The sequence below is a fragment of the uncultured Williamsia sp. genome (genome assembly GCF_947494875.1).
Taxonomy (GTDB): Bacteria; Actinomycetota; Actinomycetes; order Mycobacteriales; family Mycobacteriaceae; genus Williamsia_A.
The window spans coordinates 57,672-113,623 of sequence record NZ_CANLWM010000002.1 but is presented as its reverse complement, the minus strand read 5'-3'; the positions used below and the strand labels follow the sequence as shown (position 1 = coordinate 113,623).

Annotated in this window: 62 protein-coding genes and 2 tRNA genes (2 of these 64 cut by a window edge); 44 read left to right on the top strand and 20 right to left on the bottom strand. The window is 70.1% G+C overall.

The features are described 5' to 3' along the window. On the bottom strand, positions 1–52 hold the 5' end (the start) of the coding sequence (locus Q1A98_RS05885) for a PH domain-containing protein (protein WP_299570825.1). It extends 428 nt beyond the left edge of the window; the window shows 52 of its 480 coding nt (coding positions 1–52); it begins with the start codon at positions 50–52; the stop codon falls past the left edge of the window. A 265-nt stretch (positions 53–317) separates the two neighbouring features. Between Q1A98_RS05885 and Q1A98_RS05880 the strand changes: the two genes are divergently transcribed. From Q1A98_RS05880 to ilvC, 3 genes are read left to right on the top strand one after another with little or no spacing between them, the layout of a single operon-like run. After that, a complete protein-coding gene (locus Q1A98_RS05880) occupies positions 318–2,264 on the top strand; it encodes an acetolactate synthase large subunit (protein ID WP_299570823.1) in 1,947 nt (648 codons plus the stop codon). Then, positions 2,261–2,764 (top strand): acetolactate synthase small subunit, encoded by a 504-nt coding sequence (gene ilvN / locus Q1A98_RS05875; protein WP_299570821.1) that lies wholly within the window; start codon positions 2,261–2,263, stop codon positions 2,762–2,764. The genes Q1A98_RS05880 and ilvN overlap by 4 nt, the downstream gene beginning before the upstream one ends. A 48-nt stretch (positions 2,765–2,812) precedes the next feature. Further along, positions 2,813–3,814 carry a ketol-acid reductoisomerase gene (gene ilvC / locus Q1A98_RS05870; RefSeq protein WP_299571823.1) on the top strand — a complete coding sequence of 334 codons (1,002 nt, stop codon included), beginning with the start codon at positions 2,813–2,815 and terminating at the stop codon, positions 3,812–3,814. Positions 3,815–4,298: 484 nt separating this feature from the next. Here the strand turns inward: ilvC and Q1A98_RS05865 are convergent, their stop codons facing one another. Beyond that, complete coding sequence (locus tag Q1A98_RS05865; protein ID WP_299570818.1) at positions 4,299–4,958, bottom strand: serine protease; 660 nt, start codon at positions 4,956–4,958, stop codon at positions 4,299–4,301. 219 nt (positions 4,959–5,177) lie between these two features. Between Q1A98_RS05865 and serA the strand changes: the two genes are divergently transcribed. The 3 genes from serA to Q1A98_RS05850 are packed head-to-tail and all read left to right on the top strand — an operon-like array spanning position 5,178 to position 8,639. Next, complete coding sequence (gene serA / locus Q1A98_RS05860) at positions 5,178–6,773, top strand: phosphoglycerate dehydrogenase (protein ID WP_299570816.1); 1,596 nt, start codon at positions 5,178–5,180, stop codon at positions 6,771–6,773. Next, positions 6,770–7,777 (top strand): 3-isopropylmalate dehydrogenase, encoded by a 1,008-nt coding sequence (locus Q1A98_RS05855; RefSeq protein ID WP_299570813.1) that lies wholly within the window; start codon positions 6,770–6,772, stop codon positions 7,775–7,777. Before serA ends, Q1A98_RS05855 begins: the two co-directional genes overlap by 4 nt. A gap of 31 nt (positions 7,778–7,808) precedes the next feature. Continuing rightward, entirely contained in the window at positions 7,809–8,639 is an 831-nt protein-coding gene (locus Q1A98_RS05850; RefSeq protein WP_299570810.1) for a class I SAM-dependent methyltransferase, read from the top strand. Here Q1A98_RS05850 and Q1A98_RS05845 read toward each other — a convergent pair. After that, positions 8,565–9,851 carry an MFS transporter gene (locus Q1A98_RS05845; protein ID WP_299570808.1) on the bottom strand — a complete coding sequence of 429 codons (1,287 nt, stop codon included), beginning with the start codon at positions 9,849–9,851 and terminating at the stop codon, positions 8,565–8,567. The genes Q1A98_RS05850 and Q1A98_RS05845 overlap by 75 nt on opposite strands. A gap of 110 nt (positions 9,852–9,961) precedes the next feature. Here Q1A98_RS05845 and Q1A98_RS05840 point away from each other — a divergent pair, with 110 nt between their 5' ends. From Q1A98_RS05840 to Q1A98_RS05820, 5 genes are all read left to right on the top strand, one after another. Next, positions 9,962–10,735 (top strand): fumarylacetoacetate hydrolase family protein, encoded by a 774-nt coding sequence (locus Q1A98_RS05840; protein ID WP_299570806.1) that lies wholly within the window; start codon positions 9,962–9,964, stop codon positions 10,733–10,735. A 1-nt stretch (position 10,736) separates the two neighbouring features. After that, on the top strand, positions 10,737–11,567 hold the full coding sequence (locus Q1A98_RS05835) for an alpha/beta hydrolase (RefSeq protein ID WP_299570804.1): 831 nt from the start codon (positions 10,737–10,739) through the stop codon (positions 11,565–11,567). Positions 11,568–11,572: 5 nt separating this feature from the next. Beyond that, entirely contained in the window at positions 11,573–13,060 is a 1,488-nt protein-coding gene (gltX, locus tag Q1A98_RS05830; protein ID WP_299570801.1) for a glutamate--tRNA ligase, read from the top strand. Positions 13,061–13,149: 89 nt separating this feature from the next. Next, positions 13,150–13,221, top strand: a tRNA-Gln gene (locus Q1A98_RS05825). Positions 13,222–13,337: 116 nt separating this feature from the next. Continuing rightward, a tRNA-Glu gene (locus tag Q1A98_RS05820) sits at positions 13,338–13,410 on the top strand. 55 nt (positions 13,411–13,465) lie between these two features. Here the strand turns inward: Q1A98_RS05820 and Q1A98_RS05815 are convergent. The 3 genes from Q1A98_RS05815 to Q1A98_RS05805 all read right to left on the bottom strand — a co-directional run bounded on the left by Q1A98_RS05815 (position 13,466) and on the right by Q1A98_RS05805 (position 15,052). Next, on the bottom strand, positions 13,466–13,651 hold the full coding sequence (locus tag Q1A98_RS05815) for a histone-like nucleoid-structuring protein Lsr2 (RefSeq protein WP_299570798.1): 186 nt from the start codon (positions 13,649–13,651) through the stop codon (positions 13,466–13,468). 103 nt (positions 13,652–13,754) lie between these two features. After that, positions 13,755–14,252, bottom strand: coding sequence for a PPOX class F420-dependent oxidoreductase (locus Q1A98_RS05810; protein ID WP_299570795.1), 498 nt, complete (start codon positions 14,250–14,252; stop codon positions 13,755–13,757). Positions 14,253–14,296: 44 nt separating this feature from the next. After that, positions 14,297–15,052, bottom strand: a complete 756-nt coding sequence (locus Q1A98_RS05805) for an IclR family transcriptional regulator (RefSeq protein WP_299570793.1) — start codon at positions 15,050–15,052, stop codon at positions 14,297–14,299. Positions 15,053–15,137: 85 nt separating this feature from the next. Here Q1A98_RS05805 and leuC point away from each other — a divergent pair, with 85 nt between their 5' ends. From leuC to Q1A98_RS05790, 3 genes are all read left to right on the top strand, one after another. Beyond that, positions 15,138–16,583 carry a 3-isopropylmalate dehydratase large subunit gene (gene leuC / locus Q1A98_RS05800; protein WP_299570791.1) on the top strand — a complete coding sequence of 482 codons (1,446 nt, stop codon included), beginning with the start codon at positions 15,138–15,140 and terminating at the stop codon, positions 16,581–16,583. Between the two features lie 39 nt (positions 16,584–16,622). Further along, positions 16,623–17,210, top strand: a complete 588-nt coding sequence (leuD, locus tag Q1A98_RS05795; protein WP_299570788.1) for a 3-isopropylmalate dehydratase small subunit — start codon at positions 16,623–16,625, stop codon at positions 17,208–17,210. A gap of 168 nt (positions 17,211–17,378) precedes the next feature. Then, the gene (locus tag Q1A98_RS05790; protein ID WP_299570785.1) at positions 17,379–18,044 is read left to right on the top strand and encodes an HU family DNA-binding protein; all 666 of its coding nucleotides are present in this window, start codon (positions 17,379–17,381) and stop codon (positions 18,042–18,044) included. A gap of 86 nt (positions 18,045–18,130) precedes the next feature. On the opposite strand, the gene Q1A98_RS05785 is transcribed toward Q1A98_RS05790, so the two are convergent. The 3 genes from Q1A98_RS05785 to cofC form a co-directional block, all read right to left on the bottom strand. Beyond that, a complete protein-coding gene (locus tag Q1A98_RS05785) occupies positions 18,131–19,027 on the bottom strand; it encodes a bifunctional NUDIX hydrolase/histidine phosphatase family protein (protein WP_299570784.1) in 897 nt (298 codons plus the stop codon). A 13-nt stretch (positions 19,028–19,040) separates the two neighbouring features. Then, positions 19,041–21,221 (bottom strand): RNA degradosome polyphosphate kinase, encoded by a 2,181-nt coding sequence (locus tag Q1A98_RS05780; RefSeq protein WP_299570782.1) that lies wholly within the window; start codon positions 21,219–21,221, stop codon positions 19,041–19,043. Between the two features lie 78 nt (positions 21,222–21,299). After that, on the bottom strand, positions 21,300–21,986 hold the full coding sequence (gene cofC / locus Q1A98_RS05775; RefSeq protein WP_299570780.1) for a 2-phospho-L-lactate guanylyltransferase: 687 nt from the start codon (positions 21,984–21,986) through the stop codon (positions 21,300–21,302). Between the two features lie 173 nt (positions 21,987–22,159). Here cofC and Q1A98_RS05770 point away from each other — a divergent pair, with 173 nt between their 5' ends. Beyond that, a complete protein-coding gene (locus Q1A98_RS05770) occupies positions 22,160–23,140 on the top strand; it encodes an NAD(P)H-dependent glycerol-3-phosphate dehydrogenase (protein WP_299571821.1) in 981 nt (326 codons plus the stop codon). Between the two features lie 22 nt (positions 23,141–23,162). Here Q1A98_RS05770 and Q1A98_RS05765 read toward each other — a convergent pair whose 3' ends face one another. Then, on the bottom strand, positions 23,163–23,678 hold the full coding sequence (locus Q1A98_RS05765) for a DUF3515 domain-containing protein (RefSeq protein WP_299570778.1): 516 nt from the start codon (positions 23,676–23,678) through the stop codon (positions 23,163–23,165). Between the two features lie 118 nt (positions 23,679–23,796). Here Q1A98_RS05765 and Q1A98_RS05760 point away from each other — a divergent pair, with 118 nt between their 5' ends. Genes Q1A98_RS05760 through Q1A98_RS05750 form a run of 3 tightly spaced genes read left to right on the top strand, consistent with a single transcriptional unit; the run spans position 23,797 to position 26,031 of the window. Further along, on the top strand, positions 23,797–24,819 hold the full coding sequence (locus Q1A98_RS05760; protein ID WP_299570777.1) for a thiamine-phosphate kinase: 1,023 nt from the start codon (positions 23,797–23,799) through the stop codon (positions 24,817–24,819). 10 nt (positions 24,820–24,829) lie between these two features. Continuing rightward, on the top strand, positions 24,830–25,354 hold the full coding sequence (locus Q1A98_RS05755; RefSeq protein ID WP_299570776.1) for a gamma carbonic anhydrase family protein: 525 nt from the start codon (positions 24,830–24,832) through the stop codon (positions 25,352–25,354). Next, positions 25,351–26,031: a uracil-DNA glycosylase gene (locus Q1A98_RS05750; RefSeq protein WP_299570775.1), complete on the top strand. Its 681-nt coding sequence runs from the start codon at positions 25,351–25,353 to the stop codon at positions 26,029–26,031. The genes Q1A98_RS05755 and Q1A98_RS05750 overlap by 4 nt, the downstream gene beginning before the upstream one ends. A 16-nt stretch (positions 26,032–26,047) precedes the next feature. Here the strand turns inward: Q1A98_RS05750 and Q1A98_RS05745 are convergent, their stop codons facing one another. After that, the gene (locus Q1A98_RS05745) at positions 26,048–26,845 is read right to left on the bottom strand and encodes an enoyl-CoA hydratase-related protein (RefSeq protein WP_299570773.1); all 798 of its coding nucleotides are present in this window, start codon (positions 26,843–26,845) and stop codon (positions 26,048–26,050) included. Between the two features lie 7 nt (positions 26,846–26,852). Beyond that, complete coding sequence (gene rpmB / locus Q1A98_RS05740) at positions 26,853–27,044, bottom strand: 50S ribosomal protein L28 (protein WP_299570770.1); 192 nt, start codon at positions 27,042–27,044, stop codon at positions 26,853–26,855. Positions 27,045–27,211: 167 nt separating this feature from the next. On the opposite strand from rpmB, the gene Q1A98_RS05735 reads away from it, so the two are divergent. The 13 genes from Q1A98_RS05735 (at position 27,212) to Q1A98_RS05675 (ending at position 40,085) form a co-directional block, all read left to right on the top strand. Continuing rightward, positions 27,212–28,867 carry a DAK2 domain-containing protein gene (locus Q1A98_RS05735; RefSeq protein ID WP_299571819.1) on the top strand — a complete coding sequence of 552 codons (1,656 nt, stop codon included), beginning with the start codon at positions 27,212–27,214 and terminating at the stop codon, positions 28,865–28,867. Continuing rightward, positions 28,864–31,146 (top strand): ATP-dependent DNA helicase RecG, encoded by a 2,283-nt coding sequence (locus tag Q1A98_RS05730; RefSeq protein ID WP_299570768.1) that lies wholly within the window; start codon positions 28,864–28,866, stop codon positions 31,144–31,146. Before Q1A98_RS05735 ends, Q1A98_RS05730 begins: the two co-directional genes overlap by 4 nt. A 97-nt stretch (positions 31,147–31,243) precedes the next feature. Next, the gene (locus Q1A98_RS05725; RefSeq protein WP_299570766.1) at positions 31,244–31,855 is read left to right on the top strand and encodes an HNH endonuclease family protein; all 612 of its coding nucleotides are present in this window, start codon (positions 31,244–31,246) and stop codon (positions 31,853–31,855) included. 52 nt (positions 31,856–31,907) lie between these two features. Then, complete coding sequence (locus Q1A98_RS05720) at positions 31,908–33,200, top strand: glutamate-5-semialdehyde dehydrogenase (RefSeq protein WP_299570763.1); 1,293 nt, start codon at positions 31,908–31,910, stop codon at positions 33,198–33,200. A gap of 65 nt (positions 33,201–33,265) precedes the next feature. Further along, on the top strand, positions 33,266–34,102 hold the full coding sequence (locus Q1A98_RS05715; protein WP_299571817.1) for a MoxR family ATPase: 837 nt from the start codon (positions 33,266–33,268) through the stop codon (positions 34,100–34,102). Then, complete coding sequence (locus tag Q1A98_RS05710; protein WP_299570760.1) at positions 34,099–35,553, top strand: VWA domain-containing protein; 1,455 nt, start codon at positions 34,099–34,101, stop codon at positions 35,551–35,553. The genes Q1A98_RS05715 and Q1A98_RS05710 overlap by 4 nt, the downstream gene beginning before the upstream one ends. A 41-nt stretch (positions 35,554–35,594) precedes the next feature. After that, on the top strand, positions 35,595–36,395 hold the full coding sequence (gene nadD, locus Q1A98_RS05705; protein ID WP_299570757.1) for a nicotinate-nucleotide adenylyltransferase: 801 nt from the start codon (positions 35,595–35,597) through the stop codon (positions 36,393–36,395). Next, a complete protein-coding gene (gene rsfS / locus Q1A98_RS05700; protein ID WP_299570755.1) occupies positions 36,392–36,754 on the top strand; it encodes a ribosome silencing factor in 363 nt (120 codons plus the stop codon). The genes nadD and rsfS overlap by 4 nt, the downstream gene beginning before the upstream one ends. A 35-nt stretch (positions 36,755–36,789) precedes the next feature. Beyond that, positions 36,790–37,452 (top strand): histidine phosphatase family protein, encoded by a 663-nt coding sequence (locus Q1A98_RS05695; RefSeq protein ID WP_299570752.1) that lies wholly within the window; start codon positions 36,790–36,792, stop codon positions 37,450–37,452. Further along, positions 37,449–38,183, top strand: coding sequence for a diglucosylglycerate octanoyltransferase (gene octT, locus Q1A98_RS05690; RefSeq protein ID WP_299570749.1), 735 nt, complete (start codon positions 37,449–37,451; stop codon positions 38,181–38,183). The genes Q1A98_RS05695 and octT overlap by 4 nt, the downstream gene beginning before the upstream one ends. Continuing rightward, a complete protein-coding gene (locus Q1A98_RS05685) occupies positions 38,180–39,040 on the top strand; it encodes a DegV family protein (RefSeq protein WP_299570747.1) in 861 nt (286 codons plus the stop codon). Before octT ends, Q1A98_RS05685 begins: the two co-directional genes overlap by 4 nt. A 103-nt stretch (positions 39,041–39,143) precedes the next feature. Beyond that, complete coding sequence (locus Q1A98_RS05680; RefSeq protein ID WP_299570745.1) at positions 39,144–39,593, top strand: ComEC/Rec2 family competence protein; 450 nt, start codon at positions 39,144–39,146, stop codon at positions 39,591–39,593. A 9-nt stretch (positions 39,594–39,602) separates the two neighbouring features. Next, positions 39,603–40,085, top strand: coding sequence for a DUF2510 domain-containing protein (locus Q1A98_RS05675; RefSeq protein WP_299570742.1), 483 nt, complete (start codon positions 39,603–39,605; stop codon positions 40,083–40,085). Between the two features lie 108 nt (positions 40,086–40,193). On the opposite strand, the gene Q1A98_RS05670 is transcribed toward Q1A98_RS05675, so the two are convergent. Beyond that, complete coding sequence (locus tag Q1A98_RS05670) at positions 40,194–40,412, bottom strand: hypothetical protein (protein WP_299570739.1); 219 nt, start codon at positions 40,410–40,412, stop codon at positions 40,194–40,196. Between the two features lie 481 nt (positions 40,413–40,893). On the opposite strand from Q1A98_RS05670, the gene Q1A98_RS05665 reads away from it, so the two are divergent. After that, on the top strand, positions 40,894–41,130 hold the full coding sequence (locus Q1A98_RS05665) for a hypothetical protein (protein WP_299570736.1): 237 nt from the start codon (positions 40,894–40,896) through the stop codon (positions 41,128–41,130). Positions 41,131–41,150: 20 nt separating this feature from the next. Here the strand turns inward: Q1A98_RS05665 and Q1A98_RS05660 are convergent, their stop codons facing one another. From Q1A98_RS05660 to Q1A98_RS05650, 3 genes are all read right to left on the bottom strand, one after another. After that, the gene (locus Q1A98_RS05660; protein WP_299570733.1) at positions 41,151–41,567 is read right to left on the bottom strand and encodes a hypothetical protein; all 417 of its coding nucleotides are present in this window, start codon (positions 41,565–41,567) and stop codon (positions 41,151–41,153) included. Beyond that, positions 41,560–41,979, bottom strand: coding sequence for a hypothetical protein (locus Q1A98_RS05655; RefSeq protein WP_299570730.1), 420 nt, complete (start codon positions 41,977–41,979; stop codon positions 41,560–41,562). Before Q1A98_RS05655 ends, Q1A98_RS05660 begins: the two co-directional genes overlap by 8 nt. Before the next feature lie 161 nt (positions 41,980–42,140). Next, a complete protein-coding gene (locus Q1A98_RS05650; protein ID WP_299570727.1) occupies positions 42,141–42,470 on the bottom strand; it encodes a hypothetical protein in 330 nt (109 codons plus the stop codon). 217 nt (positions 42,471–42,687) lie between these two features. On the opposite strand from Q1A98_RS05650, the gene Q1A98_RS05645 reads away from it, so the two are divergent. Beyond that, positions 42,688–43,260 carry a hypothetical protein gene (locus Q1A98_RS05645; protein ID WP_299570726.1) on the top strand — a complete coding sequence of 191 codons (573 nt, stop codon included), beginning with the start codon at positions 42,688–42,690 and terminating at the stop codon, positions 43,258–43,260. Positions 43,261–43,357: 97 nt separating this feature from the next. Here Q1A98_RS05645 and Q1A98_RS05640 read toward each other — a convergent pair whose 3' ends face one another. Then, a complete protein-coding gene (locus tag Q1A98_RS05640) occupies positions 43,358–44,476 on the bottom strand; it encodes a DUF1524 domain-containing protein (RefSeq protein ID WP_299570725.1) in 1,119 nt (372 codons plus the stop codon). Positions 44,477–45,249: 773 nt separating this feature from the next. Between Q1A98_RS05640 and Q1A98_RS05635 the strand changes: the two genes are divergently transcribed. From Q1A98_RS05635 to holA, 6 genes are all read left to right on the top strand, one after another. Continuing rightward, on the top strand, positions 45,250–45,456 hold the full coding sequence (locus tag Q1A98_RS05635; RefSeq protein ID WP_299570722.1) for a hypothetical protein: 207 nt from the start codon (positions 45,250–45,252) through the stop codon (positions 45,454–45,456). An 85-nt stretch (positions 45,457–45,541) separates the two neighbouring features. After that, the gene (locus Q1A98_RS05630; RefSeq protein ID WP_299570720.1) at positions 45,542–45,769 is read left to right on the top strand and encodes a hypothetical protein; all 228 of its coding nucleotides are present in this window, start codon (positions 45,542–45,544) and stop codon (positions 45,767–45,769) included. 149 nt (positions 45,770–45,918) lie between these two features. After that, positions 45,919–46,488, top strand: a complete 570-nt coding sequence (locus Q1A98_RS05625; RefSeq protein WP_299570718.1) for a hypothetical protein — start codon at positions 45,919–45,921, stop codon at positions 46,486–46,488. Between the two features lie 140 nt (positions 46,489–46,628). Continuing rightward, the gene (locus tag Q1A98_RS05620) at positions 46,629–46,754 is read left to right on the top strand and encodes a DUF3263 domain-containing protein (protein WP_299570715.1); all 126 of its coding nucleotides are present in this window, start codon (positions 46,629–46,631) and stop codon (positions 46,752–46,754) included. A 96-nt stretch (positions 46,755–46,850) separates the two neighbouring features. Next, positions 46,851–47,312 (top strand): ComEC/Rec2 family competence protein, encoded by a 462-nt coding sequence (locus Q1A98_RS05615; protein WP_299570713.1) that lies wholly within the window; start codon positions 46,851–46,853, stop codon positions 47,310–47,312. Further along, positions 47,272–48,249 carry a DNA polymerase III subunit delta gene (holA, locus tag Q1A98_RS05610; RefSeq protein WP_299570710.1) on the top strand — a complete coding sequence of 326 codons (978 nt, stop codon included), beginning with the start codon at positions 47,272–47,274 and terminating at the stop codon, positions 48,247–48,249. Before Q1A98_RS05615 ends, holA begins: the two co-directional genes overlap by 41 nt. Before the next feature lie 87 nt (positions 48,250–48,336). Here the strand turns inward: holA and rpsT are convergent, their stop codons facing one another. Then, positions 48,337–48,597 (bottom strand): 30S ribosomal protein S20, encoded by a 261-nt coding sequence (gene rpsT, locus Q1A98_RS05605; protein WP_299570707.1) that lies wholly within the window; start codon positions 48,595–48,597, stop codon positions 48,337–48,339. 347 nt (positions 48,598–48,944) lie between these two features. On the opposite strand from rpsT, the gene Q1A98_RS05600 reads away from it, so the two are divergent. From Q1A98_RS05600 to Q1A98_RS05585, 4 genes are read left to right on the top strand one after another with little or no spacing between them, the layout of a single operon-like run. Beyond that, entirely contained in the window at positions 48,945–50,063 is a 1,119-nt protein-coding gene (locus tag Q1A98_RS05600) for a sulfotransferase family protein (RefSeq protein ID WP_299570705.1), read from the top strand. A 60-nt stretch (positions 50,064–50,123) separates the two neighbouring features. Next, positions 50,124–51,845, top strand: a complete 1,722-nt coding sequence (locus Q1A98_RS05595; RefSeq protein ID WP_299570703.1) for a circularly permuted type 2 ATP-grasp protein — start codon at positions 50,124–50,126, stop codon at positions 51,843–51,845. After that, on the top strand, positions 51,845–52,828 hold the full coding sequence (locus Q1A98_RS05590) for an alpha-E domain-containing protein (protein ID WP_299571816.1): 984 nt from the start codon (positions 51,845–51,847) through the stop codon (positions 52,826–52,828). Before Q1A98_RS05595 ends, Q1A98_RS05590 begins: the two co-directional genes overlap by 1 nt. Next, positions 52,825–53,673, top strand: a complete 849-nt coding sequence (locus tag Q1A98_RS05585; RefSeq protein WP_299570701.1) for a transglutaminase family protein — start codon at positions 52,825–52,827, stop codon at positions 53,671–53,673. Before Q1A98_RS05590 ends, Q1A98_RS05585 begins: the two co-directional genes overlap by 4 nt. A 6-nt stretch (positions 53,674–53,679) precedes the next feature. Here the strand turns inward: Q1A98_RS05585 and Q1A98_RS05580 are convergent, their stop codons facing one another. Beyond that, positions 53,680–54,231, bottom strand: a complete 552-nt coding sequence (locus Q1A98_RS05580) for a type II toxin-antitoxin system PemK/MazF family toxin (RefSeq protein ID WP_299570699.1) — start codon at positions 54,229–54,231, stop codon at positions 53,680–53,682. A gap of 10 nt (positions 54,232–54,241) precedes the next feature. Continuing rightward, positions 54,242–54,916, bottom strand: coding sequence for an alpha/beta family hydrolase (locus Q1A98_RS05575; RefSeq protein WP_299570696.1), 675 nt, complete (start codon positions 54,914–54,916; stop codon positions 54,242–54,244). A gap of 53 nt (positions 54,917–54,969) precedes the next feature. On the opposite strand from Q1A98_RS05575, the gene lepA reads away from it, so the two are divergent. Then, positions 54,970–55,952, top strand: partial view of a translation elongation factor 4 gene (gene lepA, locus Q1A98_RS05570; protein ID WP_299570694.1) — the 5' portion only. The gene runs 883 nt beyond the window's last position; only the first 983 of its 1,866 coding nucleotides appear in the window; the start codon lies at positions 54,970–54,972; its stop codon lies beyond the right edge, outside the window.

The window sequence follows — 55,952 nt, the reverse complement described above, 5'->3', positions numbered from 1 at the left end:
ACGGAGCCGTCGTGGCGTCGTCGGGAGCGGTCTCGTGATCGGGTGTCGACACGAACCGATTGTGGCATCCGCGGGCGGCTTTCCCAGGATGTGGGACGCGCTGACCAGCAAGTTGACTCGCACACGTGCGCAGACCTACCTTTGCCCACGTGATCCTTCGTGACATTCTCGTACTCGGCCGGCGCGTCATCGCCTGACCGGGTTTCGACGAGACCTCACGAAGCAGACGCGCCACCCTCGCACAGCCACCGGCTGTCGGGGGTTTTTTGTTGCCCGACACCTCGTTCTCGACTCCTTGACCAGCAGAGGAAAGTGCAGTGAGCGCACCAGCAACTCGGCCTGCGGACACCTCCGCCGACCGTCCGTCGGCGAAGCCCTCCCCGTCCGCCCGTCCCCGCACGATCGGTGCCGCCACGGTGGCGCCCGAGCGCGTCAGCGGAGCGAAGGCCGTGGTCCGCAGCCTCGAGGAGCTCGGTGTCGAGGTCGTGTTCGGTCTCCCCGGTGGGGCCGTGTTGCCCGTGTACGACCCACTGCTGGACTCGCAGAAGGTCCGCCACGTCCTGGTCCGTCATGAGCAGGGCGCCGGCCACGCCGCCACCGGATACGCCCAGATCACCGGCCGTGCCGGTGTCTGCATGGCCACCTCCGGTCCGGGTGCGACCAACCTGATCACCCCGCTCGCAGACGCGCAGATGGACTCCGTCCCCGTCGTCGCGATCACCGGGCAGGTCGGCCGCGCACTGATCGGGACGGACGCCTTCCAGGAGGCCGACATCACCGGCATCACGATGCCGGTCACCAAGCACAACTTCCTCGTCACGTCGGGGGCGGAGATCGCCCAGGTGATGGCGGAGGCCTTCTACATCGCCGAGAGCGGACGCCCGGGCGTCGTCCTCGTCGACATCCCGAAGGACGTGCTCCAGGCGCAGACGACGTTCTCGTGGCCGCCGCAGATCGACCTGCCGGGCTACCGGCCGGTGACCAAACCCCACGGCAAGCAGGTCCGCGAGGCGGCACGCCTCATCGCGGCGGCGAAGCAGCCCGTCCTCTACGTCGGTGGCGGTGTCATCAAGGCGGAGGCGTCGGAGGAACTGCTGGAGCTGGCCGAGCTCACCGGGATCCCGGTCGTCACCACGCTGATGGCGCGCGGCGCGTTCCCCGACAGCCATCAGCAGCACCTCGGCATGCCGGGCATGCACGGAACCGTCGCGGCGGTCGCCGGTCTGCAGCGCAGCGACCTGCTCATCACGCTCGGTGCCCGGTTCGACGACCGCGTCACCGGTCAGCTGTCGTCGTTCGCCCCGGACGCCAAGGTGATCCACGCCGACATCGACCCCGCCGAGATCGGGAAGAACCGGCACGCCGACGTCCCGATCGTCGGCGACTGCCGCGCGGTGATCGTCGAGCTCATCGAGGCGATCCGCGACGAGCGCGCGACGAGCAACCGCTCGGCCGATCTCACGGAGTGGTGGTCCTACCTCGACGGCATCCGCCGCACCTATCCGCTGAGCTACGACCGTCCGTCCGACGGGTCGATGTCGCCGGAGTTCGTCATCTCCTCGGTCGGCAAGGCCGGTGGCCCCGACGCGGTCTACTGCGCCGGCGTCGGACAGCATCAGATGTGGGCGGCACAGTTCATCTCCTACGAGAAGCCGCGCACCTGGCTCAACTCCGGCGGCCTGGGGACCATGGGTTACGCCGTCCCGGCGGCCATGGGGGCCAAGATGGCCGCCCCGGAGAAAGAGGTCTGGGCGATCGACGGTGACGGTTGCTTCCAGATGACCAACCAGGAGTTGGCGACCTGCGCGATCGAGGGCATCCCGATCAAGGTCGCGCTGATCAACAACGGCAACCTCGGCATGGTCCGCCAGTGGCAGACGCTGTTCTACGACGAGCGGTACTCCAGCACCGACCTCGCGACGCACTCGCGGCGCATCCCCGACTTCGTGAAGTTGGCAGAGGCCCTGGGGTGCGCGGCGTTCCGGTGTGAGAACGAGGCCGACGTCGACGACGTCATCGCGCAGGCGCGGGCGATCAACGACCGCCCCGTCGTCATCGACTTCATCGTCGGTGCCGACGCCCAGGTGTGGCCCATGGTGGCCGCGGGTACGGGCAACGACGAGATCATGGCGGCCAAGGGGATCCGTCCGCTGTTCGACGACGACGAGTCGGCCGCGGAGTCGATCGACGTCAACGCCGTCGCCGACCCGGCCATCCCGACCACCGGGGGAGCCGCCACGACGTCCGGAGGAGAGTCGCTGTGAAGACCACCCACACCCTGAGCGTTCTCGTCGAGGACCGTCCCGGCGTCCTCGCCCGCGTGTCGTCGTTGTTCTCGCGGCGCGGCTTCAACATCGAGTCCCTCGCGGTCGGTCCGACCGAGCTCAAGGGCGTCTCCCGGATGACGATCCTGGTCTCCGTGCAGGACTTCCCGCTCGAGCAGGTGACCAAGCAGCTGAACAAGCTCATCAACGTCATCAAGATCGTCGAGCAGGACCCGGAGTCCTCGGTGTCGCGGGAGCTGATGATGATCAAGGTGCGCGCCGACGCGTCGACGCGCACCGAGGTGACCGGGATCGTGGACCTGTTCCGCGCGAAGGTCATCGACGTGTCCACCGAGTCGGTCACCATCGAGGCGACCGGGACGACGGACAAGCTCGAGGCGCTGCTGCGGATGCTCGATCCGTACGGTATCCGCGAGATCGCACAGTCCGGCGCGGTCGCGCTCGGGCGTGGACCCAAGAGCATCTCGGCCACCCGCTGAGACGCAGACGATTCGAAGAACCGAAGGGAAGTAGCAGTGGCAGTCGAGATGTTCTACGACGACGACGCCGATCTGTCGATCATCCAGGGCCGCAAGGTCGCTGTGATCGGATACGGCAGCCAGGGACACGCGCACTCGTTGAGCCTGCGTGACTCCGGCGTCGACGTCGCCGTGGGTCTGCGTGAGGGAAGCGCGTCGCGAGAGAAGGCGTCCGAGCAGGGCCTCAAGGTCATGTCGGCCGCGGAGGCCGCCAAGTGGGCGGACGTGATCATGCTGCTCGCGCCCGACACCTCGCAGGCACAGATCTTCACCGACGAGATCGCCCCGAACCTCGAGGACGGCAACGCGCTGTTCTTCGGCCACGGTCTGAACATCCACTTCGGTCTCATCAAGCCCGACGCGCAGATCACCGTCGGCATGGTCGCGCCCAAGGGTCCCGGCCATCTGGTGCGTCGCCAGTTCGTCGACGGCAAGGGCGTGCCCTGTCTGATCGCCGTCGAGCAGGACCCGAAGGGTGAGGGAGAGGCGCTCGCGCTGAGCTACGCCGCCGCCATCGGTGGTGCCCGCGCCGGCGTCATCAAGACCACCTTCAAGGAGGAGACCGAGACCGATCTCTTCGGTGAGCAGGCCGTGCTGTGCGGCGGCACCGAGGAGCTCGTGAAGATCGGCTTCGAGGTCATGGTCGAGGCGGGCTACGCCCCCGAGATGGCCTACTTCGAGGTGCTGCACGAGCTGAAGCTCATCGTCGACCTCATGTACGAGGGTGGCATCGCCCGCATGAACTACTCCGTCTCCGACACCGCCGAGTTCGGCGGATACCTGTCGGGGCCGCGCGTCATCGACGACGGCACCAAGGACCGGATGCGCGGGATCCTCAAGGACATCCAGGACGGCACCTTCGTCAAGCGCCTCGTCGCCAACGTCGAGGGCGGCAACAAGGAGCTCGAGTCGCTGCGCGCCAAGAACGCCGAACACCCCATCGAGGTCACCGGCAAGAAGCTTCGCGACCTGATGAGCTGGGTCGACCGGCCCATCACCGAGACCGCCTGACGCAGAAGGCACTCTGCTCGTACCGAGAGCCCCCGTCGCATCGTCGACGGGGGCTCTCGTGCGTTGTCGGGCACCCCGCCGAGTGGGCCGAAACCAGCCGCCGAGCGGGCCGAAACCCCTTGCCGAGCGGGCAGAAAATGTTCGCCGAGCGGGCGGAAGTCGCCGCTGTGTACGAAAGGCCCTCTCTGACTCGGGAGAGTCTCGGTGGGTCCGCGCGTTCGCGTGCCGTCGTGCTGTTCGCATGTCGTCGCGTCGTTCGCAGGGCGCCGGGGGCATGCGAACGGCACGTGTGCGTGCGAAGGGCATTCGACCGTGCAAGTCCTCGAGGCTTCGCTCGCGGAGTCGCCGGCTCGCCACCGCGTGTCGATGTCACCCGACACATCCGGCGGGCGAAACGCCCATGTTCAGGCGGGATCTCGCTCCCGGAGACGACGAGAGCCCCCACCGGATCCGGTGGGGGCTCTCGTCGCGAGCTGTCAGGCGATCAGATCGGACGGAAGTTGTTCACGCCGGCGCGGCTCATGGCGGCGAGGATCGGGCCGATGTTGGAACCGGTCTCGGGGCCGATGCAGGCGGTGAAGTAGTAGGCGTTCACCATGCCGATGAGACGGTCACCGATCACGACGGGGCTGCCGGAGTCGCCCTCGGCGACGCAGACCGCGCTGAAGTGGGAGACGTTGTCGGAGAAGAACGTCACACCGCAGGTCGACCCGGTGGTGCGTCCGGTCTTGCACAGGATCGACGGGAACTGCGGTGCGGCGGTCTGGATGGAGCGGATCGTCACGTTCCCGACCGTGCGCAGCGGGGCGACCTTCGATCGGTCGAACGCGATGACCGCGAAGTCGAGTTCGGAGTTCTTCACGATGATCCGGCCCGCCGGGCCCTGGTTGCCGAAGCGCTCCGAGTAGACCAGCTGGCCGACGTTTCCGCAGTGCCCGGCCGTGAGGCCGACCAGGCGTCCCGCGCTGTCGTTGCCGATGGTGGTCAACGTGCAGGCGTCACCGGAGTTGCCCGAGGTCGGGATGATGATCCCGGAACCCCCGCCCAGCGGGATGGTCGGTGCGGCGGAGGCCGTCCCGATTCCCACCATGGACAGCAGCGCTGCCGCCACGACGGCAAGCAGTGCTGCCAACTTCTTCTCCATGGGTGCTCCCACTCTCGTCCCCGGCCCAGCGTCGAACACCCGTCCTACACGGGGTCAGGGGCAATGTATCCGTAACCGTCGTCACACCGCCACTTCGTGACCGGTCCGGTACCTGCTCGCCGCAGGATGCTCGCGTGTCGGCGTCGAATCCGTCACCTCTAAGCTGAGCGGGGCGTCCGCCCGGGCCCCACAGCACCGACATCCACAGGAGAACCCCGCGTGAGCACTTCCGGTCGACCAGTCGTCCTGATCGCCGACAAACTCGCACCGTCGACGGTGGAGGCACTCGGCGACGACGTGGAGGTCCGCTGGGTCGACGGTCCCGATCGCCCGGCGCTGCTCGCCGCGGTCACCGACGCCGACGCGATCCTCGTCCGCTCGGCGACCACGGTCGACGCCGAGGTGCTCGCCGCGGCTCCGAAGCTGAAGATCGTCGCCCGCGCCGGCGTCGGCCTCGACAACGTCGACGTGCCCGCGGCCACCGAGCGCGGCGTCATGGTCGTCAACGCGCCGACGTCGAACATCCACACGGCCGCCGAGCACGCCATCTCCCTGATGTTCGCCGCGGCCCGCCAGATCCCTGCGGCCGACGCGACGCTGCGCAACCACGAGTGGAAGCGGTCGAGCTTCAACGGCGTCGAGATCTTCGGCAAGACCATCGGTGTGGTCGGCCTCGGCCGTATCGGCCAGCTCGTCGCGGCGCGCCTCGCGGCGTTCGAGACGCAGATCATCGCCTACGACCCCTATGTCTCCCCGGCGCGGGCCGCGCAGCTCGGCATCGAGCTCGTGTCGCTCGACGAACTCCTGGAGCGCGCCGACCTCGTCACCGTGCACCTCCCGAAGACCCCGGAGACCCTGGGAATGATCGGGGCCGAGCAGCTCGCCCGCACGAAGAAGGGCGTCATCCTCGTCAACGCCGCCCGCGGCGGGCTCATCGACGAGGCCGCACTCGCCGACGCCATCAAGTCGGGTCAGGTCCGTGGCGCGGGACTCGACGTGTTCGCCACCGAACCGTGCACCGACAGCCCCCTCTTCGAGCTGCCGGAGGTCGTCGTGACCCCGCACCTCGGCGCGTCGACGTCGGAGGCGCAGGACCGCGCCGGAACCGATGTCGCCAAGAGCGTCCGCCTCGCGCTCGCCGGACACTTCGTCCCCGACGCCGTCAACATCACCGGCGGCCCGGTCGACGAGGAGGTCGGCGGCTGGCTGGAACTGGTCCGCAAGCTCGGTGTGCTCGTCGGCGCGGTCTCCGGTCAGATCCCGACCTCGATCACGGTCGAGGCCCGCGGCGAACTCGCCGTCCGCAACGTCGACGTCCTCGGACTGTCCGCCCTGCGCGGTCTGTTCTCCGCGGTGCTCGAGGACCCGGTGACCTTCGTCAACGCGCCGACCGTCGCCCAGGAGCGCGGCGTCAGCAGCGAGGTCGTCACGGCCACCGAGAGCCCGAACCACCGCAGCCTCGTCGACGTGAAGGCCGTCTTCGGGGACGGGTCGACGGTCAACGTCGCCGGCACCCTCAGCGGACCGGCCGAGGTGGAGAAGGTCGTCAACATCAACGGCCGCAACTTCGACCTGCGCGCCGAGGGCCGCAACCTGGTCGTCAGCTACGGCGACAAGCCGGGATCGCTGGGAAAGATCGGCACACTGCTCGGCAACGCCGGCATCGACATCGCCGCGGCGGGGCTGTCGCAGGACGCCGAGGGCGGCGGTGCGACCGTGCTGCTGCGCGTCGACCGCGAGATCCCCTCCGCCGTCGTCGACGCCATCGGCGAGGCCGTGTCCGCGACCCTGATCCGTCAGGTGGACCTGACGTGAGACTCGCCGTCATCGCCGGCGACGGCATCGGACCCGAGGTCATCGGTGAGGCGCTGCAGGTGCTCGACGTCGTCGTCGACGGCGTCGAGACGACCGAGTACGACCTTGGGGCGCGTCGCTACCACCGCACGGGCGAACTGCTGACCGACAGCGACCTCGCGTCGATCCGCGAGCACGACGCGATCCTGTTGGGCGCCATCGGCGATCCGTCCGTGCCGTCGGGAGTCCTCGAACGCGGTCTGCTGCTCACGATGCGCTTCGCGCTCGACCACCACGTGAACCTGCGCCCGAGCGTGCGCTACCCGAATGTGCCCGTCCCGCTCGCGGGAGACCCGTCGATCGACTTCGTGGTGGTGCGCGAGGGAACAGAGGGGCCGTACACCGGCAACGGAGGCGCCATCCGGACCGGCACCCCACACGAGGTGGCCACCGAGGTGAGCCTGAACACCCGGTTCGGGGTGGAGCGCGTGGTGCGCTACGCCTTCGAACGCGCACAGGTCCGCCGCAAGAAGCTGACACTGGTCCACAAGACGAACGTGTTGGCCTACGCGGGGTCGCTGTGGCAGCGCACCGTCGACGAGGTCGCACGCGAATACCCCGACGTGACAACGGATTACTGCCACGTCGACGCGGCCACCATCCACATGGTCACCGATCCCGGACGGTTCGACGTGATCGTCACCGACAACCTGTTCGGCGACATCATCACCGACATCGCGGCCGCGGTCAGCGGTGGGATCGGGCTGGCGGCGTCGGGGAACATCGACGCCACCGGCACCAACCCCTCGATGTTCGAGCCGGTGCACGGTTCCGCGCCGGACATCGCGGGACAGGGGAAGGCGGACCCGACGGCCGCGATCCTGTCGGTGGCGCTGCTGCTGCGCCACCTCGGTGACACGGCGGCCGCGGAGCGCGTCGAGCAGGCGGTCGCGGCCGACCTCGCCGAGCGCACCGGTCCTGTGAGCACCGCCGACACGGGAACCCGGATCCGCGCACGGCTGTAGAGCCACCGGTCACGCGGCTACCCTGACGGCCGTGCGAGACGGACAGCCCAGTCACACGGCGTTCGGTGCGGCGCGCCATCGAGCGCTGCACCAGGACCTCGATGGTGCGGCGGTGTTCCGCGACCCTCTCGCGTGGCGGATCCTCGGCGTCGACAGGCACGCGATCCTGGCCGGTGTCGGTGACGACGCCCATCGTGCGCTGCGGTGGTTCATCGCGGCGCGACACCGCTGCGCCGAGGATCGCGTGCACGCCGCCATCGCCGGCGGCGTCGATCAGGTGGTGGTCCTCGGCGCCGGCCTCGACACCTTCGCCTACCGCATGGATCACCCCGGCGTCACGGTGGTCGAGGTCGACCACCCCGCGACCGGCACCTGGAAGCGAGAACGACTGCATGAGGCGGGGATCGACGTCCCGGGCCACGTCCGCCACCTCGGGGTCGACTTCGATCACGACGACCTCGTCGGCGCGCTCAGCACGGCCGGCGTCGACACGCACAGGCCTGTCGTCGCGATGTGGCTCGGTGTGATCCCCTACCTCACGCGGCGGTCGGTCGCCGCGACCCTGGGTGCGCTCGGATCCCTGTCCTGTGAGGTCGTCGCCGACTACCGCGCGCCGCTGATCTCGACCCCCGACCCCGTCGACCTCGACCGTGTGACGTCGCTCGAGAGGAGGGTCGCCGCCGTCGGGGAGCCGTTGACCGACCCCCTGCCTCCGGAGGACATGCGCGAGATCCTCACCGGCGCCGGGTTCGTCACGATCGACGACCTCGACCGACCCGCCATCCGCTCACGGCTGCTGGGACTCCCGCCCGCCGGGGACGCCGGTGGCGGCCACATCGTCGTCGCGTCGACCGCCACCTGACGCGAAGGCACCCGGCGGGTCCGACGGGACGAGCGGCAGAGCGATGGCCGGGGCGATCGCCATCGCCAGGAACGCCGCCGGGAACCCGAACGCCCCGATCGCCGCGCCGAGCGCGGGGGTCGTCGCTGCGGTGGCGAGGAATTGCCCCGTGTTCTGCACCGCGAGGGCGCGACCACTCCACCGTGGGCCCGCGTACTCGGCGATGCCGGTGAACGCCAACCCGTTGTCGGCGACGGTGACGACGGTGGCCACCACCATGAGCACGACGGCCACGGGACTCGACAGCCAGTCGGTGAGGGCCAACAGCAGCGACATGGCCGCCGCCGCGAGCGCGATCACCCGGATCGGTCGCATCCGCGATCCCCAGACGTCGGACCAGCGGCCTGCGGCGACGCGGCCCGCGGCGCCGAGGAACTGGGCCGCGGTGACCACCACGCCCGACGCCGCCGGCGACCAGTGGTGTCCCACGATCAGCCACGCCGACGAGAACGTCCACAGCGTCGACTGCGGGATCACGAGCAGGACGCTCACGGCGTGCACCCGGGGGAGGAACGACGATGTGCGATAGGGGTTCTCGCCCGCGGCAACCGAGCCCGGGGTGGCGGTGGCGCGCGGTGGGTCGACGACGCAGACGGCCACCGCGAGGAGCGCCACCACCGCGGCGACGAGGGGTACGACGAGGCCTGCGGTGATCCCGTGGTCGGCGCCGAGCACCGGGATGCTCAACGCGCACAGTCCGATCCCCAACGGCTGCGCCGTCTGTCGGACCCCCATCGCCGTCCCACGGGAGCGCGGGGGGAACCAGCCGACGACGATCCGGCCGCTGGCGCCGTTCGTCGCGGCCGACACCACGCCTCCGGCGACCAACGTCGCCGCGAGGGCGACATACCCGACTCCCGCGGCGGCCACCGCCACCGCCGCGGCCGTCGCCAGCACGGTGAGCGTCAACGACAGCACCAGGATCCGTCGTTCCCCGAACCGGTCGAGGGCTGCGCCCCAGGGGATGATCGAGACCATCAGTCCGACCGTCGGTGCCGTCGCCAGAGTGGACGCGGCCGCGATGGAGAGGCCCTCGTCGGTGTGCAGCGTGGGGATCAGGAAGCCCGCGCCGGACACCGCGCATGTCGTGGCCATCGCGGCGAGGACCGAGGCGACGAGCATGGCCCAGCGCCGCACCGCGCCGACCGTCGGTGTCGCCGACGAGGGTTCCATGTCCGCCTCCTGGGTTGGGTCTCAATCAGTGGGACAGTGGTTTCAGATAGTAGTACCGTCTGGTGACCGCCCGCGACCGCGCGTCCCGACCGGTGGGATAGGGTCGGGTCATGCGACTGGGACGAATCGCGAGTCCGGACGGCGTGGCTTTCGTGGCCATCGAGGGTGACGACGGGGACGCCCGGGCGAAGGAGATCGCCGAACACCCCTTCGGAACGCCGACCTTCACAGGGCGGTCGTGGCCGCTCTCCGACGTCCGCCTGTTGGCGCCGATCCTGGCCAGCAAGGTGGTCTGCATCGGCAAGAACTACGCAGCGCACATCGCCGAGATGGGGGGCGAGGCGCCCGACGACCCCGTCATCTTCATCAAGCCGAACACCTCGATCGTCGGGCCCCGCGTCCCGATCGTCCGTCCGCCGAGTTCGTCTCGCGTCGACTACGAGGGTGAGCTGGCCGCGGTCATCGGTCGGCCGTGCAAGGACGTCCCGGCCGCGCAGGCCCGCAGCGCCATCCTCGGCTACACCGTCGCCAACGACGTCACCGCCCGCGACCTGCAACAGGCCGACGGACAGTGGACCCGGGGCAAGGGATTCGACTCGTTCTGCCCGCTCGGCCCGTGGATCGAGACCGAGATCGACCCGTCCGACCTCGAGATCCGCACCGAGCTCGACGGCGCCGTCGTGCAACGCAGTCGCACGTCGCTGATGGTCCACGACATCGGCGCGATCGTGGAGTGGATCTCCTCGATCATGACGCTGCTGCCCGGCGACGTCCTGCTGACCGGGACCCCGGAGGGCGTCGGACCGATGACGGCGGGGCAGGAGGTCTCCGTCGTCGTCGAGGGCATCGGCACCCTCACCAACCCCGTCGTCGACCGGAACTGACATGCCGCCGACGCCACCGAGAACCGCGTCCGTCAACGGGATCTCGATCTCCTACGAGGACGCGGGATCGGGTCCGCTCGTCGTGATGGTGATGGGCACGGGCAGCCCGGGCCGGGTGTGGAAGGCGCACCAGCAACCCGCACTCGTCCGCGCCGGACATCGCGTCGTCACCTTCGACAACCGCGGCATCGCGCCCTCCAGCGAGTGTCCCGAGGGCTTCACCCTCGACGACATGGTCGCCGACACGGCCGCGTTGATCGAGCACCTCGGCGCGGGACCGGCTGCGGTGGTGGGGACCTCACTCGGCGCCCGCATCACCCAGGAGCTGACGCTCGCCCGCCCGGACCTCGTCCGTTGCGCGGCGCTGATCGCGACCTACGGCCGCAGCACCCCTGTCCAGGAGGCGATATCGGCGGGGGAGCGGGAGATGTTCGACAAGGGCATCGTCCTCCCGGAGGCCTATTCCGCCGCGATCACGGCACACCTGAACCTCTCACCGCACACCCTCGTCGACGACGCCGCGGCACGGGACTGGCTCGACATCATCGAGTTCTCCGGGCAGACGCGCGCACGCGGTGTGCGTGCACAGATGCAATTGCACGACCACGAGGCCGACCGACTCTCGGCGTACCGGTCGATCTCGCGTCCGACGATGGTGATCGGTTTCGCCGATGACCGCACTCTGCCGCCGCATCTCGCCCGCGAGGTCGCCGAGGCGATCCCCACCGCGGAGTACCGCGAGGTCGCGAGGGCCGGACACTACGGCTATCTCGAGCAGCCCGACGAGGTGAACCGGCTCCTCATCGACTTCTTGGGGCGGGCGATAGCCTGACGGGCATGTCCGCACCGTCCCACGTCCGCGTCCGCTTCTGTCCGTCCCCGACCGGCACCCCGCACGTCGGACTGGTGCGCACGGCGCTGTTCAACTTCGTCCACGCGCGACACACGGGCGGGGACTTCGTCTTCCGCATCGAGGACACCGACGCCGCGCGCGACTCGCAGGAGTCCTACGAGGCGATCCTCGACGCCCTCCGATGGCTGGGGCTGAACTGGGACGAGGGGCCGGAAGTGGGTGGGCCCTACGCGCCCTATCGCCAGTCCGAGCGCGCGGACCTGCACCGCGAGGTCGTCGCCGAGCTGCTCGCCGCCGGTGAGGCGTACGAGGCGTTCTCGACCGCAGAGGAGGTGGAGGCACGTCACCGTGCCGCCGGCCGCGACCCGAAGCTCGGCTACGACAACGTCGACCGCGACCTCACCGACGCCGATCGCGAGCGGTACCGCGCCGAGGGCCGAACGGCGGTGATCCGGCTCCGGATGCCCGACCGCGACATCACCTTCGACGACCTCGTGCGCGGGCCCCAGACCGCCCGCGCGGGCACCGTGCCCGATTTCGCCCTGACCCGGGGGGACGGGCGTCCCCTGTACACACTCGTGAACCCGGTCGACGACGCGGCGATGAAGATCACCCACGTGCTGCGGGGCGAGGACCTCCTGTCGTCCACGCCGCGCCAGATCGCGCTCTACGAGGCGCTCATCCGGATCGGCCGCGCGGACGCGGTGCCACAGTTCGGCCACCTGCCGTTCGTCATGGGGGAGGGCAACAAGAAGCTCTCGAAGCGCGATCCGCAGTCGAGTCTGTTCCACCACCGCGACCGCGGCTTCATCCCCGAGGGTCTGCTCAACTACCTCGCCCTCCTGGGCTGGGGCATCGCCGACGACCACGACGTCTTCTCGCTCGAGGAGATGATCGCCGCGTTCGAGATCCGCTCCGTCAACGCGAACCCCGCCCGCTTCGACGAGAAGAAGGCGGAGGCGATCAACGCCGAGCACATCCGGCGCCTCGACCCCACCGACTTCGCCCGGCGGCTACGGACGTTCCTCGACGACGCGGGCCTGCTGCCGGCGACGGTCGACGACACCGCGTTCGCCACCGTCGCCGACCTCGTGCAGACGCGCATCCAGGTGCTCGGAGACGCATGGGGCCTCATCGCGTTCCTCTACACCGACGACGCGGACCTGCGGATCGACGAGACCGCGGCGCGCAAGAACCTCGGAGCCGACGCGGCGCCGGTGCTCGACGCCGCCACCCGCGCCCTGGAGTCGGTCGGGGACTGGACCACCGAGGCGATCGAGGCGGCGCTGAAGGAGGCCGTGGTCGACGGCCTCGATCTCAAGCCGCGCAAGGCGTTCGGCCCCATCCGGGTCGCCGTGACCGGGTCGCACATCAGTCCGCCGCTGTTCGAGTCCCTCGAGCTGCTCGGCCGCGACAGCGCCCTGGCCCGCCTCGCCGCGGCACGGCGCGACCACTGCGAGAACACGGCCTGAACAGGCGATTTGTGGTCAGGGTGTACGCCCTTGCTATCCTGCTTCTCGGCGCTTTTCGCGGTCGCAGGTCGGCCGAGGAGAGCATCCATTGGGGTATGGTGTAATTGGCAACACAGCGGTTTCTGGTACCGCCATTCTAGGTTCGAGTCCTGGTACCCCAGCGTCGCGCGAGTTCCGATCGGCCAGATTTGGTCCGGTCGGGTCGCGCCGATAGGCTTCTCGGAGCCCGGCGGGGGGTCATCCCCGCCGAGCCGAGCAGCACAGAACTGAAGTTCCTGGCCCCGTCGTCTAGCGGCCTAGGACGCCGCCCTCTCAAGGCGGTAGCGCGGGTTCGAATCCCGTCGGGGCTACAACGCACGAGCCCCCCGACACCGTCGGGGGGCTCGAGTCGTCTGACGGGGCGGGTCAGCCGGCGCGGCGCGCTCGCACCGGGCGCGATGCCCGCAGGTACGGTTCCATCTCCGCGCGGAACCGGGCCGCCTCGTCGGCGTCGACGGTCAGGGCGTACTCCGTACCGTCGAACCCGTAGTGGATGGTCTCGTCCTGCGCTCGTGCCTCGCGCGCCTCGCCGACCTCGTCGATGTGTCCCACGGCTCTGCCAACCCCCTCGAATCGATGATCGGGCGTGACGTTACCGAGGCTCGGGCGTGCGTGCAGTACGACGTTCGCACCACATGCACGCATTGTCGGCTGTTCAGAGGAACGCTGCGGTGCTCCCCGCGATCGGCATCTCGGGCAGGCCCAACTTCGCGTGGTCCCAGCTCCGCACACGCGTCGGGACGACCCGCACGGCGACGCGCTTGTGCATCATCTGGTCCACGAACGGGCGGACCTCGTCGGTGTACTCGCCGTTGTACCGCTCCCACACGCTGATCCCGACGCGGAGCAGGGAATCGGGGTCTTCGACGATCTCGGCGGTGCCCTCGACGGCGACGCCACGCAGGCGGTCGTAGGTGAGTCCGTCCTCGACCATCACCGAGACCGCGGGATCACGCCGGATGTTGACCGCCTTCTGTGACTTCGCCTTCGTCTCGAACCAGATCTCCCCGTCGAGCAGGGCATACCACATGGCGACCAGGTGGATCGATCCCTCACGGCCGCGCGTCGCCAGCGTCGCGGTCCGGCTGCGCCGCAGGAACTCCTCGATCTCGTCGTCGTCCATGACGATCTGTGCACGCTGGTTGGTTCCCACGTCGGGGCCTCCTCGGTCGACTCGTCGCCGAACTTACGCCCCGGTCATCCGTGGACGAGACGCGCGTGGATCGCGTCGGCGGCGGCGAGCAGGTCGGCCGCCCACCGCGCACCAGGGCGACGACCCATCCGGTCGATCGGTCCGGACACCGAGATCGCGGCGACGACGTCCCCGGTGGCGTCGCGGACGGGTGCCGACACACTGGCCACGCCCGGTTCACGTTCGCCTGCACTCTGTGCCCACCCGCGCCGACGGATGTCGACGAGAGACCTGTCTGTGAAGGCACTCTCCGGGAGAAGCGTGCGCTGCGTGGCGGGATCGGCCCATGCGAGCAGGACCTTCGCGCCGGAGCCGGCGGTCATGGGCAGACGTGATCCCACCGGCACGGTGTCCCGCAGGCCGGTCGGTGGTTCCATCGCCGCGACGCAGACCCGTTGCGCGCCTTCGCGTCGGTACAGCTGGACGGACTCGCCGGTGATCTCGCGCAGTCGCGGCAGCACCATCAGTGCCGCGTCTCGGACGGCGTCGCCCGCGCCGGCCGCGAGCTCCGCGAGAGCCGGGCCCGGGCACCAGCGGCCCGCACCGTCGCGGGTGAGCAGGCGGTGTGTCTCCAGCCCCATGGCGAGTCGGTGTGCCGTGGCCCGTGGCAGCCCGGTGTACGAACAGAGTTCGGCCAGGTTCCGTGGCCGCTCGGCGATCGCCCACAACACGGCGACCGACTTGTCGAGGACGCCGACGCCGCTCACCGTCATCTCCGACGCGGCCACGGAGGCGGCCGGGGGTGCGCTAGGATGTCCCATAGGCCGATACTAGCGTCCCGCATGCTGAAACGCCCGAATTCGGGCCGGACGATCCGGGACAGACGTCGAGATGTGGGGAACGCAGATGAGCACAGCAGGGACGACCACCGCTCCGCGGACGCTGGCCGAGAAGGTCTGGGACGAGCACGTCGTGCGTGCCGGCGAGGCCGACGCCAGCGGGCAACGCGACCCGGACCTCATCTACATCGACCTCCACCTCGTCCACGAGGTGACCAGCCCGCAGGCGTTCGAGGGACTCCGCCTGGCCGGGAGGCCGGTGCGCAGGCCGGATCTCACGATCGCGACCGAGGACCACAACGTCCCGACCGTCGACATCGACAAGCCGATCGCCGACCCCGTCTCGCGGACCCAGGTCGAGACGCTCCGCCGCAACTGCGAGGAGTTCGGGATCCGGTTGCACCCCATGGGGGATGCCGAGCAGGGGATCGTCCACATCATCGGGCCGCAGCTCGGGCTCACGCAGCCGGGCATGACGATCGTGTGCGGCGACAGTCACACCTCCACCCACGGCGCGTTCGGTGCGATCGCGATGGGCATCGGCACCTCCGAGGTCGAGCACGTGCTGGCCACGCAGACGTTGTCGTTGCGGCCCTTCAAGACCATGGCGATCACCGTCGACGGTGAACTCCCCGAGGGTGTCACGAGCAAGGACCTGATCCTCGCGATCATCGCGAAGATCGGGACGGGGGGCGGGCAGGGGCACGTGCTCGAGTACCGCGGCAGCGCCATCGAGAAGTTGTCGATGGAGGCGCGGATGACCATCTGCAACATGTCGATCGAGGCCGGAGCCCGCGCCGGGATGATCGCACCCGACCAGACCACGTACGACTACCTGCAGGGCCGCCCGCACGCCCCGACGGGTGCCGAGTGGGACGCGGCGGTGGCGCACTGGGATTCGCTCCGGACCGATCCGGGCGCCCGGTACGACACCGAGGTGCACATCGACGCGAGCGCGCTCACCCCGTTCGTGACCTGGGGAACCAACCCCGGCCAGGGTGCGCCGCTGGGCGACACGGTCCCGGACCCCGCCGAGATGGCCGACGAGACCCGTGCGCAGTCGGCCGAGAAGGCACTGGCGTACATGGATCTCACGCCCGGCACGCCGCTGCGGGACGTCGCTGTCGACGCGGTGTTCCTGGGCTCGTGCACCAACGGACGGATCGAGGACCTGCGGGCCGCGGCCGGAGTGCTCGAGGGCCGACGAGTCGCCGAGGGCGTCCGGATGTTGGTGGTGCCCGGCTCGATGCGGGTGAAGAAGCAGGCCGAGGACGAGGGTCTCGACGCGGTGTTCCGGGCGGCGGGCGCGGAGTGGCGGCAGGCCGGGTGCTCGATGTGCCTGGGCATGAACCCCGATCAGCTCGCACCCGGTGAGCGGTGCGCCTCCACGTCGAACCGCAATTTCGAGGGACGGCAGGGCAAGGGTGGCCGCACCCACCTCGTCTCCCCGGCCGTCGCGGCGGCGACCGCGGTCCGGGGACGGCTCGCCGCCCCTGCGGATCTCGCGCGCTGACACCTGAGCCCCGACCACCCAGTACCGGAAGGCACCGCAATGGAACCGTTCATCGACCACACGGGGATCGGCGTGCCGCTGCGCCGCAGCAACGTCGACACCGACCAGATCATCCCTGCCGTCTACCTCAAGCGGGTCACCCGGACCGGCTTCGAGGACGGGCTGTTCGCCGCGTGGCGCAACGACCCCGACTTCATCCTCAACAACGAACCGTGGTCGCGCGGCTCGGTCTTGGTGGCCGGTCCGGACTTCGGCACCGGGTCCTCCCGCGAGCACGCCGTGTGGGCCCTGTCGGACTTCGGGTTCCGCGTGGTGATCTCGTCACGCTTCGCTGACATCTTCCGCGGCAACGCCGGGAAGGCCGGTCTGGTGGCCGCGGAGGTCGAGCAGTCCGACGTCGAACTGATCTGGAAACGCCTCGAGGAGGCTCCGGGGACGGAAATCACGGTCAGTCTTGAGGATCGGACCGTGACCGTCGGTGACCTGGTGGTGCGCTTCGGCATTGACGACTACACGCGGTGGCGTCTGATGGAGGGTCTCGACGACATCGGGTTGACGTTGCGGCAGGTAGAGGCCATTTCCGAGTTCGAGGCGACCCGTCCGGCCTGGAAGCCGGCGACCCTGTAGGCCGGGGTCCCGACAACCCCTGTGGGGGGCGGATTCTAGGATCCGGGTACCAGAAACACCGCGCCACGCCCGGAATTTCGTGCGCGGGTCATGGAAGTTTGCCACCACGACGTTTACCGTGTGCTGTAGCTGGCTCAACGTGGGCCACCAGCTTGCGGAGGTTGATCCATGAACAAGGCAGAGCTCATAGAAGAGCTGACGAAGAAGTTGGACACCGACAGGCGGACGGCGACCGATGCCGTCGAGCACGTGGTGGACACGATCGTTCGCGCGGTGAACAAGGGTGAGAGCGTGACGATCACCGGTTTCGGTGTGTTCGAGAAGCGCAAGCGCGCCGCTCGCGTCGCCCGTAACCCGCGCACCGGCGAGACCGTGAAGGTCCGTCCGACGTCCGTCCCGGCGTTCCGCCCGGGTGCCCAGTTCAAGGCCGTCGTCGCCGGCAAGCAGAAGCTCAGCGCGACCGGCCCGGCCGTGAAGCGCGGCAGCAGCGCCACCGCCACGCCGACGAAGACCGCGGCCAAGAAGGCCACCACCGCGGCCAAGAAGACCACCGCGGCAGCGAAGAAGACCGCCACGGCGGCCAAGAAGACGACGCCGGCGAAGAAGACCACGGCGGCGGCCAAGAAGACCACGGCCGCAGCGAAGAAGACGGCGACCGCGGTCAAGAAGACCACGCCGGCGAAGAAGACCACGGCGGCGGCCAAGAAGACCACCACCGCGGCGAAGAAGAGCGCGCCCGCGAAGAAGGCCACCGCGGCGAAGAAGACGGTCGCCAAGAAGACCGCGCCGGTGAAGAAGGCTGCCGCCAAGAAGGCTCCGGCCCGCAAGCGCTGACGCGCCTCACGGGCGAACGCACGACATCGACGACCCCCGGACGGGACTTCCCACCGTCCGGGGGTCGTCGTCTGTCCGGGTCCGCCTCAGCGCAGGGGGCTGTCGACGTGGTCGGCGGCGACCATCCTGCCGTCGAGCATCGACACGACCCACATGCTGGCCTTGCGGTTGCGCGCCCGGGGCAACGAGATCCCGTCGGAGCCGGCCCAGGCCTGCATGAGGCCCGGGATCACCTTGCCCTGGCTGCAGACGACGTGGACGTCGTCGAGCGCGGCGATCTCACGTATCCGGGCGAGCGCGGGCGCGGGGTCGGCCCGATAGGCCTCCTCGGACAGCGCGCGTTCGACGGTGATCGCGGTGCCGAGTTCGCGAGCGAGCGGTTCCACCGTCTGCATGCAGCGGGTGCGGTCCGCGGAGTGCACGTACCGGGCGCCGAAAGCCACTGCCTGGTCGACGATCTTCTCCGCCTGCAGCCGACCCACCCGCTCCAACGGGCGCAGTCGGTCGTCGCCTCGGTATCGTGACGCGCGCCCCGCCTTGGCGTGGCGGACGACGAGGACCGTGTGCAGATCCGCGGGGAGACGGGTGAACTCCGCGAGCACCTTCCGATCGGCCTTGTAGCTCAGGCCGCCGGCGGCATCGGCGGGGGACATCCAGCGGAGTCGGTCGACCTCCTCGTTGACCGTGAACTCGCCGCCGCACCACCGTGCCGACCAGTAGTGCACGACCTTGCGTCCGGCGGGCACCTCGTACCCGACGGTCGCCACGCGACGCCCGAGCCGCGTGGAACTGCCGGTCTCCTCGGCGATCTCCCGCACCGCGGTGGCGACGAGGTTCTCACCGGACTCCCGCTTGCCCTTGGGCAGGGTCCAGTCGTCGTACCGCGGTCGGTGGATGAGAGCGATCTCGACCCCGCCACCGCCGTGGGTGGGCCGCCAGACGACACCGCCTGCGGCGTACACGGTCCGCTTCTGTGCTGCCATCACCGCGGTCGGCCTAGTCGGCCCTGCTGTGGTGCCGACGCATCAGCTGCTGCTGATGGTCGCGCACGTCCTCGCCGGCGGCGGGTGAGGCCGTCCAGCTGCCACTCGACTCCAGGACCCAACACCGGGTGGTCGGGTCGAGCGCGGACGCGAAGATGTCACCCAGTTCGCGCGTGAGCCGCTGGTCCTTCACCTGTGCCATCACCTCGATCCGCCGATCGAGGTTGCGGTGCATCATGTCCGCCGACCCGATCCAGTACTCGTCGAGCGCGCCGAAATGCAGGATCCGTGAGTGCTCGAGGAACTGCCCGAGGATCGAGCGCACGGTGATGTTCTCGCTGACGCCGGGCATGCCCGGACGCAGCGCGCAGATCCCGCGTACCACCACCTCGACCGGTACGCCCGCCTGCGAGGCGCGGTACAGCGCGTCGATCACCTGCTCGTCGACGAGCGCGTTGGCCTTCAAGCGGATCCGCGCGCGGTCGTCGCCGGCTGCGTGGCGCTCGATCTCGGCGTGGATGCGCGCGACGATGCCCGCACGCACGCCGTGCGGCGCCACGAGCAGGTTTCGGTACTCCTGCTTGCGGGAGTAGCCGGTGAGCGTGTTGAACAGGTCCGTCAGATCGGCGCCGATGTCGGGGGCGGCGGTGAGCAGGCCCACGTCCTCGTACAGCCGCGCGGTCTTGGGGTTGTAGTTGCCCGTGCCGATGTGGCAGTACCGGCGGATCGTCGAGCCCTCACGTCGCACGACGAGGCATGTCTTGCAATGGGTCTTGAGTCCGACGAGACCGTAGACGACGTGCACGCCGGCCTGTTCCAACTGCCTCGCCCACTTGATGTTGGCCTGCTCGTCGAAGCGCGCCTTGATCTCCACGAGTGCGACGACCTGCTTGCCCGCCTCGGCCGCGTCGATGAGCGCGTTGACGATCGGCGAGTCACCGGAGGTCCGGTACAGCGTCTGCTTGATCGCGAGGACCTGCGGGTCCGACGCCGCCTGCTCGATGAACCGTTGAACGCTGGTGGAGAACGAGTCGTAGGGGTGGTGGACCAGCACGTCGCCCTCGCGCAGCGTCGCGAACACCGACTTCGGCGTCTCGCGCTCGCCGAATGCCGGGTGCGTCGCCGGCACGAACGGGCGGTCCTTGAGCAGCGGGCGGTCGAGGGCGAAGACCTGGAACAGGCAGGACAGGTCGAGGAGTCCCGGCACCTCGATGACGTCGGCGGGGTTCACGTCGAGTTCGCGCAGCAGCAGTTCGAGCATGTGCTCGCTCATGTCGTCGGCGACCTCGAGGCGTACCGGCGACCCGAAACGTCGTCGTGCCAGTTCGCGTTCGAGAGCCTGCAGGAGATCCTCGTCCCGGTCCTCCTCCACCTCGAAATCGGCGTTGCGGGTGATCCGGAAGACGTGGTGCTCGACGATCTCCATCCCCGGGAAGAGGTGGTCGAGGTTCGCCGCGATGAGCGTCTCCATGGGCAGCAGGATGGTGCGCGGCGGCCCGTCGACCGCCGGCATCAGACGGTTGACCTCGACGAACCGACTCACGTTGTCGGGCACCTTGACCCGGGCGAAGTGTTCACCGCCCTCGGTGACGTCGCGGACCGTGACGGCCAGGTTCAGCGACAGCCCGGAGATGTAGGGGAAGGGGTGCGCGGGGTCGACGGCGAGCGGCGTGAGGACCGGGAACACCTCGTCGTGGAAGTACTCGGCCATCCGGGCGCGTTCGGGATCGGACAGGCCGTCCCAGGTGACGATGTCGATGTTGTTGTCGGCCAACGCTGGACGGACGGAGTCGAGGAAGACGCGTGCATGCCGCTCGGCGATGGTCTGCGTGCGACGCGCGATCAGCGCGAGCTGCTCACGCGGGGACATGCCATCGGCCGACCGGACGGAGAGGCCGGTCTCGTCGCGCCGCTTGAGTCCGGCCACCCGGACCATGAAGAACTCGTCGAGGTTGGAGGCGAAGATGGCGAGGAACTTCGCGCGGTCCAGCAGGGGCAGCGAGGTGTCCTCCGCGAGCGCGAGGACACGGGAGTTGAAGTCGAGCCAACTGAGCTCGCGGTTGAGGTAGCGATCGTCGGGCAGGTCCGCGCCCTCGTCGGGGAGGAGCGTGGCCGCCGGTGGTGCGACGGGCAGGCTCGTCGTCTCCACCGAACCGGACGCGGACTCGGTCTGCTGGCTCTCCGTGGAACTCACCGCACCATCATGACGCATCGCCGTGGTGCCGCGTGGGGTCACGGTGGCATGACGCGCGCGGGGGCGACGGTTCGCCGGTCAGCGACCACAGACCGGGGCATTCAGCCCCCGCAGCACGCGATCGGTGCGGACGCCGACGCCCAGGCGGCGAGCCGCGGCCAGATCCTCGACGGTGTCGACGTCGGTGCGTAGGTCGGGCCACCGATCGTCCCCGTCGGTGAGATCGACGGCGCCTGAGTCACGATGTGCTGCAGCAGATCCCATGCCGAACAGGATGGTCCGGTCCACGGGGTCGGCGAGCACCAGCGCCGCGGTGCCCTCACCTGAGCGGTCGGGCACCACCGCGCGGCCGTGTCCGTGCGCTGCCGCGACCGCGGCGTGCAGCGAATCCGGGCGCAGGGTGGGCAGATCCGCCTGCAGGGCCACGGCGTGCGCGTAGGGCGCGGACATGCGCACGGTGTCGACGCCGTGCGCGAGGGCGGCGTTGAGGGGGCCGGGGGCACCGGGCCGGGTTCCCGGCGAGGGGTCCGCCACGGCGCGCGCGCCGACGGCCTGCGCGGCCGCGGCGACGGTCGCATCCGGGGTCACGACCACCACGTCGATCGCGCCCGCACCCTGGGCGGCGTCCACCGTGTCGGCGAGCATCGCCAGCACGAGATCGCGCCGGTCGGCGGGACCGAGCACCGGCGCCAGCCGTGATTTGGCGTCGGCCAGCCCCTTCACGGCGAGCACCACCGTGAACGCGTCGGTCGCCGGGACGAGCATCCGCCCATGATGCGCCTGCCCGCGTGACGGCGACCACTAGGGTGTCGGGCAGCGCCCGCCGGGTGCCGAGACCGGGAACAGGAGGCCGCGTCGTGTCGAGCAGCGCAGGGACGCCGACGGAGGGATCCGCGGCGGCCGGCGGCGAGGACCGCGTCGTCGCCCGCGCGGCCGTCCTGGGATCGGGATCCTGGGGTACCGCCATGGCCGCCGTCCTCACCGACGCCGGGACGACGACGACCCTCTGGGCGCGTCGCCCGGAACTGGCCCGGACCATCACCGACGACCACGTGAACCCCGACTACCTGCCGGGCATCGACCTCCCGTCCGGGCTCCGGGCGGTGTCCGACGTGCAGGAGGCTCTCGACGGTGCCGATCTCGTGGTGTGCGCTGTGCCGTCGCAGTCGTTGCGGGACAACCTCGCCGGGTGGCGGGGCACGTTCCCGCCGGAGGCCGTGGTGCTGTCGCTGGCCAAGGGCATCGAGAGCGACACCCTCCTGCGGATGACCGAGGTCATCGCCGACGTGTCGGGCACCCCCGACGACCGCATCGCGGTGTTGTCGGGGCCGAATCTGGCGCGCGAGGTCGCCCTGCGCCAGCCCGCCGCGACGGTGGTCGCGTGCCGGGACGAGTCGGTTGCCCGCTCCGTCCAGAACGCCTGCACCACCAGGTACTTCCGGCCGTACACCAACACCGACGTCGTCGGGTGCGAGATCGGCGGTGCCGTGAAGAACGTCATCGCGCTCGCCTGCGGCATGGCGTCGGGCGCAGGACTGGGGGAGAACACCCTCGCCTCGATCATCACCCGCGGGCTGGCCGAGACCATCCGCCTCGGCGAGGCGCTCGGGGCGCGACCCGAGACCTTCGCCGGGCTGGCGGGCGTCGGTGACCTCGTGGCCACCTGCTCGTCACCGCTGTCGCGCAATCGCTCGTTCGGCGCCCGCCTCGGCGAGGGCCGCTCACTCGACGAGGCGCAGCAGGCCACGCACGGGCAGGTCGCCGAGGGTGTGAAGTCGTGCTCGTCGGTCCGGGCGCTCGCCGCCGCCCACGGCGTCGACGTGCCGCTGACCGACGCCGTCCATCGCGTCTGCCACGAGGGTCTGCCCGTCCGGGACGCGATCATCGCCCTGCTCAGCCGCAGCACGAAGCCGGAGTGAGCGCGGCGGGTGTGTCCGGCCGCTACCCGAGGTCGAGCGAGGCGCGGGGCAGTACACGGTCGATGACCGTCGAGACGTCGGTGATCGGTCCGTTGCCCACGTTCACCGGCAGCCAGAGGGCCACGTAGGGGCGGTGGTCGACGGCGACCCACAGGGTGCCGCGCGAGTCCTGCGTCGAGGAGAACCACTGCACCGGGTCCACCACCTGCAACGCCGACGTCGGCGCGAGCCCCGTCGGACGCGCCACACCGCACCGCAGCTGCACCGGGCCGGTGTTGTCGGACCCCGACCGTGTCGAGGGCCACTGCACGAGACCGCCGTCCTGCGAGCGGTTCCCGTACCCGTCGAACGTCTGCGGCAGCGCGGCGAGCAGTCGGGTGCACTCGGGTGAGGGCGTCGCGGACGCGGAGGTCAGCGGGAGCGACCTGTCGTCGGAGCCGGTGCGGTTCGCCGCGACCACGATGAAGAGCACGACGACCACCACCGGGATCGCCACCAGGGTGGCGATCAGTGCCGGGCTGCGGCGTTCGTCGGCCACCGGTCGGGCTCCTCTCCCACGTGCATAGACTCAACCGAGATTCTGGCCGACGCCGTGACGTCCGGGCCACCCCGGGTCGTCGGTGTCACACCGCGGCGGGCGAGAGGAGGGGTCCCGCGTGGAGGAGCAGCCGTGGCGGGACCGCACGGTCGCCGAGGTCGGTGAACGGGTGATCCTCGACCGCCTGCGTGCCGTGGCGCAGGAGCGTCGGCCGCAGCACCCCGCCGCCGATCCGGTCGTGGTCGGACCCGGCGACGACGCGGCCACACTGACCGTCCGCCCGGACCTGGTCGTCAGCACCGACACGGTGGTGCAGGACAGACACTTCCGCCTCGAGTGGAGTTCGCCCCACGACGTGGGTCGTCGCGCCACCGTCCAGGCCGCCGCGGACGTCGCCGCGATGGGTGCCGCGGGCGTCGGGATCGTCGTCTCCCTCGGTTGTCCGTCGTCGACGCCGGTCGGCGTCCTGCTCGACATCGACGAGGGGATCGCGGCGGCGGCGGCGGACTGGGGCGTGCCGGTGGTCGGGGGAGACCTCGTCGCCACCACCGAGATCGTCGTGACGGTCACGGTCCTCGGCACCACCGCAGGTCGGCCCGCGACCCGCCTCGACGGCGCGGTCGTCGGGGACAGACTCGCGGTGAGCGGCCCCGTCGGGTCGTCGGCCGCCGGCCTCGCGCTGCTCGTCGCGGGCGTTGGCGAATACTCGAATCTCGTCGCCGTGCATAGGGTCCCGGACGTCGACCTCACGCAGGGCGTCATCGCGGCCGCACATGGCGCCACGTCGATGACCGACGTGTCCGACGGGCTCGTCGAGGAACTGCTGACGATGACGTCGGCGGCCGGTGTCGCGGTGGACGTGGACTCCACGCGCATCCCCCGCGACGTCGATCTCGCCCGCGCGGCGGACGCACTCGGCGTCGACCCGCTGCCCTGGGTGCTCGGCGGCGGCGAGGACCACCAGCTGCTGGCCACTTTCTCCGGGTCCGTCCCGGACGGGTGGTCGGAGATCGGTGTGGTCGTCGCAGCCCGCGAGGACGACCCGGTGCGCATCGACGGTCGCGGTCCCGAGGTGCACGGGTGGTCGAGCTTCGGCGACGCCCCGACGTCCGACGAGGGACGCCCGAGCGCCCACGGATAGATTGGCCCGCATGGCCATCTATGCCCTCGACGACCGCGTGCCGGAGATCGCCGACGACGCCTACGTCCATCCCGACGCCTGTGTGATCGGGGCGGTGGTCCTCGGTCCCGGGGTGTCGGTGTGGCCCGGCGCGGTCCTGCGGGGCGACTACGGCACCATCACGATCGGCGCGAAGACGAACATCCAGGACGGCACCGTCGTGCACTGCACCCCGATCGACCCGACGGTGATCGGCGAACGCTGCGTGCTCGGCCACAACGCCCACGTCGAGGGGGCGACCGTCGGTGACGACGCCCTCATCGCGTCGGGGTCCGTCGTCCTGAACGGTGCGACCGTCGGAGACGGTGCCATCGTCGGCGCCGGAGCGGTGGTGCCGTTCGGCTTCGCGGTCCCGTCCCGCGCGATGGCACTGGGCGTCCCGGCCAGGATCCGCGACGGGTACGAGGTGCCCGAGGGGCACATCGCCATGAACGTCGAGATGTACCACGCGAACGCGCAGCACTACCGGACCGCGCTGCGCCGGATCGACGGATGACGGCCCGTCCGCTCACCGACCTCGTCGACCCGGAGTGGGCGCAGGCGCTCGCGCCCGTCGAGGACCGCATCGCCGCGATGGGTCGTTTCCTGCGTGACGAGGTCGCCGACGGTCGTCGCTATCTGCCCCCGGGTGACATGGTGCTGCGGGCGTTCACCCGACCGATGCGCGAGGTGCGGGTGCTCATCGTCGGCCAGGATCCCTACCCGACACCGGGACACGCTGTGGGACTGAGCTTCTCGGTTGCACCCGACACCCGTCCGGTGCCGCGGTCGTTGCAGAACATCTTCACCGAGTACACCGAGGACCTGGGTTTGCCCCGCCCGCAGTCGGGGGATCTGTCACCGTGGGCGGACAACGGGGTCCTGCTGCTCAACAGGGTGCTCACCGTCGCTCCGGGATCGCCGGCATCCCACCGCGGCAAGGGGTGGGAGGCGGTCACCGAGTGCGCCATCAAGGCACTCGTCGCCCGGGACGCGCCGCTCGTCGCGATCCTGTGGGGCAAGGATGCCGGCTCGCTGCGGGAGTGGATGCCCGACGTCCCCACGATCACCTCGGCGCACCCGTCGCCGATGTCGGCGTCACGGGGGTTCTTCGGATCGCGCCCGTTCTCGCGGGCGAACGCCGCCCTCGCCGAGCTCGGCGCGGACCCGGTGGACTGGCGTCTGGACCAGTAGCGCGGGAGGCGCCGCGTCAGCGGCCGATGGTCCAGTCGGGGCGACGCTTCTCGACGAACGCGTCGACGCCCTCGATGCCGCCGGGCGTACCGGCGAGGTGCGAGATCGTGTCGGCCTCGGCGTCGAGATGCGCGTCGAGACCGCTCTCGGCGCTCGCCGCGAGCAGTCGACGGGCCGCGCTGATCGCGGGCCGAGGGCCGGCGGCGAGACCGTTCGCCACGGCTGTCGCGGTGGGCAGGACGTCGTCGTCGGTGGCGGCGACCTCGGCGAGCAGACCCCACGCGATCGCGTCCTGCGCGGTGATGACGCTGTCGGTGAGGATGGCGTGGTGGGCGCGGGCGCGGCCGATGATGCGGGGGAGCATCCAGCTCATGCCACCGTCCGGTGACAGGCCGATGCCGGGGTAGGCGGGGCGCAGGTTCGTGCCGGGCCCGCCCACGGCGATGTCCGCGTGACAGACGATGCTGAGGCCGGCACCCGCGGCCCAGCCGCGCACCGCGGCGACGACGGGGACGTCGGCGGCGTGGAGACCACGCAGGAACGCGTGGAAGGCGTCGGCGACGGAACGGATGAACACCGGCCGATCGGGGGCGGCGGCGAACGATCGGACGTCACCGCCGGCGCAGAAGTTCGACCCCGCACCGTGCAGCAGCACCGCGCCGGCCGGGACGTCACCGGAGGCGACATCGGCGAGAACGGCGGTGGCAGCCCGCAGGGCATCGGGGTCGAGCGGGTTCCCGGCGCTCGGAGCCGACACCCGGACGTGCAGTACCCCGTCGACCAGCGACGTGCCGGAGGGGGACTGCTCGGTCACGGCAGCGTCAGCCGCGGGTGACCTTGCCGGCCTTCAGGCACGACGTGCAGACGTTCATCCGCTTGCGGTTGCCCGGCGAGACCTGGGCGCGCACGGTCTGGATGTTGGGGTTCCAGCGGCGGTTGGTGCGGCGGTGGGAGTGGGAGACCGACTTGCCGAAGCCGGGGCCCTTGGCACAGACGTCACAGACGGCAGCCATCGTCGAACTCCTCGGGTGGGGGACAGGTGTGCTCGTCGGGGCCGGTCGAAGGTGTTCGACGCGCCGCACGACAACCCTGGAAGGATAGCCGCATGAGCGCGATCGGGCCAAATGACACCGACGCCGGGTCCACCGGCGGGGCCGACCGTGCCGGCTCGTCGGCCGGGATGGACGCCGGGGTGCTCCGCGACTGGTTCGACGTCTGCGTCGACCGCCTGACCGTGCTGCGCGGCGAGATCAACGACCTCAACGTCTTCCCGATCCCCGATTCCGACACCGGCAGCAACATGCTGCACACCATGTCCGCCGCGGCGGTGGCCGCCCGGGAGGCCGAGTCCGGCTCGACCGCGGCCGATGTCCTGCGCGCCGGGTCCGACGCGGCGGTCGCGCAGGCGCGCGGCAACTCCGGGATCATCCTCTCGCAGGTCCTGGTCGGTCTCGCCGACGCCGCGGGCATCGAGACCGTCGACGGCGTGCTGTCGTTCAACCGGCTCTGGGCCGCCGGACTCGGATTGGCCGGCCTGTCGGCGACGCGTGCGGTCAGCGAGCCGCGGGAGGGCACCGTGCTCACCGTCCTGCGCGAGACCGCTCGCACCGCCACCGGCGAGGCGGCCGGCTCGGCGCCCGGGGACCTCGCGCGTGCCGTGGCCGACGCCTGCGCCGATGCGCTCGACCGCACCACCGAGCAGTTGCCCGAACTCGCCGCGGCGGGTGTCGTGGACGCCGGGGGACGCGGTCTGCTGGTGCTGCTCGACGCCATGGTCGAGGTGCTGACCGGCGTCGCCACGCCGCGTCGGCGGTACGAGGGGGCACTGTCGGGTGGAGGCGATCCCCGAGCCCACGCCATCGCCGAGGACGGGTGCGACGAGGTCAGCTCGGAGATGGACTACGAGGTGATGTACGCGATCACCGGTGCCGCCGCGGCGCGGATCCCGACGCTGCGGGCCGCACTCGACGATCTCGGCGACGCGGTGGTGATCGTCGGGGACAGCGGCGCGGACACCGGCGAGCGGTTCTCCGTCCACGTCCACACGTGCGACGCGGGCGCGGCCGTCGAGGCGGGACTCGCCGTCGGTGAGGTCAGCGACATCCGCATCACCTGCTTCGTCCTCGACGCGCACAAGGCGTCCGTCGACACGTCCGACCGACTGCCGGCGCGCCGCCGCGGCGTGGTCACCGTGGTCGCCGGGGACGGCGCCGCGGACCTCTTCGCCTCGGAGGGTGCGCACGTGGTCCGGGCCGGTCCCGACGGGACGGCGGTCGACGCCGAGGCCATCGCGGCCGCGATCAGGGACGTCGACGCGGCGCACGTCGTCGTCATGGCGAACGGCGCGGTGCCCGCGCAGGACCTGGTGACCGTCGCGGCGTCGGCGCGCTCGGCGCACCGGGCCGTCGTGTTCCTCCCGACGCTGTCGATGGTGCAGGCGCTCTCCGCGCTGGCCGTCCATGACATCTCCGCCTCGCCCGACGCCGACGCCTACGCGATGGCGGAGGCGGCCGCGTCGACCCGGCGCGGGTCGGTCGTCACCGCCACCGAGACCGCGCTGACCCTGGCGGGCACCTGCGAACCGGGTGACCTCCTCGGGCTGATCGGCGTCGACGTCCTGGTGATCGGTCCGGATCAGGTGTCCGCGGCGACCGCGCTGGTGGACCTGATGCTGGGCACCGGCGGGGAACTGGTCACCGTCCTCGCCGGGTCGGAGATCGCCGGCGGCGTCGTCGACGCGATCGAGCGGCACGTCTCCTCCGCACACCCCGGCGTCGAGTTCGTCGCGTACACCACGGGTCAGCCGGGTGAGGTGCTCCAGGTGGGCATCGAATGACCCTGCGTCCCTCCGATTCCCCGGCCGCGGCGGTGGGTCCGGCTCTCGCACAGAAGCTCTCGGACGAACTGGGCATCGGCACCGTCGGAGAGCTGCTGCGGTACACGCCGATGCGGTACGTGCGGCGCGGCGAGTCCAGCGGCGGCAGCGCGCCGGAGAAGGGGGACTGGATCACCCTGGTCGGCACCGTCACCCGCGCCGACGAGCGCCGGATGCGGCAGCGGTCGGGCACGTTCCTCTCGGTGACCGTCGACGACGGTCTGCGGACCTACGTCGTCACCTTCTTCAACCCCCGTGTCATCAAACGGGTTCTCCGCCCCGGGGTGCGCCTCATGGTGGCCGGGACGGTCGGGTACTTCCGCGACCAGATCCAGCTCACGCACCCGGACTGGTTGGTGCTGCCCGACGCCGGCTCACCGCGGCTGGACGCCGTCGGCTCGCCGATGCTCGCGGCCATGGCCGCGGACGCCACGTCGAAGAACGGCGCCTCGGCCGACGGCGTGGAGATCGACCCCGCCGACTTCGACCGGCCCGTCCTGCCGATCTACCGCGCGACGAAAGCCCTGCAGACGTGGACGATCTGGAAGGCGGTGCAACTGGTCCTCGACGCCGTCGAGTGGGGCGAGGACGCTCTCGACGAGGCGCAACGGGCACAGCGGGGCCTGGTCACGACCGCCGAGGCGATCCGCGCCATCCACGTCCCGGAGGCGCAGGAGGACATCGACGGCGCCTCCGACCGCCTGCGGTTCGACGAGGCCCTCGCGATGCAGATCGCCCTGGCGCAGCGGCGTCTCGCCGACCGCGGACGGGCCGGTCCGGGGTGCGAACCCGTCGCGGGCGGACTCGAGGACCGTCTCCTCGAGCGCCTGCCGTTCACACTCACCGACGGCCAGCGGACGGTGCTGGACGAGATCCGCGCCGACCTGTCGGCGGGTGAACCGATGAGCCGACTGCTGCAGGGCGAGGTCGGGTCGGGCAAGACGCTCGTGGCGTTGCTGTGCATGCTCCGCATGGTCGACAACGGGCGCCAGTGCGTCCTGTTGGCCCCGACCGAGGTGCTGGCCGCGCAACACCACCGCACCATCACCCGCATGCTCGGCGACCTGGCGATCGCCGGCGAACTGGGCGCCGACCCCGACGCCACGGCCGTCGCGCTGCTCACCGGATCGTTGCGGACGCAGGCGCGCAAGGAGGCGATGCTGGCCACCGTCACCGGGACCGCGGGGATCGTCATCGGCACCCACGCCGTGCTGGAGGAGAAGGTCGAGTTCTTCGACCTGGGACTCGTCGTCGTCGACGAACAGCACCGGTTCGGCGTGGAGCAGCGCGACACCCTGCGCTCCCGGGGACGCGGCGACGTCGTCCCGCACATGCTGGTGATGACCGCCACGCCCATCCCGCGGACGGTGGCCATGACGGTCTACGGGGATCTCGAGACCTCGACACTGCGGGAACTGCCGGCTGGTCGACAACCGATCACCACCAACGTCGTGCCCGCGGGCAAGGAGAAATGGGAGCGGCGGCTCTGGGAGGTCGTCGACGAGGAGGTCGGTGCGGGTCGGCAGGTGTACGTGGTCTGCTCGCGCATCGGCGACGACGGCACACCCGAGGGGCAACGGTCGGCCAAGCGCGCCGCCGAGGGCGGTGGCGGTGACCGCGCGGCGCGACCCACCACCTCGGCGGTCGACATGTTCGCCGAACTGACCGCCGGGCCCCTGGGTCGGCACCGCGTCGAGCTGCTGCACGGCCGCCTGCCCGCCGACGACAAGAACGCTGTCATGGACGCCTTCACGCGCGGGGAGATCGACATCCTCGTGTCCACCACCGTCATCGAGGTCGGTGTCGACGTCGCGAACGCGACCACCATGGTGATCGTCGACGCCGACCGGTTCGGGGTGAGCCAGCTGCACCAGCTCCGCGGCCGCGTCGGCCGAGGTGGGCTGCCCGGACGGTGCTTCCTGCGCACCTCCGCGGGAGACTCCTCGCCGTCGATGGAACGCCTGAGGGCGGTCGCTGCGTCCAATGACGGGTTCGAGTTGGCGCGCGTCGACCTCATGACGCGCCGGGAGGGGGACGTGCTCGGTGCTGTGCAGTCCGGTGAGGCGTCGTCGCTGCGGTTCCTCTCGCTGGTGGAGGACGCCGACGTCATCGACGACGCCCGCGGGCTCGCGACGGAGGTCGTGCACGCCGACCTCACCCTCGCCGACCACCGTCCACTCGCCGACCTCGTCGACGCCGTCATGGGACCGTCGCGGATCTCCTACCTCGACAAGTCCTGACGCCCCGCGCGCCCGACGCGCCCACCCGCTGAGCACACGCGCCTGGCTCGCGCTGACCGTCTGCACGGCGCTCTCCGTCGCGGTCGCCACGCAGTCGGTGCTCACGCGCCCCGCGGCGGGCCCGCGGACCGACGCCGCCCCGGCGCTCGCGGCACTGGCGACCCTGACGACCGTCCCGGCGCGCACGCACCGCGACGACTACGACCGCACGGCGTTCGGTCCCGCCTGGGACGATGGATCGGATGCGGCGCTGGCCGGCAACGGATGCGACACCCGTGACGACATCCTCGACCGGGACCTGCGGGACACGACCCACGTCGCCACCACCGCCTGCCCGAGGGCGGTGTCCTCCGGGGAGATGCGCAGCCCGTACACCGGTGACCGCGTCGACTTCCGACGTGGCCGTGAGCGCGGCGGGACGGTCCAGATCGACCACATCGTCCCGCTGGCCTACGCCTGGGACGCCGGCGCACACGCGTGGGGTCCGCGACTGCGCCTGACCTTCGCGAACGATCCCGCGAACCTCGTGGCCGTCGACGGACGCTCGAACCAGGACAAGAGCGACTCGCCGCCCGGGGAGTGGATGCCACCGCACGCGCCGTTCCGCTGCCGGTACGCCGCGCAGTTCGTGCTGGTGGCCGCGACGTATCGACTGAGCGTCGACGCGCGGTCGGTGGCGGTGCTGCGGACCGCGCTGGGGCGGTGCTGAGCGGCCCGACCGACCCCGGGCGGCGCAGGTCGCGCGGGTTACGCTCGTCGGCGTGAGTGCTCCCACCGTCCTCGACGCCGCCGGCTCCGAGACGTCACGTCCCGACCCCGCGGTCACCGAGCAGGTCGAGGCCGCCGCCCGTGCGGCCCGGACCGCCGCCCGTGCGCTGGCGCGCGCGACGACCGTCACGAAGAACGCGGTCCTCACGACCGCGGCCGACGCCCTGCTGGCGCGCAGCGAGGAGGTCCTCGCCGCCAACGCCCGCGACATCGCCCGCGCGGAGGCCGCCGGCACCTCCGGCAGCCTCCTCGACCGCCTGCGGCTGACCGCCGACCGTGTCGTCGGCATCGCCGACGGGCTGCGTCAGGTCGCCGTCCTGCCCGACCCGATCGGCGACGTGATCGCCGGCAAGACCCTCCCCAACGGCCTGCGCCTGCGCCAGGTGCGCGTGCCGCTCGGGGTCATCGGCATGGTCTACGAGGCCCGGCCCAACGTCACCGTCGACGCGTTCGGGATCGCGTGCAAGTCCGGGAACGCTGTGCTGCTGCGGGGGTCGTCGTCCGCGGCCGACTCCAACGCCGCGCTCGTCGCGATCCTGCGCGACGCCCTCACCGCCCACGGCCTCTCGGCCGACTGCGTGTCGCTGCTCCCGTCGGCGGACCGCTCCAGCGTGACCGCCCTGATCCGCGCACGCGGTCTCGTCGACGTCGTGATCCCGCGCGGGGGAGCGGGTCTCATCGCCTCGGTGGTCCGTGACGCCACCGTCCCGACCATCGAGACCGGGACAGGCAACTGCCACGTCTACGTCGGCGCCGCAGCCGATCTCGACATCGCCGAGCGGATCGTCGTGAACGCAAAGACCCGCCGGCCGAGCGTCTGCAACACCGCCGAGACGCTGCTCGTCGACGCCGCGATCGCCGAGACCGCCCTGCCGCGGCTGCTGTCGGCGTTGCAGGCACACGGCGTCGTCGTGCACGGTGACGAGGACGGGATGGTCCCCGCGGGTGACGCGGACTGGGCCGACGAGTACCTCAGTCTCGACATCGCGGTGAAGGTCGTCGACGGTCTCGACGCCGCGGTCGAGCACATCGAGTGGTGGGGCACCGGGCACACCGAGGCGATCGTCACCGAGGACCTCGCCGTGGCAACGGAGTTCACCGACCGCGTCGACGCCGCGGCCGTGATGGTCAACGCCTCCACCGCCTTCACCGACGGCGAGGAGTTCGGGTTCGGCGCGGAGATCGGCATCTCGACGCAGAAGCTGCACGCCCGCGGCCCCATGGGACTGCCCGAACTCACCTCGACCAAATGGGTCGTCTGGGGCGACGGCCAGGTCCGCGCGTGACCGCCGCCGCCACCGGGCCCGCCGTCGAACCGTTCTTCACCGACACCACGCAGGTCCGCGAGCGTCTGGCCGAGACCGGATACCTCGCCGACGACGCGACCACCACCGCGGTGTTCCTCGCCGACCGCCTCGGGAAGCCGCTGCTCGTCGAGGGTCCCGCCGGCGTCGGCAAGACCGAGCTGGCCCGGGCCATCGCGACCACCGCCGACGCGGAGCTGATCCGGCTGCAGTGCTACGAGGGCATCGACGAGGCGCGGGCGCTCTACGAGTGGAACCACGCCAAGCAGATCCTGCACATCCAGTCGACCGGCAGCCGCGACTGGGACGCCACGAAGGCGGACATCTTCTCCGAGGAGTTCCTGCTGCCCCGGCCGCTGCTGCGCGCGATCGCCCGGGAGGACCCGACGGTCCTGCTCATCGACGAGGTCGACAAGGCCGACGTCGACGTCGAGGGACTGCTGCTCGAGGTGCTCAGCGACTTCGCCGTCACCATCCCCGAGATGGGCACCGTCGCCGCGTTACGGCGTCCCGTCGTGCTGCTGACGTCGAACGCGACCCGCGAGTTGTCCGAGGCGCTCAAGCGGCGGTGTCTCTACCTGTACATCGACTTCCCCGACGCCAGCCGGGAGCGCGAGATCCTCGCCTCCCGCGTCCCGCAGCTGCCCGACGCGATCGCGCGGGAGATGATCCGCATCGTCGGCGTCCTGCGGTCGCTGGACCTGCGCAAGAAGCCGTCGGTCGCCGAGACCATCGACTGGGGTCAGACCCTGCTGGCGTTGGGCGTCGCGGAGTCCAGACGCGCCCGCCTCGACGACGACGTCGTCGAACGCACTCTCGGCGTGGTGCTCAAGCATCGCCCCGACCTGGCCGCGGCGGTCGCGGAGTTGAAGCTCGGCCGATGAGGTTGCCGATTCGCGGCGCCGAACGGCACGACCGGGACGAGCAGATCGACCCGGGACCCAGCGGCGTCGTCGACCAGCTCACCGGATTCGTCGACGCGTTGCGGGACCGGGGGATCGAGGTGGGCCCGTCGGCGCTCATCGACGCCGCCGCGGCGACAGCGGCCCTGGACCTGTTGGATCGCAACTCCTTCCGTGAGGGCCTGGCCTGCACACTGCTCACCCAGCAGATGCACCGATCCGCCTTCGACGCCACGTTCGACCTCTGGTTCCCCGCCGGCACGGGTGCCCGCACCGGCGCGGCCGACCTGCCCACCGACGACGACGGATCCCTCGATGTCGAACAGATCCGGCAGATGGTCGCCGACATGCTCGCCGACGGCGACGCCGAGAACGACGGGCGGCTGGCCGATCTCGTGTCGGCCATCGTCGACCGCATCGGGCGGTACGAGTCGGCACGGGGCGAGGCCTTCTCGACCTACCAGGCCATGTCGACCATCCGTCCCCAGACGCTCATCGCGCGCATCGCCGCAGCGATGGCCGCGGCGTCCGGTGACGACGACGGCGGGACACAGGCCCGGTACCGCCGATCGGCGGCGGGGCGCGTCGACCGACTCGGCGAGCTCGTCTCGGAGGAGACCCGGCGCCGCATGGTGGAGCGGTCCGGGCGTGACCGCGTCGCCGAGTACGCCGTGCCGACGCTGCCCGAGGACATCGCGTTCCTCTCCGCCGGGCGTGCGGAGATCCTCGAGCTGCGCAAGACCATCGACCCGCTCGCCCGTCTGCTCGCGGCGAAGCTCGAGATCCGACGACGCCGCGCCCGCCGCGGGGTCGTCGACGTCCGCAAGACGCTGCGGGCATCGATGTCCACCGGTGGCGTGCCGATCGAGCTCACCTACCGCAAGCCCCGCCCCGGTCGCCCGGAGCTGGTGATCCTGTGCGACGTGTCCGGATCCGTCTCGGGGTTCAGCCAGTTCACGCTGCAGCTGGTGGCCGCTCTGCGACAGCACTTCTCGGCAGTCCGCGTCTTCGCCTTCGTCGACACCGTCGACGAGGTCACCGAGTACTTCGCCCGCAGCGCCGACACCGACGTCCACCTCGGCTCGGTGATCCACGAGATGCTCTCCCGCGCACGGCTGATCACGCGCGACGGTCACTCCGACTACGGTCACGCCCTCGAGGGGTTCGTCGCCGACCACGCCGACTCGCTGACCCATCGCGGCGCCCTGCTGGTGCTCGGCGACGGGCGCACGAACTACCACGACCCGCGATTCGGGGCTCTGCGCACACTCGTCGACCGTGCGCGTCACGCGTACTGGCTCAACCCCGAGTCCCGCGAGCTGTGGGACTCCGGCGACTCGATGGCCGCGGACTACGCGCGCATCATCGAGATGCACGAGTGCCGCAACGCCCGACAACTCGCCGAGGTCATCGGCGGACTGCTCCCGGTGTGAGCGTGCCGCCGCCGCCGGGGCCACCCGTAGACTCCGCAGGCATGCCCGTCGACGGCGGCCGTGCGCCCACCACCCACGGCGAACGGCGCCGCCTTGCCGGAGGCGAGCGTCGACGTCGCATCGGCGTCATGGGCGGCACCTTCGACCCCATCCACAACGGGCACCTCGTCGCGGCCAACGAGGTCGCCGACCGGTTCGACCTCGACGAGGTCGTCTTCGTGCCCACCGGGCGCCCGTGGCAGAAGACGGCCGAGGGCGACGGCCCGGCGGAACGGTCGGCGCGTCCGGTGAGTCCCGCCGAGGACCGGTACCTGATGACGGTGGTCGCGACCGCCGCCAACCCCCGGTTCTCGGTGAGCCGCGTCGACATCGAACGCGAGGGCAACACCTACACGGTGGACACCCTGCGCGACCTGCACCGGCTGCATCCCGACGCCGACCAGTTCTTCATCACCGGCGCCGACGCGCTCGCCTCGATCCTCACCTGGCACGACTGGGAGGAGCTGTTCTCGCTGGCGACGTTCGTCGGGGTCAGCCGCCCCGGCTACGAACTCGGTGCCGCGCACCTCGGTGCCCACCTGCAGAACCTGCCGCCGGACTCGCTGCACCTCATCGAGGTGCCGGCGCTGGCGATCTCGTCCACCGACTGCCGGGACCGGGCCCGCGACGGCAGGCCGATCTGGTACCTCGTCCCCGACGGGGTGGTGCAGTACATCAGCAAACGTCGTCTCTACCGCACGACGCCGGGACGCCGAGGGGTCTCCGGCCCATCGGCCCAGCGCGAACAGTCATCGCAGGACCCGGCGCACACCCCGCCGCTCACGACGAGAGGAACACCGTGACAGCGACACCCGAGGCGTTGGCCATGGCCGCGATCGCCGCCCACGCCGCGTCGGACAAGCTCGCCGACGACGTCGTGGTCATCGACGTGTCCGAGCAGCTCGTCATCACCGACCTGTTCGTCATCGCGTCGGCGAACAACGAGCGGCAGGTCGGCGCCATCGTCGACGAGGTCGAGGACAAGTTGCGCGAGGCCGGGCACAAGCCGCTGCGCCGTGAGGGCGCGCGGGAGGGCCGGTGGACGCTGCTCGACTACGCCGAGATCGTCGTCCACATCCAGCACAGCGACGAGCGCGAGTTCTATGCGCTGGAACGACTCTGGAAGGACTGCCCCGTCGTCGACCCCGAGACGCTGCGGTGAGATGTCCCGACTCCGGTGACAGCACGGTCGAGAGGATGACGCCGAGCGTGCGTCGCCTGATCCTGTTGCGCCACGGCCAGACCGAGTACAACGCGACGGGCCGGATGCAGGGTCAGCTCGACACCGACCTGTCAGATCTCGGTGTGCGACAGGCCGCCGGCGCCGCGGCGACGCTCGCCACCCGCTCGCCGCGGATGATCATCTCCTCGGATCTGCGCCGCGCCTACGACACCGCCGTCGCCCTCGCCGACGCGTGCGGCGGTGTGGTGACCACCGACCGGCGCCTGCGGGAGACCCACCTGGGGCAGTGGCAGGGGTTGTCGCACACCGAGGTCGACGACTGCACACCGGGTGCCCGGTCCACGTGGCGCGACGACGCCACCTGGCGCCCGCCGGGCGGCGAGAGCCGTGTCGACGTCGCGCAGCGCAGTACACCGCTGGTCGCCGAACTGGTCGACTCCGTGACGGGATGGGGAAGCGGACCCGACGCCGACAACCCGGTGGTGCTGGTCGCGCACGGCGGCGTGATCGCGGCGATGACCGCGTCGCTGCTCGGCCTCCCGGTGGAGTCGTGGCCGGTGTTCGGCGGCCTGGCCAACACGAGCTGGGTGCAGCTGAGCGGGCACGGCGACACGCCGACCTGGCGGCTCGACGTGTGGAACGCCTCCGCGGCGGACGCCGACGCCGCTGTCCAATGAGCGCCGACGGGCACCTGCTGGTGCTGTCGGACTCGCTGGCCTACTACGGGCCGGAGGGAGGACTGCCGGCCGACGATCCCCGCATCTGGCCCAATCTGCTCGGTGCCGCGGTGGGGTGCGAGGTCGAGCTGTTCGGCCGGATCGGGTGGACCACCCGGGACGTGTGGTGGGCACTGACCCAGGACCCGCGCATCTGGGCGGCGGTGCCGCGGGCGCAGGTGCTCGTGCTGGCGATCGGGGGCATGGACACCCTCCCGTCGCCGTTGCCCACCGCGCTGCGCGAGCAGATCCGCTACCTCCGCCCGGAGTGGCTGCGCCGGCGCGTCCGCGACGCGTACGGATGGGCGCAGGCCGCGTTCGCGCCGTTGGGGTGGCCGGTCGCACTGCCCGCCCGGGTGACCGTCGAGTACCTCGAGAAGATCCGCGGTGCGGTCGCGGTGATCCGACCGGACCTGCCGATCGTGCTGTGCCTGCCGTCCACCCACGACAGCGAGTACTACGCGCGGGTGCACACCGCCCGCGCCGGGCACACGGCGGCGATGCGTCGATGGGCCGACGACCACGCGATCGCGACGGCCGATTTCTACCCCGCGACCGCGCGGGCGTTCTCGGCCGGAGGCGAGCAGAACCCCGACGGCATCCACTGGGGGTTCGCCTGCCACCGCGATGTCGCCGACGAGGTCGCGCGCGCGGTGGCGCCCCTCGTCGCATCACCTAGGCTGGCGCGGTGACCGTCGTCGTGGTGACCGATTCCTCGGCACGGCTCCCCGCGCCGATACGGCAGCACTACGACATCCGGCAGGTGCCGCTGCACGTCCTGACCGGCGACACCGACCTCTCCGAGGGTGTCGACGAGATCGGCCCGGACGTCCTCGACCAGACCGGCACCACCACCTCCGGAGCGACGCCGGCCGACCTGTCCGCCGTGTTCGAGACGGCCGTCGCCGACAGCGACGGCGACGGCGTCGTGGCGGTCTCGATGAGCCGCAAGCTCAGTGGCACGTGGAGTTCGGCGCGGCTGGCGGCCGAGGCGTTCCCCGGCCGCGTCCGCGTCGTCGACACACGGTCGGTGGGACTGGCCGTCGGATTCGCCGCGGTCGCGGCCGCACAGGCGGCGCGGGCGGGCGGGGAGATGGACCGCGTGTACGAGTCGGCCATCCGCGCGGCGTCGACCAGCGAGACGCTCGTCTGCGTCGCCGATCTCGGTCGCCTCCGCGCGAGCGGCCGGATCGGTGCCGCCACACGACTTTTCGGCACCGCGCTGTCGATCAAGCCGGTGCTGCGCGTCGTGGACGGCAGCCTGGTGCTCGCCGAGCGGCAGCGCACGTTCTCCAAGGCACTCACCTCCATGGTGTCGACCGCTGTCGCCGCGGCCGACCGGCAGCCGACGACCGTCGGGATCGTGCACGCCGACGCCGTCGACGTCGCGGCCGACGTGCTGGAGCGGCTCACCGAGAAGCTGCGCGTGGTGACCTCGGCGGTCGTCACCGACCTCGGGCCGGTGCTCACCGCGCACACCGGTCGCGGTGCGGTCGGGGTCGTCGTCTGCCCGGGCCTCGACCCGATCGAGGGATACACCGTCACCTGATCGGCCGGGTCTCCCCAGGTCCACCGCGGTGCACAGGATCCCGGTCGTCGGAGTCGTCCAGGACGGGTCCGGTCGCCCTACCGCCCTAGCGCGTGCGGTCGCGGTGGGTGAGCACGGCGGACGCGTCCCGGTGGTGGTCACCGCACGGGCCGACGCCTGGGAGGGCCTGCTGCCCGGGCAGCACCTGCTGGCGGTCGTCACGGTGACGCCACCCCTGCGCCGGGACCTCACCGCGGCGGCGCTGCGGGCGACCGGCGCGCCGCGCGACGTCCGGGCACCCCCGGTGCACCAGCGGTGGGCCGCCGAGGTCCGTGACCGGCTCGCCACCGTCAGTCGGTCCGCGCTGCCCGCCCGCGAGTCGGGCCTGCTGCCCGGCATGGTCATCGGCGACACCTCCGGCCTCGACGACGATCTGTTCGAGGCCTTCCGGCGGTGTGGACTCACCCACCTGCTCGCGGTGTCCGGGGAAATGGCTCGATTGAGGGTGTCATCACAGGCAGGGTGTCGTCTGATCATACGAACGCTGCCCGGAAACGTCGTTCGACCTCGATAGATTGCTCTCATGACTCAACCGATGGGGTGGTTCCCCGATCCCGAAGGTGCCCCACGCGAGCGCTGGTGGGACGGCAACCAGTGGACGAGCGCGACCCGCAACCTGCAGGCCGGATCGCCGCCGCCGCAGCATCCGAAGAAGAAGCGCAGATGGGGGCTATGGATCGCGTCGTTCTTCGGTGTGGTGATCGTGGCAGTGGTGCTGCTGTCGATCTCTGGGTACTCCCGGACATCGCCGTCGGATCGACCGAGCGATGACCGCATCCTCACCGTCTGTCAGAACGCAGTCAAAGATGCGCTGAAGGATCCCGACTCGGCGCAGTTCCGCGACGGCCGGATCACTTCCTCAACGGGCAAGACCTGGAAGGTCGAAGGTGAGGTCAACGCCCGCAACAGCTTCGGGGGCTACAACGGCTACACGGGCTACACCTGTGATGCGAAGGACGAGGGATCGCAGATCAGCGCAGAAGCCAGGCTGACCAACGACAACTAGTCGTGTCGTAGGCGGGCGCTACCGTCGGCACAGCGTGACCGAGAGGGAAGCCCGCGAACGCAGAGAAGCGCCCCACCCTGTGACCTCCAGGGTGGGGCGGTTTCGTGTCTACGACGAACGGGGGCGTTCGTCCGATAGCTTTCTCCGCACGTTCTCGAGTGCGACACCGATGCCGATGCTCGGTGAAACTACAGCGAACCGATGCAGTTCTTCGATGAACCGAACCAGCTCGCGTTCGGCGTCTGACACGTCTCTCAGCCGGTCGTGCCACTTGATGTATTCGTCGAGGTTGTGCCACGGGTCGTCGGTGAAATTCGCCTCGGCCATGGGCTGAGGCTACGACGTCGTAGGCTGGCGCTCACTCGTCGCGGGCCGAGGAGGTCCCGTGTCGCCGTGGATCGAGTGGAAGCCGCCTGCGTGCCCGGCGTGCGGGGCGGACTGGCGCCGGCCGCCATCCCACCTTGTCGGGTGGAGCAACCAGCGCGCGGCTCCGTGCCAGGACTGGGTCTGCCGGTCGTGTGACGCGGTCACCGCCGCCGACGACATCGCGACCGCGCCGCGATCGCTGAAGCGTCAGTCCGGCGGCGGGCCGACGAGGTAGCGGTACAGCAGGAAGGTGAACGCGGCGATCATGGCCGCGGTGCCCCAGGCGTCAAGGATGCTCACCCTCATTGGACGCAGCGCGGTCGGCGGCGGTTCCACTGAGAGCGCTCATGCAGACTCGTTATGAGGATCTACCGGCTCGTGCGACGAGAACATCGAACAGATTGGCTGACATATGGGGTTGTTCAAGAGCGGAGAAGCGGTTGTGCTCGACGATCTGAAGAAAGTCGAGGAAGCCGGCCACACGGTCTTCGCCGCTGAGCTGTACGGAACACTGCGCGTTTCTTCGACTCATGGCATGCCCGAATGGTCCGAGATCATCTCTGCGGTCGAAGCACGCGGGTGGGTGCTGACGAACTGGAGCGTCTCGTCTGATGAGAAGGGGCGATCGAACGCCTACCCTCTGTTTCGCCGCCGGACATCTTCGGCCGAGGGCTCATAGTCCGCGTTATGGGCGGATCCTCAGACGGGCCCGTACAGCCAGCCGCCGCGGCCGCGCTTCACCGCCCGTTCGTGAAGGCCGCGTGCGATCCGCTCGCGGGCGCCACGGGTGATGTTGCTGGGAAACCACACCGATACATGGAATGGCCCGTTCCCGCCCAAATTTTCGTCGTCGTACGCAGGCAGCTCCGCCACGTCGTGCGCCTCCTGGCTGGTGATCGCCCAGGTGCCGGCAGACTGCAAGGGGATAGCTACGTGCGCTTCGTGGGCGCCCTGAGCTGTGATCTCCTGTCGACGGGTGGACAGGTTCACCTTGTTCTCGGGAACGAAGTTCGATACGCCCGGCTGCCCGGCTTTCATCTTGAGCGGGTGGATCTGACGGAACAGCAGTTTGTCGCACGGGTCGATGAGCGTTCCGACCGGCGAGGGGCTAGCCAACGACGCCGCTAACGTAGAAGTCGATGACGGTGTTGATGTCCACCCGCTCGGCCTCGAACTCGAAGTCGTCATCGGGAGTCGGGCCGATGGAGCACAGGAACATACCGCCACCGGGCTCTAGCTCCACCACGTAATTGGTATCACCGCGGTCCCACTCCATGCGGATCCCGCCGCTCGGCGTGGGCATGGGCTCTAGGTCCGCCGACGGGGCCGACAGGCGTGAGACGAGGTAGCGGTAGGCCTCCAATATTGGGGGGCCGACGTGGCTGCTACCGGGCCCGTCCCAACCGTCCTGCAGACGCGAGATCGCGTCCAGTTTTGACAACACGACCTCCCTCGCTGTCGTGGTGCGCTCGATCGGCGGCGACCCGTTCGACCTCGCTGTTGCGAGCAACTCGATTGTTCCGGACACGCCGACCGCGCGAGTTGACAAATGGTACGTCGTTTGTGTGGGTCGCGTGTACGCGTCGACTACAGGGCGAGGACGGTCTAGGAGAGCGTCTAGTACTCCTTTGAGCACGTACGACTGGGGTATCAGCCCGGCCGCAATACTCAGCGCCAGCTTGGACGAAGTCACTGACCCGGCAGGGTCCCGAGCATGCGACCCATCGATTCCCAAATCTCGATCGCACGGGTCCTGCTAACAACGAACGATCCGCGCGTGGTGACGGGAACCCCACCTTCGGCCTCGTATTGGGCTATGCCCTGCTCGACCGCGTCGTCCGTCATCCAGAGCGGCGGGCCGATGTGCCCGAACATTAGGTACACAAGCTCCGGGTTGCCTTGGTCGAACGTGATGGCGACCTGGTTGATGACCTGGGGGTCGAACGAAAAATCGCCCGGCCAGGAGGCGGGCAATGCCGCTCGCACGCTTCCAGTCGATTGCGGGTCTGCTTGGGTCACGGCCACATAGTGACAGACGGGCTGACGAACGGGGGCGTTCCGCAGTTCCGGATCCGCTGTTCACACGACATATCGGGCATGTCGCACGGATGACCGGTAGATTGTTCGGATGCCATCTCGGGGAAACGACGCGATTGGGGGCGTAATTACATCGAACTGTCGTCTGATCGTACGAACGGCTGGTTGGAATTTCGTCCGACCTGGGTAGATTGCCCGCATGCAAACACGGTCGCGTACCGCGCGAATTGCACTGGGGCTGGCCGTCGCGGCTATGTTCGCGCTCGTTCTGGGCGCGTGCTCGGCCGACCCGCCCTCGAGCGACCTGGTGCCGTCTTCGTCCGCGTCTGCGTCATCATCGGCGCCGAGCGCGACGTCGTCGCCACCTCCGCCGCCTTCGATCGCGACGACAACCCCTGCGGCCGTCGCGCCCGAGACGACCGTCGAGCAGACCGCTGAGGCGTCGTGCACACCTCCGCCGGGCATCCGGCCAGATTGGGACAAGGACTGCGACGGGCAGATCGACGCCGACGCGCCGGTGGGCGACGTCGGCTGTGACACGACGGAGTGCCTTCTCGACCAATACGGCCAAGGCGCCAAGCAGGGCAGTCCCGCCACACAGTGTGCGGCCGGCGAGGTGCGAAATGATGGCGGCGGCACCTACTCAACGTGTGTGAACGGGCAATGGAACCACATCGAACCGACATTCGATCCGAACTCGGGCGACGGGTACGGGCCCAATCAGCCTCTACCGCCGTTATGCGTGCGGTTCCCCGACCAGTACACCTGCTGACGTCTCGGTAGCGTCGCGAGCGGGAGGGAAGCTCTGCGAACGCAGAGAAGCGCCCCGACCTCTTATCTCGAGAGTGGGGCGCTTCCACCGGTGTGGGTCAGCTGCTTTCGCAGGCGACGCCGTCCTTGTTGCGGTCCAGCTTCAGCCGGTAGCCCGGCTCCCCGGCCAGAATCGGCGCAGCCCCAGCGGCCCTCGCCTCATCGCAGTTCGCGTAGAACGGCTCGCCTCCGCCCACCGCCGGTGCCGGTGGGGTGTACGCGGGGGCTGGCGCCGGGACGTATTCCCGTGTGGTGGGTGGCGATGTGTAGGCCGGGGCGGGTGTCGCGGTGGACGTGCGGGTCGGGCGAGGTGCTGCGGACGAGGTGGTCGGCGCCGGCGGGGGAGTGGCGCCGCACGACGTGAGTACGCGGACCATGGCGTCTTTCTCGGCCTGGGTGACCCACAGCTTGTAGAGGGCCTTCACGTCGATCTGTCGCGACACGTATGTGCAGCGGTAGGAGGTGTTCGGCACGAGCCATGTGGCGGCGTCGCCGTCGCCCTTCTTCTGGTTGGTCGGGCCGTCGGTGGCCTGCAGGTTGCGCGGGTCGTTGGCGAAGTCGCGACGCTGCTCGGCTGAGAGCTGCTGTGCGCCCTTCTGCCATGCGTCGGACAGGGCGACGACGTGGTCAATCTGCACGGCGGACGAACTCGACTCCCCGCGGGTGAACGCGATCGTCTTGCCGGTGTAGGGGTCCGCCAGCGTGCCCGAGGTGACGGCGCAACCCTTCGAGCCCGGCTTCACCTTGGTGGCGGTGAGGTCGCGACGCAGGATGTCGTTGCGGGTGTCGCAGCCGTTGTGGCCGGACTCGACGTTGACGTCGTCGGTCCAGGCCTGGCCGAACTGCGCGCGGTCGTAGCCGGTCTTCGGTGCACGCCCCTTGACCGCGAGCGCGTTCAGCTTCGCGAGGGCGGCATTCGCGGGCGCGGCGTTCTCAACCTTGTCGGCGACGGGGGCCACGGCGAGCGGCTTCTCGGGTGTCGGCGACGGCGCCGCACTCGACGTCGTCGTAGCCGCCGATGCGGAGGTCGGCGCAGTGGACTTATCGGCCGCCTGGGTGGGGGTGTCCTTCTGCTCCTTCGGCGCGACGAGGCCGATGATCACAAACAGCACGATTACCACTGCCACGATGTACGGCCACTTCGGACGCTTCTTCGGCGGCCGGATCCAGGCCGGCAAGTCGCCGGGACGGTCGAAGTTGAACCCGGACAGATCTGGCGGCGGCGTAGACATGCGCGTGGAGTCTCTCGAGCGAAGGAATGGCCTCGCGGATCCGGGCGCCGAACACTTGTATATGAAGCGGCACCGACAGCGTTACGCACTCTTTACTTATCGCAGGGCGTGTCTGTGGTCGTTCGTAGGGTGGTACTCACTCCTCGCGGGCCGAGGAGGTCCCGTGTCGCCGTGGATCGAGTGGAAGCCGCCCGCGTGCCCGGCGTGCGGGGCGGACTGGCGCCGACCGCGATCGCATCTCGTCGGGTGGAGCAACCAGCGGCCCGACCCGTGCCGCCACTGGGTCTGCCGGACGTGCGACGCGGTCACCGCCGCCGACGACATCCCTACCGCGCCGCGCTCACTGCGTCGTCAGTCCGGTGGCGGGCCGACGAGGTAGCGGTACAGCAGGAAAGCGAACGCGGCGATCATGGCCGCGGTGCCCCAGGCGTCGAGGATGCTCACACCCATTGGACGCGGACACTGGCGAGCCGGTTCCGGGGTGTTCGATGTGGTGTTGACGCGAGGATGGACATCGGTATACCGTTGGCCATCCTCGATGCTGCGCGTGCGTGGGACGCGCCAGCGGTCGAGGTAGCCGATCTGGCAGTCGGCGGCCTCCCGGGAACGGGTTGCAGTCTGTTTCTGGGAGACGAACAGAAGGAGGCAACGTGCCTCCGGACGCAACTGGAAGAGAAGGACACACGAAGTGACTACATCGAAGAACGGGGGTGAGCGCGATGGGGGCTAGCACGTTGAGGGGACTGCTGGAAGAGCGTTCTCCCCTGAATCTGGTTGTCCAGGGCAAGGTCACCGCAGAGGAGATGGCGGAGATCGATCGGGCGCTCGCGTTGCTCGCAGACCGGAAGGTGAAGACGTCGAAGTCTGCCTTCGTCCGCGCGGCGACGCTGTCGGCTGCCCGGGGGCTGCTGGAGGACGCCGACTAGGCGCCCCACAGAGTTGCGGACGTGTCCCATCCGCGTCCAGGTCTTCGAACGACGTCGACCTGTAACAGGGACAGCACGAGGAGCCATGAACGATCACCCGGTTCCGAATGACCATGACGACGATGACGGGAAGGACATCGACCGCGAGGAGCTGGAGCAGATGCTGGACGCCCACCGGGCGGAGTGGCGAAACTTCGGTGAGCAGCTGAGGAAAGATCTGAAAGGCCGTGTGGTGCAGGGGCTTGTGACCGGCAGCAGCCATGCTGTTGTGAGTTTCGCGCTTGCGCAACTGTGGCTCTGGTATTTCAAGTAGTTCGAGTAACGGCGCACGTGAGGCACTGTGACGAAGGCCCTCCCCCGGGGAAGTGGGGAGGGTTCCTTCGTGTCCCGTGGCCGGACGGCGGCGCGCGCTCGAACTCCGCGTTATGGGCGGGCGGCCCGTCATCGGGAACACTGTCTGTCATGACCAACGCGGACTTGCACCGGGAGATCGTCGATCGTCTCGCCGACCTCGTCACGGACATCATCGTGGACCCGTCGCACGTGGAACCCCAGAAGGTCGACTGGTTCCTCGGGCAGGACGCAAAGCTTCTGAACCGTGCGGTGACCAACTATGCGGCCAGCGCTTACCGGGAGATCTGTCGCATCGTGGGCGGCAACCCCGCCGACAGCCGTCTGCAGACCGCAATGCTTGTTCCGCTGACGCCTATCCAACTGATCTCGACCGTGCCGCCGCTCACCGATCAGGCCCTCCGCGATCTTCACAGCGAGTGCGAGCAACCCAAGAACACCACGGAGCCGCTGGAGATTCACCTCAGCTACGAATTCGCAGCTTCCGCGTCCGCACTAGTGCTGAATGGGGCGGTGCCGTTGCTCGTCGATCTCGTCGTGAAGCTGTTGAACCTGCAACCCATTGTCCGAGAGGGTATGAACTCACGTCCGTTTGATCCGCGTGCGGCTGGATCGCAACTACAGGACGCTCAGGCCGCCGTCCTCGACCACATGCGAGCTCGGCTGCACGAGCAGGAGTAAGTCGACGCCGCCTGGCGCGAGGTGCTCGGCGAAGTGCCCGCGGAAAGTCGACCGGCGAGTGAGCCCCAGCGAGCCGCGACGTCGCCAGGACCGCCCGCCAGCACGGTGCGTATCAGGTCGGCCTCCCACGGGATCAGCCTGTGCCCGTTGGCGACCAGCGGCTCGCGCGCATCCTCGACGACCCGGCGGCGCTCGCCGTCGACCCGATGCTGGTGCGCCGCCTGCAGCGGATCCGCGACGCCCGCGCGGTGCGCCGGGCTAGCTGACCCACTTCAGAGAGACGAGATCCGGGTCGAACACGCGGCGCCCGGCGCCGGCCCGCTCGATCTGCACCGACAACATTAACTGCACGATTGCTCGCCGTGGACCGACGGATCCCGCGGGTGGTCGCCGATCCCGTCGCCATCGCCGCGACCGCGCAACTGGTGACCACACCGCTCGTCGTGCTGTTCGCGGGCTCGGTGAGCGTGGTGGGGGTGCTCGCCAACATCGTCGTCGCGCCGGTGGTCGCGCCGATCACCGTGCTCGGCACCGCCGCGGCGGTGTGCACGGGCATGACATCGGTCGGCGCCGAGGTGCTCGCTCGGGCAACCGGTCCGGAACTGTGGTGGATGGTCGTCGTCGCCGATCGTCTCGCCCGTGCTCCCGGGGCGACGCTGACGGTGCCCGACGGGGTGGCGGGGGCGGGTGCGGCGACGGCGATCATCGGCGTCGGTGTGGGCGCGGCGGTGCTGTGGTCCCGTCGGCGCACCGCCCGCGAGTCTGTCGGCGCGCGCTGGCAGCATGGGCGGGGTGAGCGACCGGCTGCACCTCCTCCTCGGTGACGACGACTTCCTCGGTGAGCGCGCCGTCTCGGCGATCCGTGCGGAGGCCGTCCGGGACGCGGGCGGCGACGTGCCGGTCTCGCGCATCCGGGCCGGCGACGTCGGCGAGCACGACCTGGTGGAACTGCTCAGCCCGTCGCTGTTCGGTGATGCTCGGATGGTGGTCGTGGAGTCCGCCGCCGACGCCGGGAAGGAACCCGCCGCCGCGATCACCGCGGCCGCGCAGGACCTGCCCGACGGCATCACCCTCGTCGTCGCGCACTCCGGGGGAGGGCGGACGAAGACGATGCCCGCCACGCTGAGGAAGGCCGGGGCGCGGGTCCACGACTGCGCCCCGATCACCCGTGTCGGCGACCGGATCGCCTTCGTGGCCGCCGAGTTCTCGTCCTTGGGGGTGAAGGTGTCCGGGGAGGTCGCCGCGCGTCTGGTGGAGACGGTCCGCGCCGACCTCCGTGAGTTGGCCGCGGCGTGCGGCCAGCTCGTGGCCGACACCGGCGGCAAGGTCGACGCCGCCGCCGTCGACGTCTACTACTCGGGCCGTCCCGAGGTGACGGGGTTCGAGATCGCCGACGCCGCCGTCACCGGGAAGAAGGCCGAGGCTCTCGAGGCACTCGCCTGGGCCGGACACCACGGGGTGCCGCACGTCCTCGTCGCCGACGCGCTCGCCGAGGCGATCCACGCGATCGCCCGCGTGCGGTCCGTGGGCGGACGGGACGCGAACTCCTCGGCGGCCGAACTCGGGATGCCGCCGTGGCGGGTGCGCAAGGTCGCGGGTCAGGCGCAGGGATGGACGTCAGAGGCCGTCGCCACCGCCATGGGCATCGTCGCGACCCTCAACGGCGAGGTGAAGGGGCAGGCGCCCGACCCCGACTACAGCCTGCAGCGTGCGGTCGCGGCCGTCGCCGATCTCCGCCCGACCGTGCGTTCCGGGCGCTGAGCGCCCCACCCACCGACGACTCCGGCCCGGTCCGCGAGACGCGGATCCGGGCCGGATCGGGTGACACCGCCGTGCGGCGGGTGTCGATCAGAGCTTGTTGAGCGCGACAGCCATCGCCGACTTCTTGTTGGCGGCCTGGTTCGCGTGGATGACGCCCTTGCTGGCGGCCTTGTCGAGCTGGCGGCTGGTGCTGACGAGAAGGTCCGACGCCTTGTCCTTCTCGCCGGCCGCGACGGCCGCACGGAAGCTGCGGATCGCGGTACGCAGCGACGACTTGACCGACTGGTTCCGCTGACGGGCGATCTCGTTGGTCCGGATCCGCTTCATCTGCGACTTGATGTTTGCCACGCGTCTAGCACCTCATGCTCGTCGTCGCGGCCGGGTGGCCGCTGGTGATCGTGTCGCGGTCAGGTGACCACGGTGTCTGTGTGTCGGTGACGTCCCGCCGAACGGGATCGTCACGGAAGTCTGTGGTGCACGCTCGGCCCGGCAGCGCATGTACGCCCCGGTGCGAGCACCGACCGGCCAGGTTACCAGCGCCGCAGGTCCCCGCCCAAATCCGCGACGGTGACCTGTCCCCGGGCTGTGGATCACCTGTCAGGCGAACCGTCCCAATCCCCCGATTCGGACGGATCTGGCATGGTCGTCAGGGTGAACTCCGCATCGTCGTCAATGGTTTCACCCGCGGTGAACTGATGTCTCGATCAGCTGTCTTCCTGCACGTGGGGGTACCCAAGACGGGGACCACCTACCTCCAGGACCGACTCTGGCGGAACCGGGACACCGCGCTGCGCTCGGCTGGGCTGCTGTACCCCGGCGACGTCGTCGACGACCACTTCCACGCCGCGGTCCACCTGCAACCCGCCCGCTACCTGGACTGGGTCGACCCCGCCCACGCGGACGCGTGGCCGCGCCTCGTCGACGCGGTGCGCGGATGGCCGGGCACGTCGGTCATCTCGCACGAACTGTTCGCCACCGCCGACGCCGACGTCGTCGCGCGGGTCCTGTCCGATCTGTCGGGCCTCGACGTGCACGTGGTCGTCACGGTGCGCGACCTCGCGCGCCAGATCCCCTCGGTGTGGCAGGAGAACGTCAAGAACCAGCACCGCGCGACCCTCGACGAGTTCGTCACGGGACTGCGCGACCTCCCACGCGCCGAGCAGGACCCGTTCTGGGAGTTCCAGGACGTCGTCGGGATCCTGCGCACCTGGGGTCGCGACCTGCCCGCCGACCGGGTGCACGTGGTGACCGTCCCGCGCCCGGGTGCCGCGGGGCCCACGCTGTGGGACAGGTTCTGCGGTCTGCTCGGCGTCGACCCGACGGTGCTGGACCGTCCGGTGCCACCGTCGAACACCGCGCTCTCGCCGACGCAGACCGAGGTGGTGCGCCGCCTGAACGAGCACCTGCAGCCGTCGACGGTCCCCTGGGATCGCTACGAGCGGGCGGTCAAGAGACTCCTCATCGGCGAGGTGCTGTTCGAGGCCCCCGACCGCTCCCCGCGGGTGCTGACCCGCGAGCAGGCTGCCTGGGCCGCGCAGTGCGCCGACGTGATGGTCGCCGACATCCGCGCGGCCGGGTACGACGTCGTCGGTGATCTCGCCGACCTGCGGGTCGACCCCTCGTCCGTCGGGGACGAGGCGGCGGAACCGTCACCCGACGCGGTGCTCGAGACGGCCGTCGCGACCCTCGCCGAGACGTTGCGGCGCATGCCGTTGCCCGACGACACGCCGACCGTGTCCCGGCGTGTGAAGTCCGTTCTGCGAAACGGTCATCGACGTCTGACCGCAGTGCGGAGGCGGGTGCGATCGGCCTGAGTCCGGCGTGCCGAACCGTAAGCCCCTGCCGCCGCGGGCCATCTGTAGCACGATGGACAGATGAGCCCCGCGAGTTCGGTCGACAAGAAGGCCCCGTCCAAGAAGCCCGCCGAGCGTCGATCGCCCGCGAAGAAGGCGGCCCCGGCGCGGTCGTCCAAGCCGCGGCAGTCGGGTACGACCGGTCTGTTCGAGGGCTACTCGAAAGGCCCCTACGTCAACGCCTTCGACGAGATGTTCGACCACGACGACGAGGTGCGGGCGCCGTATCGCGGTATCCACAAGGCGCTGGCGCCCAGCGACCGGGTGGACCTGGAGAACCGGGTGGACGCGCTCGGGCGGGCCTTCATCGACCAGGGCATCACCTTCTCGCTCTCGGGCAAGGAGCGTCCCTTCCCGCTGGACGTGGTGCCCCGGGTCATCTCCGCCGCGGAGTGGTCGAAACTGGAACGCGGCATCACCCAGCGTGTCCAGGCCCTGGAGATGTTCCTCGACGACATCTACGGCGAGCAGGAGATCCTGCGGGACGGCGTCGTCCCCAAGCGGTTGGTCACCTCGTGTGAGCACTTCCACCGGCAGGCCGTCGGCATCAAGCCGCCCAACGGTGTCCGGATCCACGTCGCCGGAATCGATCTCATCCGCGACGAGCAGGGTGACTTCCGGGTGCTCGAGGACAACCTCCGGTCACCGTCGGGTGTCTCCTACGTGATGGAGAACCGTCGCACGATGGCGCGGGTCTTCCCCGACCTGTTCTCCAGCCATCGTGTCCGCGCGGTCGCCGACTACTCCAGCCAGCTCCTCAAGGCGTTGCGCGCGTCCGCGGCGTTCAACGAGGCCGACCCGAACGTCGTCGTCCTCACCCCGGGCGTGGCGAACTCGGCCTACTTCGAGCACTCGCTGCTCGCACGTCAGATGGGTGTCGAGCTCGTCGAAGGCCGCGACCTGTTCTGCCGCGACAACGTCGTCTACATGCGCACCACCGAGGGCGAACAGCGCGTCGACGTCATCTACCGCCGCATCGACGACGACTTCCTCGACCCCATGCAGTTCCGGCCCGACTCGATGCTCGGCGTGGCGGGTCTGCTCAACGCGGCGCGCGCCGGCAACGTCGTCATCTCCAGTGCCGTCGGCAACGGGGTGGGCGACGACAAGCTCGTGTACACCTATGTGCCGGAGATCATCCAGTACTACCTCGGCGAGAAGCCGACCCTGGGCAACGTCGACACGCTGCGCTGTTGGCTCGACGACGAGCGCGACGAGGTGCTCGACCGCATCGACGAGTTGGTGGTGAAACCGGTCGAGGGATCCGGTGGGTACGGCATCGTGTTCGGTCCGGACGCGACCGGCGCCGAACTGGACTCGCTGGCGCGCAAGATCAAGGCGGACCCGCGCGGCTGGATCGCGCAGCCCGTCGTCCAACTCTCGACGGTCCCGACCAAGATCGGCGACAAGCTGGCGCCGCGGCACGTCGACCTGCGCCCGTTCGCCGTCAACGACGGGGAATCGGTGTGGGTGCTGCCCGGCGGACTGACCCGCGTCGCGCTGCCCGAGGGGTCCCTGGTGGTCAACTCGTCGCAGGGCGGTGGGTCGAAGGACACCTGGGTGCTGGCGTCGCGGTCGTCGGCGTCCGAGCGTGAGCTGTCCGGCGAGGAGTTGGTGCGGTCGGCCGATCTGGCGCGCACCACCCAGTCGACCGAGCAGGGACCGGAGATGCTGGCCAGCCAGATCCAGCAGCAGCAACAACAACAGCAGCAGCAGGCCGATGCGGAGGGCGATCTCCGATGATGCTGGCGCGCAACGCCGAATCCCTCTACTGGATCGGCCGATACGTCGAACGTGCCGACGACACGGCCCGGATCCTCGACGTCGCCGTGCACCAGCTGCTCGAGGACGCGACCGTCGACCCGGACCGCACCTGTCGTCTCGTGCTGCAGGTGCTCGGCATGGAGGACGACCCCGAGGTGTCCGAGTACGACGTCTGGGCGCTGACCGAGCGGGTCGCCTACGACAAGACGGCCTACGGCTCGATCGTGAACTGCGTGGCCGCCGGACGCGAGAACGCCCGCGGCGCACGGGAGGTCACGTCCAGCGAGATGTGGGAGTGCCTGAACACGACCTTCAACGGACTCTCCGACGCCGAACGTGCCGCGCGCAGGCTCGGTCCGTACGAGTTCCTCTCGTACGTCAAGAACCGCGCCGCGATGTTCGCCGGTCTCGCCGACGCGACGCTCAGTCACGACGACGGGTACCGCTTCCTGCTCCTCGGCCGCTCGGTCGAGCGCGTCGACATGACCATCCGGATGTTGTTGTCCCGTGCGGGGGATCGGTCGGGATCGCCGACATGGGTCACGGTCCTGCGGTCGGCGGGCGCCCACGACACGTATCTGCGGACCTACCGCGGCGCCCTGGACGCGCCCCGCGTCGTCGAGTTCATGTTGTTGGACAGGCTGTTCCCGCGGTCGGTGTTCCACGCCATCACGCTCGCCGAGCAGCAGCTCATGGAGCTGGACAACCGTCCCAACAGCCGCGTGGGTGCGCGCGCCGAGGCGCAGCGACTGCTCGGCCGTGCACGCAGCAGTCTGGAGTTCATGCAGCCCGGGGTGCTCCTCGACGAGCTGCAGGACCGTCTGCTCGCACTGCAACAGACGTGTCGTGACGTGAACGAGGCGGTCACCGCCCAGTACTTCCACGTCACGCCCTACGTCGCCTGGGCCGATGTCCGGGCGAGCGCGGGCGAGGACCACTTCATCGAGGAGAGTGAACTGTGAGCTGGCGGATGCGCGTCGTCCACTCGACCGGGTTCGCGTACAACGCACCGGTCACGTCGTCGTACAACGAGGCGCGTCTGACACCTCGGAGCGACACCCGGCAGAACGTCATCGTCAACCGTGTGGAGACGGTGCCCGCGACCCGTTCGTACCGCTACACCGACTACTGGGGCACGGCGGTCACCGCATTCGACCTGCACGCCCCGCACGAGGAACTCGAGGTGTCGGGACTGTCGGTCGTCGAGACCGAGCCCGGCAGTCGCCCGGAGGGTGCCGACGAACTCGGCTGGGACGACCTCTCCGACCCCTGGGTGGTGGACCGCTACGACGAGTACCTCGTCCCCACCGACTACGTCCCGCGCAATCGGCAGCTGGCCGCACAGGCGCGCCGCCTGACGAAGGGTCTCGACGTCGAGGAGGCGGTCGAGGCGGTGTGCTCGTGGGTGCACTCGGAGATGGAGTACGTGCCGGGGACGACCGGCGTCCACACGACGGCCGTCGACGCCTGGGGCGAGCGCAAGGGCGTGTGTCAGGACTACGCCCACCTCACCCTGCTCATGTTGCGCGCGTTGACGATCCCGGCCCGCTATGTGTCGGGATACCTGCACCCGAGTCGCGACGCGGTCATCGACGAGACGGTCGAGGGTCAGAGCCACGCCTGGGTCGAGGCGTGGACCGGGGCCTGGTGGGGATACGACCCCACCAACGACGTCACCATCAACGAGCAGCACGTCTCGGTCGGGATCGGCCGCGACTACTCGGATGTCCCGCCGCTCAAGGGAATCTACACAGGCGGCGGTGCCACCGACCTCGACGTCGTCGTGGAGATCACGCGACTGGCGTGATGCGCCTCAGCGCCAGCCGTACTCGCGCCGGAGGCGATCGGCGATCGCGTCGAACCGCCCGCGGTCGAGGATGGCGCCCTCGCGGCGGATGCCCTGTTCGGGGACGTCGAGGACACGGTCGAGTCGGACGTAGCTGTCCTTGTGCCCGCCGTCCCACCCGCCCCGGCCGATCGGCGACCAGTTGGCGTCGTCGGCACGGTGGGCCTGGCTCGACAGCATCAGGCCCAGGAGGCGGTCGTGATCGCGGCCGACCACCAGCACCGGACGGTCCTTGCCCTGGTTCGCGTCCTCCTCGAACGTCACCCAGGTCCACACGATCTCGCCCGGGTCCGCGGCGCCGTCGAGCTTCGGGGCGTAGTCGATGTGGCGCGCGACGTCGGCCGTCGGCCGTGAGGTGTCGGTGACCGGGCGACCGGTCGCCGTCGTGGTGGCGCCGCTGCCGAGGCGTGCGGTCAGCGCCGCGCGGCCCTTGTCGATCGCGCCGGACCGCTGCAGTTCGCGGTAGACGCGGGGACCGTACTGCTGGGCCAGGCGCAAGGCCGTCTTCCATGCGGGCATGGACCCGAATCTAGTCCGGCGGGGTCGGGTCCCGGCGTCCGAGGAGGTGGGTGAGCACAGCATCGACCGCCCGGTCGACGGCGGGCGACCGGTCGGGCTTGAGGTCGTGGCCGGTCTTCTCGATCTCGACGAGACGCACCGGGCCCGGGATCAGCGCGATCGCGTCGGTGATCTCGTCGGTGGTCGCGAACGGGTCCGAGGAGCCGTGGACCACCACGACCGGGCAGGTGATGCCCGGCAGGTGTTCGGTGCGGGCGCGATCGGGCTTGCCGGGCGGGTGGAGGGGGTAGGAGGTCAGCAGGAGGCCGTCGGCGACGCTCGGGTCCTCCGCGAGGACCATCGACGCCTGGCGTCCGCCGTACGACTGCCCGCCGACGAGCAGCGGGACATCGCCGACGATGCCGCGCAGGACCCCGGACGCTGCGACGATGCCGTCGCGGTCGGCCTGCGACGTCGACGGGCTCGGTGGACCCTTCGGTCGACGCTGCCGATACGGGAGGTCGATCCGCGCGACCGCCACGCCGCGCTCGGTCAGCGCGTCCGCGAGCCGTCGCAGCAGCAGCGCGTCCCGGTTCGACCCGGCACCATGGGTGAGGACCAGACCCGCGACGACCGACCCGTCGGGACGCTGCAGAACGCCGTCGACGCCGTCGCCGACGAACGGGATGTGCGCCGCTGCGGTCATGTCCGGGCAGATTACCGGCGCGTGCGAAACTTGCAGGTGACCGACCACGAGGAGTGAGTTCGATTCCCAGCTTCGCCGACACGACGTTCACCGATCCGTCCCGGATCCGGAACTTCTGCATCATCGCCCACATCGACCACGGCAAATCGACCCTGGCCGACCGCATGCTGCAGCTCACCGGCGTCGTCGAGGAACGGGCGATGCGGGCGCAGTACCTCGACCGGATGGACATCGAGCGTGAGCGCGGCATCACCATCAAGGCCCAGAACGTGCGGCTGCCGTGGCAGGTGACGGCCGACGGTGTGACCACCGACTACGTGATGCACCTCATCGACACCCCCGGCCACGTCGACTTCACCTATGAGGTGTCGCGGGCACTCGAGGCGTGCGAGGGCGCGGTGCTGCTCGTCGACGCCGCCCAGGGCATCGAGGCGCAGACGCTGGCGAACCTGTACCTGGCCATGGAGAACGACCTCGCCATCATCCCGGTGCTGAACAAGATCGACCTGCCCGCCGCCGACCCCGACCGCTACGCCGCGGAGATCGCCCACATCGTCGGCTGTGAGCCCGAGGACGTGCTGCGGGTGTCCGGCAAGACCGGTGTCGGGGTGGGGGAACTGCTCGACGAGGTCGTCCGCGTCGTCCCGGCTCCCGTCGGTGATGCCGACGCGCCGGCCCGCGCCATGATCTTCGACTCCGTCTACGACACCTACCGCGGTGTGGTGACCTACGTGCGCGTCGTCGACGGCACGCTGACGCCGCGCGAGAAGATCGAGATGATGTCCACCGGCACCACCCACGAGCTTCTCGAGGTGGGCATCGTGTCCCCGGAACCCAAGCCCAGTGTCGGTCTCGGCGTCGGGGAGGTCGGGTACCTCATCACCGGCGTCAAGGACGTGCGGCAGTCGAAGGTCGGTGACACCGTCACCTCGGCGCGCAACGGCGCGACCCAGGCGCTGACCGGCTACCGCGAGCCGCGACCGATGGTCTACTCCGGGCTCTACCCGGTCGACGGCTCGGACTACCCGGATCTCCG

Coding starts and splice junctions, on each gene's coding strand:
- Q1A98_RS05835 (WP_299570804.1), top strand. CDS start 10,737: ATGCCGCCGACGCCACCGAGAACCGCGTCCGTCAACGGGATCTCGATC.
- Q1A98_RS05575 (WP_299570696.1), bottom strand. CDS start 54,916: ATGACCGCAGCGGCGCACATCCCGTTCGTCGGCGACGGCGTCGACGGC.
- Q1A98_RS05590 (WP_299571816.1), top strand. CDS start 51,845: ATGCTGGCGCGCAACGCCGAATCCCTCTACTGGATCGGCCGATACGTC.
- Q1A98_RS05675 (WP_299570742.1), top strand. CDS start 39,603: ATGACTCAACCGATGGGGTGGTTCCCCGATCCCGAAGGTGCCCCACGC.
- rpmB (WP_299570770.1), bottom strand. CDS start 27,044: ATGGCTGCCGTCTGTGACGTCTGTGCCAAGGGCCCCGGCTTCGGCAAG.
- Q1A98_RS05635 (WP_299570722.1), top strand. CDS start 45,250: ATGGGGGCTAGCACGTTGAGGGGACTGCTGGAAGAGCGTTCTCCCCTG.
- Q1A98_RS05730 (WP_299570768.1), top strand. CDS start 28,864: ATGACCCTGCGTCCCTCCGATTCCCCGGCCGCGGCGGTGGGTCCGGCT.
- leuC (WP_299570791.1), top strand. CDS start 15,138: ATGAGCACAGCAGGGACGACCACCGCTCCGCGGACGCTGGCCGAGAAG.
- Q1A98_RS05845 (WP_299570808.1), bottom strand. CDS start 9,851: ATGGAACCCTCGTCGGCGACACCGACGGTCGGCGCGGTGCGGCGCTGG.
- cofC (WP_299570780.1), bottom strand. CDS start 21,986: ATGCTCGTCCCGGCGACCGACGCGTTCACGGTGGTGCTCGCCGTGAAG.
- Q1A98_RS05625 (WP_299570718.1), top strand. CDS start 45,919: ATGACCAACGCGGACTTGCACCGGGAGATCGTCGATCGTCTCGCCGAC.
- Q1A98_RS05735 (WP_299571819.1), top strand. CDS start 27,212: ATGGACGCCGGGGTGCTCCGCGACTGGTTCGACGTCTGCGTCGACCGC.
- Q1A98_RS05630 (WP_299570720.1), top strand. CDS start 45,542: ATGAACGATCACCCGGTTCCGAATGACCATGACGACGATGACGGGAAG.
- Q1A98_RS05595 (WP_299570703.1), top strand. CDS start 50,124: ATGAGCCCCGCGAGTTCGGTCGACAAGAAGGCCCCGTCCAAGAAGCCC.
- Q1A98_RS05840 (WP_299570806.1), top strand. CDS start 9,962: ATGCGACTGGGACGAATCGCGAGTCCGGACGGCGTGGCTTTCGTGGCC.
- Q1A98_RS05645 (WP_299570726.1), top strand. CDS start 42,688: ATGCAAACACGGTCGCGTACCGCGCGAATTGCACTGGGGCTGGCCGTC.
- gltX (WP_299570801.1), top strand. CDS start 11,573: ATGTCCGCACCGTCCCACGTCCGCGTCCGCTTCTGTCCGTCCCCGACC.
- leuD (WP_299570788.1), top strand. CDS start 16,623: ATGGAACCGTTCATCGACCACACGGGGATCGGCGTGCCGCTGCGCCGC.
- Q1A98_RS05805 (WP_299570793.1), bottom strand. CDS start 15,052: ATGGGACATCCTAGCGCACCCCCGGCCGCCTCCGTGGCCGCGTCGGAG.
- Q1A98_RS05865 (WP_299570818.1), bottom strand. CDS start 4,958: ATGGAGAAGAAGTTGGCAGCACTGCTTGCCGTCGTGGCGGCAGCGCTG.
- Q1A98_RS05790 (WP_299570785.1), top strand. CDS start 17,379: ATGAACAAGGCAGAGCTCATAGAAGAGCTGACGAAGAAGTTGGACACC.
- Q1A98_RS05755 (WP_299570776.1), top strand. CDS start 24,830: ATGGCCATCTATGCCCTCGACGACCGCGTGCCGGAGATCGCCGACGAC.
- ilvC (WP_299571823.1), top strand. CDS start 2,813: ATGTTCTACGACGACGACGCCGATCTGTCGATCATCCAGGGCCGCAAG.
- Q1A98_RS05750 (WP_299570775.1), top strand. CDS start 25,351: ATGACGGCCCGTCCGCTCACCGACCTCGTCGACCCGGAGTGGGCGCAG.
- Q1A98_RS05580 (WP_299570699.1), bottom strand. CDS start 54,231: ATGCCCGCATGGAAGACGGCCTTGCGCCTGGCCCAGCAGTACGGTCCC.
- octT (WP_299570749.1), top strand. CDS start 37,449: ATGAGCGCCGACGGGCACCTGCTGGTGCTGTCGGACTCGCTGGCCTAC.
- nadD (WP_299570757.1), top strand. CDS start 35,595: ATGCCCGTCGACGGCGGCCGTGCGCCCACCACCCACGGCGAACGGCGC.
- Q1A98_RS05785 (WP_299570784.1), bottom strand. CDS start 19,027: ATGGCAGCACAGAAGCGGACCGTGTACGCCGCAGGCGGTGTCGTCTGG.
- holA (WP_299570710.1), top strand. CDS start 47,272: ATGGGCGGGGTGAGCGACCGGCTGCACCTCCTCCTCGGTGACGACGAC.
- Q1A98_RS05670 (WP_299570739.1), bottom strand. CDS start 40,412: ATGGCCGAGGCGAATTTCACCGACGACCCGTGGCACAACCTCGACGAA.
- Q1A98_RS05695 (WP_299570752.1), top strand. CDS start 36,790: ATGACGCCGAGCGTGCGTCGCCTGATCCTGTTGCGCCACGGCCAGACC.
- Q1A98_RS05710 (WP_299570760.1), top strand. CDS start 34,099: ATGAGGTTGCCGATTCGCGGCGCCGAACGGCACGACCGGGACGAGCAG.
- Q1A98_RS05600 (WP_299570705.1), top strand. CDS start 48,945: ATGTCTCGATCAGCTGTCTTCCTGCACGTGGGGGTACCCAAGACGGGG.